The organism is Parahalioglobus pacificus (genome assembly GCF_014652275.1).
Lineage (GTDB): Bacteria > Pseudomonadota > Gammaproteobacteria > Pseudomonadales > Halieaceae > Parahalioglobus > Parahalioglobus pacificus.
On record NZ_BMYM01000002.1, the window covers coordinates 1 to 57,671 of the forward strand.

52 protein-coding genes (1 of these 52 running past the window's edge) are annotated in these 57,671 nt (G+C 57.8%); 31 read left to right on the forward strand and 21 right to left on the reverse strand.

Annotated features, from left to right (window positions below):
• Positions 1-372 precede the first annotated feature (372 nt).
• Complete coding sequence (gene tyrS, locus IE089_RS08750) at positions 373-1,668, reverse strand: tyrosine--tRNA ligase (protein WP_189477445.1); 1,296 nt, start codon at positions 1,666-1,668, stop codon at positions 373-375.
• Between the two features lie 147 nt (positions 1,669-1,815).
• On the opposite strand from tyrS, the gene IE089_RS08755 reads away from it, so the two are divergent.
• Complete coding sequence (locus tag IE089_RS08755) at positions 1,816-3,207, forward strand: peptidoglycan DD-metalloendopeptidase family protein (protein ID WP_189477446.1); 1,392 nt, start codon at positions 1,816-1,818, stop codon at positions 3,205-3,207.
• 8 nt (positions 3,208-3,215) lie between these two features.
• Positions 3,216-4,328: an anhydro-N-acetylmuramic acid kinase gene (locus IE089_RS08760; RefSeq protein ID WP_189477447.1), complete on the forward strand. Its 1,113-nt coding sequence runs from the start codon at positions 3,216-3,218 to the stop codon at positions 4,326-4,328.
• A 26-nt stretch (positions 4,329-4,354) separates the two neighbouring features.
• Here the strand turns inward: IE089_RS08760 and IE089_RS08765 are convergent, their stop codons facing one another.
• From IE089_RS08765 to argC, 5 genes are all read right to left on the reverse strand, one after another.
• The gene (locus tag IE089_RS08765) at positions 4,355-4,795 is read right to left on the reverse strand and encodes a DsrE family protein (RefSeq protein WP_189477448.1); all 441 of its coding nucleotides are present in this window, start codon (positions 4,793-4,795) and stop codon (positions 4,355-4,357) included.
• 9 nt (positions 4,796-4,804) lie between these two features.
• The gene (gene erpA, locus IE089_RS08770) at positions 4,805-5,158 is read right to left on the reverse strand and encodes an iron-sulfur cluster insertion protein ErpA (RefSeq protein ID WP_189477449.1); all 354 of its coding nucleotides are present in this window, start codon (positions 5,156-5,158) and stop codon (positions 4,805-4,807) included.
• Positions 5,159-5,224: 66 nt separating this feature from the next.
• Entirely contained in the window at positions 5,225-5,674 is a 450-nt protein-coding gene (locus IE089_RS08775) for a bactofilin family protein (protein ID WP_189477450.1), read from the reverse strand.
• Complete coding sequence (locus tag IE089_RS08780; RefSeq protein ID WP_189477451.1) at positions 5,661-6,398, reverse strand: DUF6776 family protein; 738 nt, start codon at positions 6,396-6,398, stop codon at positions 5,661-5,663. The genes IE089_RS08775 and IE089_RS08780 overlap by 14 nt, the downstream gene beginning before the upstream one ends.
• 3 nt (positions 6,399-6,401) lie before the next feature.
• Complete coding sequence (argC, locus tag IE089_RS08785) at positions 6,402-7,433, reverse strand: N-acetyl-gamma-glutamyl-phosphate reductase (RefSeq protein WP_189477452.1); 1,032 nt, start codon at positions 7,431-7,433, stop codon at positions 6,402-6,404.
• Between the two features lie 113 nt (positions 7,434-7,546).
• On the opposite strand from argC, the gene IE089_RS08790 reads away from it, so the two are divergent.
• From IE089_RS08790 to IE089_RS08810, 5 genes are all read left to right on the forward strand, one after another.
• Positions 7,547-9,280 (forward strand): chloride channel protein, encoded by a 1,734-nt coding sequence (locus IE089_RS08790; protein ID WP_189477453.1) that lies wholly within the window; start codon positions 7,547-7,549, stop codon positions 9,278-9,280.
• Positions 9,281-9,347: 67 nt separating this feature from the next.
• Complete coding sequence (gene hemJ / locus IE089_RS08795) at positions 9,348-9,767, forward strand: protoporphyrinogen oxidase HemJ (protein ID WP_189477454.1); 420 nt, start codon at positions 9,348-9,350, stop codon at positions 9,765-9,767.
• 89 nt (positions 9,768-9,856) lie between these two features.
• Positions 9,857-11,137 (forward strand): glutamate-1-semialdehyde 2,1-aminomutase, encoded by a 1,281-nt coding sequence (gene hemL, locus IE089_RS08800; protein WP_189477455.1) that lies wholly within the window; start codon positions 9,857-9,859, stop codon positions 11,135-11,137.
• Positions 11,138-11,148: 11 nt separating this feature from the next.
• Positions 11,149-12,156, forward strand: coding sequence for a porphobilinogen synthase (gene hemB / locus IE089_RS08805; RefSeq protein ID WP_189477456.1), 1,008 nt, complete (start codon positions 11,149-11,151; stop codon positions 12,154-12,156).
• 13 nt (positions 12,157-12,169) lie between these two features.
• The gene (locus IE089_RS08810) at positions 12,170-12,817 is read left to right on the forward strand and encodes a delta-aminolevulinic acid dehydratase (RefSeq protein ID WP_189477457.1); all 648 of its coding nucleotides are present in this window, start codon (positions 12,170-12,172) and stop codon (positions 12,815-12,817) included.
• An 11-nt stretch (positions 12,818-12,828) separates the two neighbouring features.
• Here IE089_RS08810 and IE089_RS08815 read toward each other — a convergent pair whose 3' ends face one another.
• The gene (locus IE089_RS08815; RefSeq protein ID WP_229802690.1) at positions 12,829-13,443 is read right to left on the reverse strand and encodes an NUDIX hydrolase; all 615 of its coding nucleotides are present in this window, start codon (positions 13,441-13,443) and stop codon (positions 12,829-12,831) included.
• A 138-nt stretch (positions 13,444-13,581) separates the two neighbouring features.
• Here IE089_RS08815 and IE089_RS08820 point away from each other — a divergent pair, with 138 nt between their 5' ends.
• Complete coding sequence (locus IE089_RS08820; RefSeq protein ID WP_189477458.1) at positions 13,582-15,069, forward strand: ATP-binding cassette domain-containing protein; 1,488 nt, start codon at positions 13,582-13,584, stop codon at positions 15,067-15,069.
• Positions 15,070-15,104: 35 nt separating this feature from the next.
• Here IE089_RS08820 and IE089_RS08825 read toward each other — a convergent pair whose 3' ends face one another.
• Both IE089_RS08825 and mrcB read right to left on the reverse strand, forming a co-directional pair.
• The gene (locus IE089_RS08825; RefSeq protein ID WP_189477459.1) at positions 15,105-15,542 is read right to left on the reverse strand and encodes a tetratricopeptide repeat protein; all 438 of its coding nucleotides are present in this window, start codon (positions 15,540-15,542) and stop codon (positions 15,105-15,107) included.
• Positions 15,543-15,544: 2 nt separating this feature from the next.
• Positions 15,545-17,800, reverse strand: a complete 2,256-nt coding sequence (mrcB, locus tag IE089_RS08830; RefSeq protein ID WP_189477460.1) for a penicillin-binding protein 1B — start codon at positions 17,798-17,800, stop codon at positions 15,545-15,547.
• Between the two features lie 175 nt (positions 17,801-17,975).
• Here mrcB and IE089_RS08835 point away from each other — a divergent pair, with 175 nt between their 5' ends.
• Positions 17,976-18,977 (forward strand): adenosine kinase, encoded by a 1,002-nt coding sequence (locus IE089_RS08835; protein ID WP_189477461.1) that lies wholly within the window; start codon positions 17,976-17,978, stop codon positions 18,975-18,977.
• Between the two features lie 22 nt (positions 18,978-18,999).
• On the opposite strand, the gene IE089_RS08840 is transcribed toward IE089_RS08835, so the two are convergent.
• Together IE089_RS08840 and IE089_RS08845 are read right to left on the reverse strand one after the other, a co-directional pair.
• Positions 19,000-20,082: a serine hydrolase domain-containing protein gene (locus tag IE089_RS08840; protein ID WP_189477462.1), complete on the reverse strand. Its 1,083-nt coding sequence runs from the start codon at positions 20,080-20,082 to the stop codon at positions 19,000-19,002.
• 119 nt (positions 20,083-20,201) lie between these two features.
• Positions 20,202-22,592: a DNA polymerase II gene (locus IE089_RS08845; RefSeq protein ID WP_308428835.1), complete on the reverse strand. Its 2,391-nt coding sequence runs from the start codon at positions 22,590-22,592 to the stop codon at positions 20,202-20,204.
• 84 nt (positions 22,593-22,676) lie between these two features.
• Here IE089_RS08845 and IE089_RS08850 point away from each other — a divergent pair, with 84 nt between their 5' ends.
• Positions 22,677-23,024 (forward strand): pentapeptide repeat-containing protein, encoded by a 348-nt coding sequence (locus IE089_RS08850; RefSeq protein ID WP_189477464.1) that lies wholly within the window; start codon positions 22,677-22,679, stop codon positions 23,022-23,024.
• Between the two features lie 4 nt (positions 23,025-23,028).
• On the opposite strand, the gene IE089_RS08855 is transcribed toward IE089_RS08850, so the two are convergent.
• Both IE089_RS08855 and IE089_RS08860 read right to left on the reverse strand, forming a co-directional pair.
• A complete protein-coding gene (locus IE089_RS08855) occupies positions 23,029-24,021 on the reverse strand; it encodes a DUF2333 family protein (protein WP_229802758.1) in 993 nt (330 codons plus the stop codon).
• 89 nt (positions 24,022-24,110) lie between these two features.
• Positions 24,111-24,563, reverse strand: a complete 453-nt coding sequence (locus tag IE089_RS08860; protein WP_189477466.1) for a copper chaperone PCu(A)C — start codon at positions 24,561-24,563, stop codon at positions 24,111-24,113.
• 182 nt (positions 24,564-24,745) lie between these two features.
• On the opposite strand from IE089_RS08860, the gene IE089_RS08865 reads away from it, so the two are divergent.
• The 14 genes from IE089_RS08865 to coq7 all read left to right on the forward strand — a co-directional run bounded on the left by IE089_RS08865 (position 24,746) and on the right by coq7 (position 40,016).
• Positions 24,746-26,509, forward strand: coding sequence for a protein-disulfide reductase DsbD family protein (locus IE089_RS08865; RefSeq protein WP_189477467.1), 1,764 nt, complete (start codon positions 24,746-24,748; stop codon positions 26,507-26,509).
• Between the two features lie 217 nt (positions 26,510-26,726).
• Positions 26,727-27,167: a type II 3-dehydroquinate dehydratase gene (aroQ, locus tag IE089_RS08870; protein WP_189477468.1), complete on the forward strand. Its 441-nt coding sequence runs from the start codon at positions 26,727-26,729 to the stop codon at positions 27,165-27,167.
• Between the two features lie 24 nt (positions 27,168-27,191).
• The gene (gene accB / locus IE089_RS08875) at positions 27,192-27,674 is read left to right on the forward strand and encodes an acetyl-CoA carboxylase biotin carboxyl carrier protein (RefSeq protein WP_189477469.1); all 483 of its coding nucleotides are present in this window, start codon (positions 27,192-27,194) and stop codon (positions 27,672-27,674) included.
• Between the two features lie 36 nt (positions 27,675-27,710).
• Positions 27,711-29,051: an acetyl-CoA carboxylase biotin carboxylase subunit gene (gene accC / locus IE089_RS08880; RefSeq protein WP_189478305.1), complete on the forward strand. Its 1,341-nt coding sequence runs from the start codon at positions 27,711-27,713 to the stop codon at positions 29,049-29,051.
• Positions 29,052-29,056: 5 nt separating this feature from the next.
• A complete protein-coding gene (prmA, locus tag IE089_RS08885; protein WP_189477470.1) occupies positions 29,057-29,944 on the forward strand; it encodes a 50S ribosomal protein L11 methyltransferase in 888 nt (295 codons plus the stop codon).
• Between the two features lie 78 nt (positions 29,945-30,022).
• Positions 30,023-31,009, forward strand: coding sequence for a tRNA dihydrouridine synthase DusB (gene dusB, locus IE089_RS08890; RefSeq protein ID WP_189477471.1), 987 nt, complete (start codon positions 30,023-30,025; stop codon positions 31,007-31,009).
• Positions 31,006-31,326 carry a DNA-binding transcriptional regulator Fis gene (gene fis, locus IE089_RS08895; RefSeq protein ID WP_189477472.1) on the forward strand — a complete coding sequence of 107 codons (321 nt, stop codon included), beginning with the start codon at positions 31,006-31,008 and terminating at the stop codon, positions 31,324-31,326. Before dusB ends, fis begins: the two co-directional genes overlap by 4 nt.
• A gap of 15 nt (positions 31,327-31,341) precedes the next feature.
• Positions 31,342-32,916 carry a bifunctional phosphoribosylaminoimidazolecarboxamide formyltransferase/IMP cyclohydrolase gene (gene purH / locus IE089_RS08900; protein WP_189477473.1) on the forward strand — a complete coding sequence of 525 codons (1,575 nt, stop codon included), beginning with the start codon at positions 31,342-31,344 and terminating at the stop codon, positions 32,914-32,916.
• 46 nt (positions 32,917-32,962) lie between these two features.
• The gene (locus IE089_RS08905; RefSeq protein ID WP_189477474.1) at positions 32,963-34,120 is read left to right on the forward strand and encodes a tyrosine-type recombinase/integrase; all 1,158 of its coding nucleotides are present in this window, start codon (positions 32,963-32,965) and stop codon (positions 34,118-34,120) included.
• Positions 34,113-35,723 (forward strand): hypothetical protein, encoded by a 1,611-nt coding sequence (locus tag IE089_RS08910; protein WP_189477475.1) that lies wholly within the window; start codon positions 34,113-34,115, stop codon positions 35,721-35,723. The genes IE089_RS08905 and IE089_RS08910 overlap by 8 nt, the downstream gene beginning before the upstream one ends.
• A complete protein-coding gene (locus IE089_RS08915) occupies positions 35,720-37,576 on the forward strand; it encodes a site-specific integrase (protein WP_189477476.1) in 1,857 nt (618 codons plus the stop codon). The genes IE089_RS08910 and IE089_RS08915 overlap by 4 nt, the downstream gene beginning before the upstream one ends.
• A complete protein-coding gene (locus IE089_RS08920; RefSeq protein ID WP_189477477.1) occupies positions 37,560-38,000 on the forward strand; it encodes a helix-turn-helix domain-containing protein in 441 nt (146 codons plus the stop codon). Before IE089_RS08915 ends, IE089_RS08920 begins: the two co-directional genes overlap by 17 nt.
• Before the next feature lie 63 nt (positions 38,001-38,063).
• Complete coding sequence (gene purD / locus IE089_RS08925) at positions 38,064-39,356, forward strand: phosphoribosylamine--glycine ligase (protein WP_189477478.1); 1,293 nt, start codon at positions 38,064-38,066, stop codon at positions 39,354-39,356.
• A 15-nt stretch (positions 39,357-39,371) separates the two neighbouring features.
• The gene (gene coq7 / locus IE089_RS08930; protein WP_189477479.1) at positions 39,372-40,016 is read left to right on the forward strand and encodes a 2-polyprenyl-3-methyl-6-methoxy-1,4-benzoquinone monooxygenase; all 645 of its coding nucleotides are present in this window, start codon (positions 39,372-39,374) and stop codon (positions 40,014-40,016) included.
• Between the two features lie 8 nt (positions 40,017-40,024).
• On the opposite strand, the gene IE089_RS08935 is transcribed toward coq7, so the two are convergent.
• Positions 40,025-40,459, reverse strand: a complete 435-nt coding sequence (locus IE089_RS08935; protein ID WP_189477480.1) for an OsmC family protein — start codon at positions 40,457-40,459, stop codon at positions 40,025-40,027.
• Positions 40,460-40,574: 115 nt separating this feature from the next.
• Here IE089_RS08935 and crp point away from each other — a divergent pair, with 115 nt between their 5' ends.
• Positions 40,575-41,231: a cAMP-activated global transcriptional regulator CRP gene (crp, locus tag IE089_RS08940; protein WP_189477481.1), complete on the forward strand. Its 657-nt coding sequence runs from the start codon at positions 40,575-40,577 to the stop codon at positions 41,229-41,231.
• A 19-nt stretch (positions 41,232-41,250) separates the two neighbouring features.
• Here crp and trpC read toward each other — a convergent pair whose 3' ends face one another.
• Genes trpC through IE089_RS08955 form a run of 3 tightly spaced genes read right to left on the reverse strand, consistent with a single transcriptional unit; the run spans position 41,251 to position 43,692 of the window.
• Positions 41,251-42,054 (reverse strand): indole-3-glycerol phosphate synthase TrpC, encoded by an 804-nt coding sequence (gene trpC, locus IE089_RS08945; protein ID WP_189477482.1) that lies wholly within the window; start codon positions 42,052-42,054, stop codon positions 41,251-41,253.
• The gene (trpD, locus tag IE089_RS08950) at positions 42,055-43,095 is read right to left on the reverse strand and encodes an anthranilate phosphoribosyltransferase (protein ID WP_189477483.1); all 1,041 of its coding nucleotides are present in this window, start codon (positions 43,093-43,095) and stop codon (positions 42,055-42,057) included.
• Between the two features lie 18 nt (positions 43,096-43,113).
• Positions 43,114-43,692 (reverse strand): anthranilate synthase component II, encoded by a 579-nt coding sequence (locus IE089_RS08955; RefSeq protein ID WP_189477484.1) that lies wholly within the window; start codon positions 43,690-43,692, stop codon positions 43,114-43,116.
• A 105-nt stretch (positions 43,693-43,797) separates the two neighbouring features.
• Here IE089_RS08955 and IE089_RS08960 point away from each other — a divergent pair, with 105 nt between their 5' ends.
• A complete protein-coding gene (locus tag IE089_RS08960; protein WP_189477485.1) occupies positions 43,798-44,904 on the forward strand; it encodes an acyltransferase family protein in 1,107 nt (368 codons plus the stop codon).
• A 1-nt stretch (position 44,905) separates the two neighbouring features.
• Here the strand turns inward: IE089_RS08960 and trpE are convergent, their stop codons facing one another.
• On the reverse strand, positions 44,906-46,384 hold the full coding sequence (gene trpE / locus IE089_RS08965; RefSeq protein WP_189477486.1) for an anthranilate synthase component I: 1,479 nt from the start codon (positions 46,382-46,384) through the stop codon (positions 44,906-44,908).
• 288 nt (positions 46,385-46,672) lie between these two features.
• Here trpE and IE089_RS08970 point away from each other — a divergent pair, with 288 nt between their 5' ends.
• Complete coding sequence (locus IE089_RS08970) at positions 46,673-48,415, forward strand: ArnT family glycosyltransferase (RefSeq protein ID WP_189477487.1); 1,743 nt, start codon at positions 46,673-46,675, stop codon at positions 48,413-48,415.
• A gap of 73 nt (positions 48,416-48,488) precedes the next feature.
• Here the strand turns inward: IE089_RS08970 and rpe are convergent, their stop codons facing one another.
• The 3 genes from rpe to IE089_RS08985 all read right to left on the reverse strand — a co-directional run bounded on the left by rpe (position 48,489) and on the right by IE089_RS08985 (position 51,045).
• Positions 48,489-49,160: a ribulose-phosphate 3-epimerase gene (gene rpe, locus IE089_RS08975; protein WP_189477488.1), complete on the reverse strand. Its 672-nt coding sequence runs from the start codon at positions 49,158-49,160 to the stop codon at positions 48,489-48,491.
• Positions 49,161-49,271: 111 nt separating this feature from the next.
• Positions 49,272-49,994 (reverse strand): N-acetylmuramate alpha-1-phosphate uridylyltransferase MurU, encoded by a 723-nt coding sequence (gene murU, locus IE089_RS08980; RefSeq protein ID WP_308428846.1) that lies wholly within the window; start codon positions 49,992-49,994, stop codon positions 49,272-49,274.
• A gap of 25 nt (positions 49,995-50,019) precedes the next feature.
• Positions 50,020-51,045: an aminoglycoside phosphotransferase family protein gene (locus tag IE089_RS08985; RefSeq protein ID WP_229802692.1), complete on the reverse strand. Its 1,026-nt coding sequence runs from the start codon at positions 51,043-51,045 to the stop codon at positions 50,020-50,022.
• A gap of 151 nt (positions 51,046-51,196) precedes the next feature.
• Here IE089_RS08985 and IE089_RS08990 point away from each other — a divergent pair, with 151 nt between their 5' ends.
• The 4 genes from IE089_RS08990 to IE089_RS09005 form a co-directional block, all read left to right on the forward strand.
• Entirely contained in the window at positions 51,197-53,593 is a 2,397-nt protein-coding gene (locus IE089_RS08990; protein WP_229802693.1) for an LPS-assembly protein LptD, read from the forward strand.
• The gene (locus IE089_RS08995) at positions 53,583-54,860 is read left to right on the forward strand and encodes a peptidylprolyl isomerase (protein WP_229802694.1); all 1,278 of its coding nucleotides are present in this window, start codon (positions 53,583-53,585) and stop codon (positions 54,858-54,860) included. The genes IE089_RS08990 and IE089_RS08995 overlap by 11 nt, the downstream gene beginning before the upstream one ends.
• 9 nt (positions 54,861-54,869) lie before the next feature.
• Entirely contained in the window at positions 54,870-55,856 is a 987-nt protein-coding gene (gene pdxA, locus IE089_RS09000; RefSeq protein ID WP_189477490.1) for a 4-hydroxythreonine-4-phosphate dehydrogenase PdxA, read from the forward strand.
• Positions 55,857-55,940: 84 nt separating this feature from the next.
• A protein-coding gene (locus IE089_RS09005) for a hypothetical protein (protein WP_189477491.1) crosses the window boundary here: on the forward strand, positions 55,941-57,671 show its 5' portion. Its footprint extends 87 nt past the window's final position; only the first 1,731 of its 1,818 coding nucleotides appear in the window; the start codon lies at positions 55,941-55,943; its stop codon lies beyond the right edge, outside the window.

Consider the following 57,671-nt stretch of genomic DNA (forward strand, 5'->3'; position numbering starts at 1 on the left):
ATAGTTGTGACAACTACTCCAACAAGTGCCCACACATCTGTCTTCATCTACTTGTTAAGCAACACCCAACTCGCCAGGAGTGGGTTATGGTTCGGGGTCATCCCCAAACGCGGACGCGTATTATACTCACCATCCGCTCCTTAGCAACACATTTTTAAAACTTTATGCTACTGCAGACCACCTTCAGGTGAAATTAGCTCTCTGAGATAAGCAATTGATTTTGCTTGCTTTTTGAGCAACTCTTCGAGGTGCGCTTTGCGCCCTGCCCCCCGAGAGGACGCGCACTATACGCAGCCAGAATTCTGGGCGCAAGCACTTTGTAAATTTTTTTCATGCGAGGAGTAAAAACCGCCTCACAGGTGGCGACAAACGCTACACCATCTCGAAAAGGTGGTATTTCTTCTTACCCAGGCGCACCAGGTAAAAGCGACCAAAGCGAGCCGCGTCCTGGCTGAATACGTCCGCAACCGCAGCATTTTGCGCCCAGGAAGCCGCCACACCGTTTACCAGCACCGCATCTCGCCCAAGGGCATCCTTGACCTGCTTGCCCGAAGCGGCCATTCCCGCCTCAGTCAGCATCTGGGTCAGGGTCTCCGGTAGTTCGGCCCGCGCTACTGTGGACGCAGGGAGACCGTCCTGACGCAGCTGCCCAAAATCATCTTCGGATAGTGCCTCAAAGGAACCACTGAACAAGGCATCAGTAATCCTCACGGCAGCCGCAAGGCCCTCGTCGCCATGCACGATTCGCGTGACCTCCTCGGCCAATACGCCCTGTGCAGCGGGTCTGCCCTGCCGCTCAGCATCGGACCGCTCAATCTCTGCGATAGCGTCGACATCCAGGAACGTGAAGAAGCGGAGGAAGTTGTATACGTCAGCATCCGCCGTACCCAACCAAAACTGGTAGAAGGCATAGGGCGAGGTGCGGGCCGGATCCAGCCATACCGTGCCTGACTCCGTCTTTCCAAATTTGGTGCCATCTGATTTCGTAATCAATGGCATGGTCAAGCCAAAGGCTTGATTGCCGTGCAACCTGCGAGTCAGGTCGATGCCGCCGGTGATGTTCCCCCACTGATCTGACCCGCCAATTTGCAAACTGCAACCGTGCCGCTTATTCAGTTCTGCGAAGTCATAGGACTGCAGGATCATGTAAGAGAATTCAGTAAAACTGATACCACTGCCTTCACGCTCAATGCGCTGCTTCACTGACTCCTTCTGGATCATGGCGTTAACGGAAAAGTGCTTGCCGATATCCCGCAGGAAATCCAACACACTGACATCCTCTGTCCAGTCGAGGTTGTTCACTACTTCTGCTGAGGCTTCGCCGGCATCGAAATCAATAAACTTGGAGACCTGGTCGCGGATCTTATCCACCCACCCGGCAACCACATCAGGGGTGTTTAGCTGACGCTCCTGCGCCTTGAAGCTGGGATCACCGATTAGCCCGGTTGCACCGCCCACCAGCGCCAGCGGCTTGTGACCGGCCAACTGAAAGCGACGCAACATGAGCAACGGCACCAGGGAGCCGATGTGGAGACTGTCGGCGGTAGGATCAAACCCACAATAGAGCGTGCGAGAACCACCATCCAACCAGGCAGGCAATTCGGCCTCACCTGCGATCTGGAAGATAAGGCCACGGGCCTCTAGGTCTTTCAGTAGTTCACTGCTCATTTGATTGCTCTTCGCTCCAGAGTCGGGAGGCCAAAAAAGGGGCGACAACGATACCGTATGGCAACCCAATTGCAAGCGCGAGGCGCTGTAGTCCCGAGCGGTTTTTTTATATACTCAACGGCGACCATATGGAATGAACATCGGGGCATGCTGACAGCGAAAAAACCGCGGGGAGCCACCGCAGTTCGCAGTGAGCGCAAAGGCATTCAAACCAGCCACATAATCGCGGCAGGTTTGTCGCTGCTTTTCATCGTCACTGCTACCCTCTTGTTGCCTGGCGAATCGCCAGAGACCAACAGTAAAACTGTGCAAACGGCGCAGGACTCAGCCACGCCCACCCCTGAAATAGCCTCGCAGCCAACCGTTGAGGCCATCGACATTCCAACGGCTGAGGTGGAGCCACCAACACCCCATTGGGTAGAACAAACCGTACGATCCGGCGACAACCTGTCCCTGGTGTTCAACCGCGCCGGCTTCAGTGATCGCGACATGTATAAAGTCGTCAATACCGCAGAGCACGGCAGAGGGTTGGGCAAGCTCTACCCGCGGCAAACCATCGCCTTCCAAACTGCCGACGACGGTAGTCTGGCAGCAGTACGCCATGTGCTCTCGCGACAGGAAACCGTCACCTATCTCCGCGAAGGCGACGGCTACACCAGCGAGAGAGTATTGAGAGAGCCTGAGGTGCGTGAGACCTGGGCGTCTGGTGAGATCGTCTCGTCGCTTTTTATTGCGGGCCAGGAAGCCGGGCTCAGCAACAACATGATCATGGAAATGGCACAGGTGTTTGGCGGTGTTATCGATTTTGTACTGGACCCTCGCAAGGGCGACACCATGCACCTCATTTATGAGGAACAGTACCTGGACGGGGAAAAGTTTGATGACGGTGACCTGATTGCCGCCTCGTTCACCAATCAGGGCAAGACCTTTAACGCGTATCGGTACACAGACAGCAGCGGCACCACCTCCTATTACAACGAGGACGGGGTGAGTATGAAGAAGGCCTTCCTCATGGCGCCGGTCGATTTCACCCGCATTAGCTCTAACTTCAATATGCGTCGCCTGCACCCAATTTATAAAACACGCCGCCCACACCGTGGTACTGACTATGCGGCGCCCACCGGCACGCCCGTGTATGCGGCGGGCGATGGACGTGTGACAAAAGCGGGCTATACGAAGGCCAACGGCAATTACGTATTCATTCAACACGGCGAGCGCTACGTCACCAAGTACCTTCATTTACACAAGCGCCGTGTGAAACAAGGACAGCGCGTTGCCCAGAACCAGGTGATAGGCACCGTTGGCATGACCGGTGCCGCCACCGGGCCACATCTGCACTATGAATTTTTGGTCGATGGTGTGCACCGCAACCCGCGCACCGTGCACAAGCAGCTGCCAAAAGCGAAATCCCTACCCAATTCGGAGTTGCCGCGTTTCCAAGAAGCAATCAGCGGCGTCTCCCAACAGTTGGCATCCCTGCAGCAAGCTGAGTCGCGTATTGCCAAGGCGAGCGCTGCCAGCAATAGCGACGCGCACTGACACCTCCCATGCCCGAGCGTCTAATGATCGGGCTTATGTCGGGCACCAGCGCCGACGGCATTGACGCCGCCCTGGTTAGCTGCGGTGCAGGCATTGCGCTGAAGGCAAGCCTCGATTTCCCACTGCCCGCCGACATTAAACAAGAGATTGTCGATATCAGTCACAGCGGCAGCGCCGAGATTGAGCGAATGGGCAGTCTCGATCGTCGATTGGGCATACTGTTCGCCGACGCAGTCGATGCATTATTGTCGAAGGCTGGCGTAGCACCCGCGGCTATCGCCGCAATTGGCAGCCATGGGCAGACACTACGCCATCGTCCCCCATCCGCGGGCAATGAGCCCGCTTTCACCGTGCAAATCGGTGATCCGAACACCATCGCCGAGCGCACGGGGATCACTACCGTTGCCGATTTCCGTCGACGAGACATTGCGGCCGGCGGTGAAGGCGCACCACTGGCTCCCGCCTTCCATGCTGCGGCCTTTGCCCAAGCCGGGAAAAACCGCGCCATCGTAAACATCGGCGGCTTTGCCAATGTCACCTTGCTCAGTGGTGAGACATTAATGGGTGGGTTCGATAGCGGACCGGGCAACACACTGCTCGACCAGTGGGTTTTGCAGCACCAGAGCCAGCCCTTTGATCGCGATGGCCAATGGTCCGCAGAAGGTAATTGCAACGACGACTTGCTGGCCGCCATGCTCAGCGACGATTATTTCAGTAGCGATGGACCTCGCAGCACTGGCAAGGAGCTCTTCAACCGCCACTGGCTGGAAACGTACCTACAAGCAACGCCAAGCATCAGAGCGCAGGACGTCCAATCGACTCTGTCTGAACTCACGGCCACGTCGATCGCACGGTCGATTACCGGCGCAGAGATCCCGGTGGATGAGATTTATGTGTGTGGCGGCGGCGCGCGCAATGTTGATTTGATGCGACGGCTTTACCGCCACCTCTCGCCACGCAAGCTCGAGGACACCTCGGCTCTGGGGCTAGACCCGGAATGGGTAGAGGCTGTGGCCTTTGCATGGCTGGCTGAGCAAACCTTGCAGCAGCTCCCGGGTAATGCACCGATAGTCACGGGAGCACAGGGCAAGCGGATTTTGGGCGGAATTTTCCCTGCCTGAGCATTGGGTATGCAGGCAGTGGTTTTCTAGAACTTAACGTAGCCCCGTTCTGAAACCAGGCGTTCTACTTCAATTCGACCGCTGGCCACCGTGCCAACAAACGGCTGTAACTCGGAGGGGTCAATGGCATTACCGCCCATCCACGTTTCGCAGGCACGGATTTCAATAACACCCAGCGCTGACAGCCTGGCAGCCAAATCAACCACTGATTTGTTTTCGAGGTAGGCCGGGCGCAGCAACGATCGCACGCCAGGGCCGTGCATCACGAAGGTTACCCGCGGCTGCCCATCCAGAGGCACTTCACCACTTTGCACCAAGGCGTCTGCGCGGGAGAGCAGCTGTGCAAACTCTTCTGTGGATTGCAGCTGTATATCCGCGACATAACCTTCAGTCTGGGCATGACTTGCAGCGGCAAGTAGCCACAGCGCAACAACGAAGAGGAAGCGGAATGGATCCTGTGCGTGCACGTTCAAGGATCAGATCGAGAAGGACGCGCCACACCCGCAGGTGGTGGTGGCGTTGGGGTTGTTGACGATAAAGCGAGACCCCTCAAGACCCTCTGTGTAGTCCACTTCCGAGCCCACCAGATACTGATAGCTCATTGGGTCTACTACCACGGTAACACCGCCCTTCTGAATGGCTGTGTCATCGTCCGCTGCGTCTTCCTCAAAGGTGAACCCATACTGAAACCCCGAACAACCACCGCCAGTGATATACACACGCAGTTTGAGGTCGGCATTCTCCTCTTCACTGACCAGTTCGCGCACCTTGTCGATGGCACGAGCGGTGAGGTTAATTCCAGTGGGATCGAAGCTTTCAGCAACAGCCATAGTGGTTGGGGCGAGCATCTCGCAGCGTTGATTGGACGAAGATTATGGTAAAACCTAGTATTTTGGTCAAGTTTGGCCAGCCGGCGCAGTGTCCGCGGCTGTGTCCTTATTTGGCGGCGTGGAGGCCCGCTTGCGCTTGGCTTTCTCGGTAACCGGCGGGTCTATGTGGGTGAGGTTGCCATTCACTTCGGCACCCACCGACATTTCCAGCAGTGCATAAAATACATTGCCCTCAACGCGAGCATTTGCCGCCAGTTCCAGACGCTCGGCACTGTAGACCTCGCCCTTCACTTCACCGTTTACAACAACCAGTGGTGCGCGAATATCACCCTCCACACGACCTTTGCCAACTATGCGCACAATCGCCGGGGCGTCCGGCTTGGCAATCACATTACCCTGGACCAGTCCTTCAATATCTAGGTTACCCGCGAAGTGAAGATCACCCACGATCGTCGTATCACTGGAAACCAGCGTGGTGTGGCCTGATACCTGCCCGGCCTTCTTACTTCCCAACATTGGTAAATTTCTCCTGTGGCTGCCAGATGTATTGCTCTCGGGCTTCCATATTACGAGGTGTACGCGCAGACGCCACCACATTGATCACCTCGGGTTGAAAACCCTCCGGCAGAGTGAGCTCACCCTCGACAGACTGGAAGTACTTGAATCGCAATTTCTGTACGCTGGTTTCCATGTCATCCGTCAGTGATGACAGCGGATAAGTTTTACGCTCACCGTCCACCGTACCCACGATTTCGGCATACAGCTCACCCTGCAGCGTGCTGTGCTTGCGGGCCTCTTGCTGGGCAACCAGGCGATAGAGATAGCGCCGTTCCACCCCGGTTGACACCAACTCCATCGGCCGCAGGCTCAAACCCTGCCCAATCTCACCCGGAGCCATGAGCCCGCGATAAAACTGGATGCCTTCTTCCAGCTCCGCGATTTGCAGTTTCTGCTGCGCAATCTCACGCCGTAAAATCTCAATGGTGGCGCGGTCCACTTCGTTACGCGTATCCAGGGAAACGATCTGCTGCTCCAGCGAAAGCACACCGGGATCGGCCTCGGCGGGCACCTGAGCATCCGCAACCAGCTCAGGTTCAGTTGGCTGTGGCACAGTGACGCCGCCGAGAATAAAGCCCGCGACAGCCCCGCCCCCAACCAACAGCAGGCCAAGCCCCGCCAGAAACAGTGGTCTGTAAGGATGCTCGCGGCGGACAACTGTCTTATAGTGGGAATCCGGCATGGATCAGGGCAGTAAGCCAATCTGCGTCAAGCCCAAGGTCTCCGGCATGCCGAGCATCAGGTTCATCGCCTGAATCGCCTGACCAGAGGCTCCCTTCACCAAGTTATCTTCGGTGACCATCACAACCACCGTGTTGCGCCCCTGTGGCTGCTCCACACTAATCTGCACGCGATTGGTACCGCGCACAGTACGAGTCTGCGGATAGGTGCCCGTCTCCAGAACATCGACGAATGGCTCATCGGCGTAACGTTCTGCGAACAATCCCTGCAAATCCACGTCTGTCCGTGTCAGCTGCGCATACAAAGTAGCGTGAATACCCCGCACCATCGGCAGCAGGTGGGGCACGAAAGTCACTGACACAGACTCGCCAGCGACTGCGCTCAACCCCTGCTCAATTTCCGGGAGGTGCCGATGACCACTGACCCCGTAAGCCTTGAAGCTATCGGAAACCTCACTGAGCAAGTTGTCGACTTTAGCCTGACGGCCAGCACCGCTAACGCCGGACGCAGCGCTGGCAATCAAGTTAACGGTGTCCACCACTCCTGCTTCCAGCAAAGGCAGGAAGCCCAGCTGTATCGACGTGGGGTAACACCCGGCGCAGGCCACCAGCTGCGCCCCGGCGATAGCATCTCGATTCAACTCGGGGAGGCCATAAACGGCCTTCGAGAGAAGATCAGGACTGGCATGAGGCTCGCCGTACCACTGGGACCACAGCTGGGCATCGCGGATACGGTAGTCCGCGGACAAATCAATGACCCGCGTATCTGCAGCGATAAGGTCGGGCACCGAGTGCATGGCCACGTTGTGCGGCGTGGCAAAAAACACGATATCACAGGCAGTGAGCTCAGCACTGGCTGGATCTGAGAACGCCAATTCGCAGTGACCTCGAAGGTTGGGATAGAGATCGTCAACGCGGCGCCCTGCCTCCGCGCGAGAAGTAATCACAGTGACGCGGGCCTCAGGATGAGCCGCCAACAGACGCAACAGTTCCACACCGGTGTATCCGGTACCGCCAACAATGCCTACACTGACCATAACAACCCGCCTTATTCCTCTGGGGCGCAATTCTCTCAGGGGCGACAGTATAAAAGTATTACCCGCCCTTTTAACTGGTAATATTGGCTTACCACAGGCGCAACCTCACTCACATGCTGAACCGGTTACTGGCCCAATACCGCCGCTATCTGACTAATTACGAATCGACACTGGCCTATGCCCTGCTCGGCCTGATCGGCGGTATCGCCTCTGGTCTCATAGTGCTAGCTTTTGAGGTCAGTATTCAGGAGATCGCCCTGCTGTGGGGTGTTGATGGCAGTGGCGAAGGGTTCGAGTCACTGCCGCGCTGGGCACTGTTTGCCTTACCCGTGGCCGGCGCAGTGGTGCTGGGCGTGGTGTTTTCGTTTTTGCGGCCCGAGGACCGGGAGACCGGGATAGTGCACGTGCTGAGTCGGATGCACTCGCACTATGGCGTGCTACCCGTTCGGAACGCGATCGTACAGTTCATTGCCGGCGCCTTCGCCCTGGCAACCGGCCAATCCGGCGGACGCGAGGGCCCTGGGGTTCATCTGGGCGGCGCCATCAACAGTCAGCTGGGCCAGCGACTCGGCCTCCCCAACAATAGCCTCAGGGTGTTGATCGCCTGTGGCACTGCCGGCGGTATCGCAGCCGCATTCAATACGCCGCTGGCGGGCGTCATCTTCGCCATGGAAGTCATCGTGGCCGAGTACACGGTGGCGGGTTTCTTGCCGGTGATCCTTGCAGCCGTCTCTGCCGCGGCCATCAGTCGTCAGTTTGGCGGTGGCGCCGCCGAGTTCTCTATGCCACCGGTCACGCTCAACTCGCTGTGGGAAATACCCTATGTGGTACTCCTTGGCGCCTGCTGTGGGGCTGCCATCGCGCTGTTTATTCGGATTAGCCGGCTCTCTGCGGGATTCTCACATTGGCCGGTGCTGTTGCGCTTCACGCTCGCGGGTTTACTGACAGGCTCGCTGGCCATTATGGTGCCGCAGATCCTGGGAATCGGGTATGACACTCTGGGTCTCGTCCTTGCCGGCAGACTCAGTCTTGCGCTCTTACTGGCAATCGCCGCCAGCAAGCTAATTGCCACCGCCTTTAGCGCGGGCATGGGGATGCCCATCGGCCTGATCGGCCCCAGCCTGTTGATCGGTGCCTGTATGGGCGGAGCGCTGGGCACCGTCGGCCAGGAACTGTTCCCTCAGCTGGCCTCCCAGCCCGCCCTCTATATTATGTTGGGTATGGGGGCCGCCATGGGCGCGGTGCTGTCGGCACCGCTGGCAGCCATACTGGCGATCATCGAGTTAACCCAAACCATCAGTATCGCTATGCCAGCGATGCTCGCCATCGTTACCGCCAACCTAACCAACACGGGCATTTTTCGCCAGCGATCCGCTCACCAAACGGTATTGCGGCACCTGAAGCGGCAGGTGCCGGATGATCCGCTCAACCAACTGCTGCACCGAACCAATGTCACCAGCAGCATGGAGATCAGCGTCACGCGAATGGACAGCACTCTCGCCCATACCGCCTTGGACACTTTCCTAAACGCGACGCCCGGCTGGTGTCTGCTGACACGGGATGGCGAGGACTTGTATCTCGTGAATGGCAACGCCCTGGCGGACTGGCTGCATTCGCAGGGAGAGCCGGATAGCGAGCAGCCAATAGACCTAACCCATGCCGATATTCGGCGCTGGAGCGTGGTATCGGTCCCCGAACAAGCCACACTACGACAGACTATGGATGCCTTGAAACGCGAAACGGCAGAGGCGGCATTGGTGTACAGTCGAGGCACGGGAGGCCAGCGAGTACTCCAGGGTATTGTTACCCGAGAAAGCATAGAGCGATTCTCACTGGCAAGGCTTTAGCGGCCATACACTCAAGACGTATCATGCGATACCACGCTGCTGGGAAAACGGGAGACACGCTTCGACAATGCTGTGGCTAAAAGCCTTTCATATCATTTTCGTGGTCTGCTGGTTTGCCGGCCTGTTTTATCTGCCCCGCATCTTCGTTTACTACGCGGCATCAGAACACGATGAGACGCGCGCTCAACTGGCCGTCATGGCACGCAAGCTCTATCGGTTTGTCACCCCATTTATGGTGCTGGCGATCGGGTTCGGCCTGGCCATGATGTGGATGAACCCCCAGTACTATCTGGCCGCGACATGGCTCTGGATAAAACTGGGGGGAGTGGCCTTTCTGGTTGTTTACCATTTCCAATGTGGCCGCTATGTCACCCAGATTAACAATGACCGCAACCGGCACGGGCATGTGTTTTATCGCTTCTTCAATGAGGTTCCTGTGCTCTTCCTGTTTGCCATTGTCATCCTCGCAGTCCTGAAACCCTTCTAGGTATTGACCAGTTTGGCGACTGGCTATCACGGCAGCTTGCCACCATAATTTGCGCCCCAACTAAGTACCAACAACCCAAAGGCTCAGCCATGACTGCATTCGAGACGCTTTTTGAAAAAGCCAAGGCACATATCCCCGGCGGCGTTAACTCACCCGTGCGGGCATTCAAGGCTGTGGGCGGCACGCCCATTTTCATCGATCACGCGCAGGGCCCGTACCTGTTCGACCCGCAGGGCAAGCGCTACATAGACTATGTGCTGTCATGGGGCCCCATGATCATGGGTCACAATCATCCCCACGTACGCGAGGCAGTGGTCGAGCAAAGCGCAAAGGGTTTGAGCTTTGGGGCACCCACCGAACTGGAAACAGCATTGGCGGACCGCGTCTGCGACATCATGCCCGGCATGGACCTGGTGCGGATGGTGAACTCCGGCACCGAAGCTACGATGAGTGCCATCAGGCTCGCTCGCGGTGCCACCGGGCGTGACAAGATCGTCAAGTTTGAAGGCTGCTACCACGGCCACTCTGATTCACTTTTAGTCAAAGCAGGATCAGGAGCGCTCACCTTCGGTGTGCCCAGTTCGCCGGGCGTACCTGCCTCGCTTGCCGACCACACCGTCACATTGACCTACAACGATAGCGACGGCGTTCGGGCGGCTTTTGAAGAGATAGGCAACGACGTGGCGTGCATCATCGTGGAACCCGTAGCCGGCAACATGAATTGCATTCCGCCGCTGCCCGGTTTTTTGGAAACACTGCGTGCTGTTTCTGACGAGTACGGAGCGATACTCATCCTCGATGAGGTAATGACCGGCTTCCGGTTCGGTTTACAGGGCGCGCAGGGCTATTACGGTATTGAGGCAGACCTGACCTGCCTCGGTAAGGTTATCGGCGGCGGCATGCCGGTGGGCGCTTTTGGTGGAAAGCGCGACATCATGGAGCAAATCGCACCGCTGGGCCCGGTGTACCAGGCGGGTACACTCTCGGGTAACCCCATTGCGATGGCGGCGGGCCTTGCTACGATGGAGGTTATCTCTGCCCCCGGATTTTACGAGCCGCTTTTTGAGCGCACGCGGGCACTGTGTGCGGGCATGGAGAGCGCCGCTGAGCGCGCTGGCGTACCTTTCACAACCAATCACGCCGGGACCATGTTCGGCGGCTTTTTCACAGACGCAGAGAGTGTCAGCAATTACACTCAGGTTATGAATTGCGACACTGATGCCTTCAACCGCTTCTTCCATGCAATGCTGGAGGCCGGTGTGTACCTGGCCCCAGCGTCATACGAAGCGGGCTTTATGTCAGCGGCGCACAGCGATGAGGATATCGCCATGACCGTGGATGCCGCGGCCCAGGCATTCGCGGCACTCTAGGGAACAAGCTCATGGTCTTTAACACGCAGCGTGGACACTATCCCCAAACACGGATGCGCCGCCTGCGGGCGCACGCATTCTCACGAGCGCTGGTGAGCGAGAATCAGCTGACTCCCAGCGACCTCATTTACCCGGTATTCGTGCTGGAAGGCACGGGGCAGAGAGAGGCCGTCCCCTCAATGCCAGGGGTTGAAAGGCTGTCCATCGACTTGTTGCTCACATTGGCTAGAGACGCCCACGCACTGGGCATTCCTGCGCTGGCACTGTTCCCCGTGGTGGGTGCCGAGAAAAAAAGCCTGAATGCAGAGGAAGCTTACAGCGCAGACGGTCTGGTTCAACGGGCCGTGCAGGCGCTGAAAGATGCAGTGCCTGACCTGGGCGTCATCACCGATGTCGCGCTTGACCCATTCACCACCCACGGTCAGGACGGCATTATCGATGACGCTGGTTACGTATTGAACGACACCACCGTTGAGGTACTGGTGCAGCAGGCCGCCTCTCACGCCGCAGCGGGAGCAGACGTCGTAGCGCCTTCAGACATGATGGATGGCCGTATCGGCGCCATCCGAAGTACGCTGGAATCTGCGGGGCATCACAACACACTGATCATGTCCTATGCGGCGAAGTATGCTTCCAGCTACTACGGGCCATTCCGGGACGCTGTGGGTTCTGCCGGCAACATCAAGGGTGGCAATAAGTACAGCTACCAAATGGATGTCGCCAACAGCGACGAAGCCCTGCATGAGTGCGCGCTGGATCTGGCCGAGGGGGCCGACATGATCATGGTCAAACCGGGTATGCCGTACCTCGATGTCGTCCAGCGCGTGAAGCAGGAGCTAAAGTCACCCACCTTTGCTTATCAGGTAAGCGGTGAGTACGCGATGCATGTGGCCGCGTTTGAACAAGGATGGCTCTCAAAAGAGGCCGTGATGCTGGAATCGTTAATGGCATTCAAGCGCGCGGGATGCGACGGCATCCTGACCTATTTTGCACTGGATGCTGCCAAAGCCCTGCAGTGAGCGCAGCAACAGTATGCCCTGGGTACTCCGTATAACTGCCATCGCACTATTGGCACTGACACCCAAGACCGTTAGCGCGGAATGCAGCTGCTTGTGGAAAGGCAGCTTTGCTGAGGTGCATTGGCAGGTGGACCGGGTAGTGAGCGGAACAGTTATCGCCACCAAGGGCAACTCCATAGACATGGGCGTAGAGTCTGACCTGCGCGGCGGTGATGCCTTTGACATCATCCGAATCTGGATGAAGACCGGTGACTATTGTCGTCCGGATGTAGAAAATTTCCCGCCGGGCACCCGCTGGGTGATGGCACTGCACAAAATTAAGAAACAGGTACCGGGCGGCTTTAATCCTGACACACCCAATATCAGCTACGGACGAGTCGGCGACTACAGCTTGTCCAACTGCGGCGGCTTTTGGCTGAGTCGCGTCGATGATGTCGTGACGGGAAATCTGGTGAACGGCCCACGCTTTGACCATGAGCCCCAAATGACACCGGTGCTAATGGAACTGATTGAAGCTCACGTGATGGGCAGGATCGAAGACGAGGCCCTGCTTGAAGCGTCACGTGATGACCCTGCCCTGCGCGAGCTAAAGCTGGATACCAAGGCGTTTGTTCGCGGGGACACTGAGCTGGACGCCAACCAACCTGGCGGTTCCGAGTAGACCGACGTGCTCTAACGCCATTGGGCCCGCGCTGCGTTCGGCCCTTCCAGAACATCCATTAACTCATCAAGCATGGCCAACGACAGGCCCCAGATACGCCTGCCCTCATAAAAGTAACAGGGCAAGGGCAGCTTGATATTGCCACGCTCCCAGACCATGCGCTCTCTGTTGTCTGTATCCAGCAGAAAGGAGAGCGGAATCCATACCACTTCAGCCACTTCGTAGTTCGGAACGAACTTCACGTCTCGCTGCAGATGAAAGACGAACGCACTGACCGCCATCCCCAAGACACGGCGGCTAGGACGCGCATTGATGTCCGACAACCGGCCGAGACAGTGATCGTCCGGCGTGAGCGCAAGCCCCACTTCCTCCCGGGTTTCCCTCAACGCAACTTCGAAGCCATTTTTGTCTGTGGGATCTCTACGCCCACCGGGAAACGCCATATGGCCTGACCAGGGATCGCCTTCGCGCTCTGCACGCTTGATCATCAGCACCTGGGTATCGTCACCATGCTCGCGCAATACGATGGCCACCGATGAACGCTTCATCAGCGGCCGCAACAGAGGCTTGCGGACCCGATGTCGCTGTAGCTGCTCGCGCAGAGTATCTATGTGGGGCGTGCTCAAGAGGCGACTCTTTTGACCGGCCGGTAGGGGCTCCGATTAAGCCAGTGATACCGTGCAGAGACAAGTTGATCGGTCGCCAAACCGTAGCGCCGCGCTTTGGTACACTGCCGCCGCCTCTTTTCTTTGCCTCTATGCCCTATGAGTGACACCTCGACAGACACTGCCAACACGTTACTCAGCCTCAAGAATGTCGGGCTGACCTACCGCGCACTGCCGGCGCTCAGGCGCATTGAATGGCGCATTTTCAAGGGGCAGCACTGGGCAGTGATCGGAGCCAATGGGGCAGGTAAAACCAGCATCGCTCGCATCGTTAGCGGGCAAGCCAGACATACGGGGCAAGTGACCCTGGACGACGAGGTGCGCAACAGCGGCGTCAATTATGTCTGTTTCGAGCAAGCCAAGGCGCTGTGTGAACGCGACAGGAAGCTCGATACCGCAGAATTCAGTGCCGATGCCCAGGACGCGGGAACCCGCGTCATCGACATGCTGGCGTCAAGCGGAGCAAGCGAGCTGGACATAACCGCCCTTTGCCAGCGCGTCGGTATCGACCATATTCTCAATAGAGGGTTGCGCTTCATCAGTACGGGCGAGATGCGCAAGACCCTGCTCGCCAGCGCCATTCTCGCAAAGCCTGGCCTGCTGCTATTGGACAATCCGCTGGACGGACTGGACAAGGCGTCGCAAACAACGCTCGCGGCAATCATCGAGGAATTACAGACTGACGGCATGCCCGTTATTGTTTTCTGTCGCCAACCGACGGATATACCGACCACCACGACCCATGTGCTGGCAATGTCGAATGGAGAAGTCTTAGCCAGCGGGGAGGCCGAACACGTGCTCGCCCGTCCAGAGGTTGCCTCCAGTCTCATGCCCCCACTGCCCGAGCTTGGAGCGCTGCCGCCACCCTTCCCACGCTCCTACACGCTGGAGGAGCAAGCGCCCTTGTTGCAGCTGCGAGACGTTGCAGTGCGCTACGGAGAGCTGCAAGTGCTAGCCGGTGTTAACTGGAGGTTTGCCCGGGGCCAGCACTGTTGCGTCGCTGGCCCCAACGGTTGTGGCAAGACCACCCTGCTCAGCCTCATCACTGGCGATAATCACAAAGCCTATGGACAGGACATCGAATTGTTCGGCGTGCGTCGTGGCAGCGGCGAGAGTGTATGGGATATCAAGCAGAAGTTTGGTCAGGTAGACACCCAACTGCATCTGAACTTTGCGGCTCGCATGCGGGTGATTGAAGTGGTGGTATCTGGCTACTTCGACTCGCTGGGCTTGTATGACAACTGGGGAGATTCACAGCGCCAGGGGGCGCAGGAATGGCTCAACTGCTTGGGACTGGGGGACATTGCTAACGCCAACTTCGATGAACTCTCGTTTGGCCTGCAGCGCATGGTTTTGCTAGCGCGGGCAATGGTGAAGTCTCCCGCTATCCTCCTGCTGGACGAACCCACGTTGGGTTTGGACGGCTATCACCGCGCGTTGATTCTAAGGGCAGTCGACCACATCGCCGCGCACGCCGATACGCAGGTCATTTTTGTCAGTCACTCCGCCGGAGAAATCCCCCAGTGCATTAACCAGTTCTTGCATTTTGAGCCGGCTGACGCTGGCTTTAACGTCAGCGTGCGATAGCGAATGAGTCGCTCAGTCAACCGGCTCAAAAAGCGCTATCGCGTGAATTCCCTGAGGGCCTCACACTCACTGCCTCGACAGTACAACAACCCTCGCTCGGCAGCCGCTCGCGCGGACGCATCATCACCGCTGGCTGCATAGGTTCTGGCCAATTCCAGGTAGATTTCACCGGAGTCAGCGTCGATACGCTGCGCGCGCTCCAGGTAACTGAGTGCCTGTTCATAGTCGCCACGACTACGGGCGGCGGCAGCACGCTCAACCAGACCACCGTAGGCGTCACTGGCATTGGGGTCACGCGCGGGCTCACGTTGTGGAGGTGCGGGTGTACTAGATGACGCAGAGGGTGCGGCTTCCGGGCTGGGCGGTGGCGGTGCGGTGGGCGCAGGTTGTTGCCCCGGCAAACTGTACACCGAACACCCGCTGGCAACGGTTACCATCGCCAGGACCGTTAAGGCCCTAAATGGCTTTATCATTGTTAGCTACCCCCACTAAACAAGCGCTGAAACCAGTCTTTCACCGGGTTTGAGCGCGCCGAGCAATTAGTGCGCTGCACAGGTTCCGACCCAGCAATGAAGGGAAGCATACGAGAGTTCGGGCAGCCCTTACCAGTGCGATAACCCAGTGACTCGTCGATATAATCCGGCTCAATGCCATTGGGCATGCGGTAGGCCAGCGGCCGCTTGGCAGCGCCGGCCATAAAGTCTGCCCATACCTTCAATGCACCGGAGCTGCCGGTCAGGCCAGTGCCACCGTTATCATCGCGGCCGATCCAGCTCACGGTCATGAGATCGCCGGAGAAACCAGCAAACCAGGAATCACGGCCATCGTTAGTGGTACCGGTTTTTCCGGCGACCGCGAAGTCACTGGGCAGGTAGCGGTACACACCGCGGCCCGTACCTTCCTGCACCACCGCACGCATGCCGTATTGCAACAGGTGAACCGGTTCTATGCCCACGGTACGCTCGTAGTTCAATACATAACGGGAGAGCGGCTCGCCGTTGGCATCCACGACATCACGAATACTGCGAAGTGGCTGGCGGAATCCGCCCGCGGCGATGGACTGGTACATCGCCGCCATCATCATTGGCGAGTACTCGCCAGCGCCTAACATCAATGCCGGCACCGCAGGGATATCGCCCGTGATACCCAGTCGACGCAGCATGTCGACCACCGTGGGGATACCGAGATTCATGCCCAAACGCGCCGTGGCCAGGTTGTACGAGTTGGCGAGTGTCTGATAGAGCAACACGTCACCGTGAGGTTGACGATCAAAATTGCGTGGCTCCCAGACCTGGCCATTAGGGCCGGTCACTTCCACACGTTCATCAGACAACACCGAGGCCAGGGAATACTGCTGGGGCTGCTCCAGTGCAGCGAGGTAGACCGCAGGTTTGAGCAGAGACCCCGCTGGCCTGCGGGCATCCAGCGCACGGTTAAAACCGGCATAGCGTACTCGCCGCCCACCCACTAGCGCAGCAACCTCTCCGTTGTCGAATCGAGTCACCACGCTGGCAGTTTCCAAGCCACCCTCGGGGTCTATCTGGTTCATTACCCGCGCAGTACTGCGCTCAAGTTGGCGCTGCAGCAGCGGGTCAAAGGTCGTGAAGATACTCAAGCCAAGCGTCGTAAGGTCCTCGTCACGGTACTGCTGCCTGAGCTGGCGTCGCACCAGGTCAAGGAAGCCCGGGTGTGTATCCCTGACCGTACGATTGCTATTCAGCCCCAGGGGCATGGCCTTGGCGATAGTGGCATGCTCAGCGCTAATGACCCCCTGCTCCACCATCACGTTGAGTACCAGATCACGACGCTCAGTGGCGCGCTCTGGATTACGCAAGGGGTTGTACAGAGAGGGACCTTTGATCATACCTACCAGCAGTGCCTGCTGGTGCAGCCCCAATTGCTCCAATGGCGTATCGAAATAATGCCGTGCCGCCAGCGCAAAGCCATGGATGGCCCGAGGCCCTTCCTGGCCCAGGTACACTTCGTTGAGGTAGCTCTCGAGTATCTCGGACTTGTCGTAATGCAGCTCCAGCAGTACCGCCATCACCAGTTCTGTCAGTTTGCGCACGATGGTGCGTTCGGGCGTTAGGTAATAGTTCTTTACCAATTGCTGGGTAATTGTGCTGCCGCCAGCAACGACCTGACCTGATCTGAAATTGCTCAGGGCCGCCCGGGCGATACCCGTGATGGAAAAGCCCCAGTGATCGTAGAAATGTTGATCTTCGACAGCCAGCAGAGCACCGGTTAGCGTCTCGGGCACATCCGACAATCTCACCAGAATGCGGTCTTCACCATGGGAGGGATAGATTCCCCCAATTTGCACCGGGTCCAGGCGCATGAGATCCAGCGATTGTCCCGCGCTGCTCATCGTCTGCACGCGATCACCAGCGATGCTCAGGGATACTCGCTGTGCAGGTTCGCGCTCATTGGGAAAACTGAATCCGCGCGTATAGATATCAAAGCGTCCGCCCGCGCGGGACACCTGCCCGGGCTGACCTGCGCTGCGCACCTTGCGGTATCCCAGTGCCTCCAGCTCGTAGGCCAGGTCGTCCGCAGACACCTGGGCGCCCACAAACAATTCCAGGGGCCTCGCGTAAACTTTGGCGGGCAGTTCCCACATTTTGTCGATGAACGTAGTGGTGATGCGCGCATCAAGGTAGATAAGTCCCAACAGGCCGATAACGGACAGGGCAAGGACTATTTTGAGCAGGGGGCGTTGGGTACGACTCATGAGGCGCGAGTGTACCGCAACTCAGTGTGATCGCAGCGATAGAGAGACCAGAAATCCCAGCCACGAGCCCATCATGCTGACTGGCTGCGCCGCAGCACCAAGCCCATGACGCAGCGCTTTCAAATACCCTGCGGATCAGGATAATGACCCGCTGTTTTACACAGGACACCCCCACATGAAGAAGTACAAGGTTTACGGCCTGGGCGCCGCGCTAGTCGATACAGAAATCAAGGTTGATGACCAGGATCTGAATGCCATGGGTGTCGACAAGGGCATGATGACTCTGGTTGATCAGGACCGGCAGAGTGAGCTTCTCCAACACCTGACGGGCCACATGGTTAAAGCCAGCCACGCCAGCGGCGGTAGTGCGGGGAACTCAATGATCGCCGCCGCCCTGTTTGGCGCCCCCACGTTCATGACCTGCAAGGTGGCCAACGATGAAGACGGCGCCATCTATCTGGCAGACATGGAGGCTGCAGGGGTCGATCACTGCCTACGGAATGGACGTCCCGAAGGCACCACCGGCAAGTGCCTGGTGCTGATCACACCGGATGCCGAGCGCAGCATGAACACTTTCCTCGCGATCTCCGAGAGCCTGTCGGAGGAGCAGCTGGATCCGCCTGCGATTGAAGATTCCGAGTACCTGTACATCGAGGGCTATCTGGTGACATCACCCACTGGCCGAGCGGCCGCCATACGCGCACGCGAGATCGCTGAAGCCGCGGGCGTGAAAACGTCTTTGAGCCTGTCTGACCCCGGGATGGTGGAATTCTTCAGAGACGGGCTGGCGGAGATGATAGGGGGTGGTGTTGATCTCGTTTTCTGCAATGAAGAAGAAGCACTGGGCTGGGGCCAGACCGATGACATGGACAGTGCGATTGAAGCACTGAAAGCTATCGCCAGACAGTTTGTCATTACTCGCGGCTCTCGCGGCGCACTGGCCTTTGACGGCGAAGCCTTGCACGAAATCCCCGCGCATCAGGTTCAAGCCGTAGATACCAACGGCGCGGGCGATATGTTTGCCGGCGCTTTCCTATACAGTGTCACGCGTGGTGAGGACTTCCCCACTGCGGGCCGCTTCGCCAGCCTGGCCGCCGGGAAAGTCGTATCACGCTACGGGCCGCGCCTGCCCGCCGAGGATCACCCGGCGCTGCGAGCAAGCTTCTTTGGCGACTAAAGCGTGAGTAATCTTGTGAGCGTTAGAGGGGCGCGTCCAACGCGGCCCTGATCGCAGCGATAGCCATCGAGCGGCAATCGGTAAACCGATTGTTGGAGAAGCAAACCGACGCGAGCCCCGCATCGGTGGCAACGATGCTGTGGCTCGAGGCGTCAATATCGTCGCCGGCAAACCAGACCACCGAGTGGCCATCGATATCGCCGTGCACCAGGCCCATGGCATCGTTATGTTTTTCATGACTGAATCGCCTCTGCGACAGCATCTGGGACCAAAATGCTTCACCGAAGGCGTCCTGCGTCAGTATCTCCCTCTGCCAGCGGGCCCAGTCGCTAAGGCTGGACATGACCCCGCTCCCACCAATATGTGACGAGTTTCTCCGCATCATAACAATTCCGTCGCCCGCTTGGGCCACTATGCCAACATCTGACAAGGCAGCTAGCACCTCGGGCGTGCGCGGAAGTACGCCGTCGGCCCGCAGTGGGATGACTTCTGTTATGTCATCGTTCACCCGCGATGCGTGCATCCCCAACGGCTCGAAAATACGGTTCTCTACGAAGTCAGAAAACGAAACATCGTACAGGGACTCAATCACCTTGGTGATGAGCATGTAATTGATGTTGCTGTACTGCCAAGCATCGCCAGGCTGAAACTGGAGCGCCTCTGCAGAGAGGCTGGTCGCAATCGCTTCGTCAATGGAGAAATAGTAGTGCGTGAACCAGGGCATGCCGGACTGCCGTTCTAACGCATAGGGCTCTGTCAGCCCACTGGAGAAATAGATGAGGTGGGCAAGTGTTAGCCTGTCGCCATACTTTTTCGCTTCAGGCACAAAACGCGAGAGCGGCGCATCCAAACTCACCCGACCATCCTCGATCGCCATTACCAATGCCGCGGCAGTAACCTGGTTTGACAATGAAGCCACATGAAAGACCGTCTCCGCTGAGACGGGCATCCCAAGCTCCGGGTTCGCAATGCCTGACACTGACCGACTTATAATGCGCCCCCCGTCATCGATCACCTGCACCGCGTAGCCACCCACTGCCGGTTGGGCACGAACGTCGAGTGAAGTGCCCACACTTATCAGTAATACGAACATCAGTCTGATCATGGAGAATTCCACTCTGTCACAACAAGCACTGAAAAAACGGTGGTTAGCTTAACCAGAAACGAAGCGCTACGGACAATACTGTGGCGCAAGGCCCAGATTCGACCAACTATTGCCACTGTTTAAAACAATGTGATCTGTTGATCGGTCAGTGCAGCGAAGGATGTTCCGAGGAATGACAGAATGCCGTCAGCAACCGGTGCCAGCTGCTTGTCCCGGTAATGCTGGTAATCCAGCGGGGACTGGCGCGCCAATACCGGCTCTGCGCCTGCCTGTGTAATGACATACTCCACCCAATCACCGCGTCGGGGACGCGCCAGCCCACGCTCCTCATACAGTCGGGCGGCCTGCACGTGGGGTGGCACATTTCGCTGGTAGTCCTGCAAGCGCCGACGCAGGCGCTTGCGATAGACCAGTAAATCATCACACTCACCAGCAGAAAGCGACTGGGCAGTTTGCTTAACGTAGGACTCATAGGGTTGTTCGCGAAAGACGCGCTCGTAGAGCTCTTCCTGAAACTGCCGGGCAAGGCGAGTCCAGTCAGTGCGGACATTCTCCAGGCCCTTGAACACCGTTCGCAGCTCGCCGCCGGCCTCAACAATGCCCGCGTAACGCTTTTTACTGCCTTTGTCAGAGCCACGCACAGTGGGCATAAGGAACCGCAGAAAATGGGTTTCGAATTCCAACTCAAGCGCCGATACCAGCCCAAACTCCGACGTCAATCGCTCAGACCACCATTGATTGAGGTCGGCCTCCAGCGCTTTCCCAGCCGCTGCCGCCTGCTCGGCGTTGCTCGCAGTGTGAATCCACACAAACACTGAATCTGTATCGCCATAGATGACCCTGTGACCCGCGCGCTCGATGTAATCCCGAGACTGCTGGAGTATCTCGTGGCCACGCAGTGTGATGGAACTGGCCAGGCGCGGATCAAAGAAGCGACATCCCGGCGAACCCAGCACGCCGTAAAACGAGTTCATGATGATTTTTATCGCCTGCGACAGGGCCTGATTGCCCGAGGCCTTCGCCTCATCGCGCAGTTGCCACAAGCGCTCGATCAGACCAGGCAGAATGTGACCTTCACGCGCAAAGCGGCCGCCGCGAAACCCCGGCACTGTTTGTTTCGGGTCGGCAGCCGGATTCACCCCCAACGCCAGGCCCAGAGGGTCGATATGGAAACTGCGGATGATGCTGGGGTACAAGCTCTTAAAGTCCAGCACCAGTACGTGACTGTAGATACCCGGCTGCGAATCCAGCACAAAGCCACCGGGGCTGTCCGGCGGTTCAGCCGGCGCATTAGGTGCAACAAACCCCGCGCGATGCAGTCTCGGCAGATACAGGTTGTCGAATGCGGCGACAGATGCGCCCAATCGGTCGATATTCAATCCCGTCATGGTGCTGCGGGCGATCGCAAAGGCCAGCAAGCCCTCGCGCTGGAATATCTCGGAGACCAAAAGGCAATCTTTCAGGTTGTACCGCGCCAACGCCGGCTTGTCTGACACGAACAACTCAGCGATCTCCTCGCCGCGGCCGCTGCCGTGCAGTAATTTGCTGTCCCCCAGTATCTCGCCGGCCACGTGGTTGAGAGAAAAGCTTTCGAACCGATAAAAGGCCGCTCGCAGCAATTCAATACCATCCAGCACGACACGCCCAGACAGTCGTGCAGCGCGACGCTCGCCGTCCTCATCCAGGCTGCGCCAATACACTTCTGAGCCTAATCGGCCCATCTTCAGTGCTATACCCTCGGCCTCAGCCACACGCTGTAGGTACCAGAGGTCAAAGTTCACGACATTCCAGCCAATAATGACGTCGGGGTCCGACTCGGCAAGCCAGTCGAGAAAACGCGTCAATAGCGCACGCTGATCGGGAAAGTACTCGATCCAATCCTCGTCCTGGTGACACTCGTTACCAACCATAAACACGCGGCGCTGTTCTTCCCCTGACCCCCACGAGTGCACACCGATGGAAAAGAGTGACAACTCGTGCATGGCCGTTTCTATGTCCAAGGAGAGCACACGAAATTCCGGCTGGTAGCTGCCAGCACGTATCTGGCAGGGCGAGGCGGGCAAGCCTTGCGCGGTCCAGTCGCCGTGTATTTCAGCACTCCCAGAGATAAACCGCTCCATCAGGTACCGGTCTGCCGGATTGATATCGGCTTCCAGGCATTCAATGTTGCGATCGGCCAGCCTATCGCTGAGTTGCCGGGCAGCTTTGTGCGAGGGGCTGTAGACGGCGGTCACCGGTTGACCGTCAAAGGACGTGAGCGGCAACGGGCGTAGCTCCAGTTGCCGATTACTCACCACTAGAGGTTTAGCGGCCTCCTGATCGCTTTGGCGCAGGAAGAACACACTTCGCGCCCCAGGGATGCGCACCAAGCGGGCGCCTTCCGGTGTGGCGAACCAATACTCCAGCTGCACACCTTCGCCCGTGTCAGCCCAGCTTCGAGTCAACAAAAAGCCTTGAATTGTTCTGGTTCCCAAGCGGTTAAACCTCGCCACACTACCCTTAGCGTCCACGGTGGCTTAAGCTTGTGGGCTGTCGCCCCGGGCTGCAACCGGTGCAGTCAGGGTACTCACGGCAACCGCCACAAGGATGAATCCATGAATAAGCCTGTCATCAAACCCGATCCGCTTTACCAGTTGCTGCGCAACGAAGATGTCCAGGCCTTCAACGCACAACGCGACACACTGGACACCAGTGAGCTGCAGAGTGGCGACTATCGCGGGCGTGATCTGCGCACTATGAACGCGGATGGGCTGGATTTCAGTAATGCCTACTTCCGTAATTCAGATCTGTCCGGTATCGATTTCCGCAACACCAACCTCGAGGGTGCCAGCCTGATGGATGCCAAACTCTCGGGTTGCTACTTCCCCGCCGAGATCAGCGCTGAAGAAATTCGCCTGTCCTTGGATACCGGGACGCGCCTGCGTTACGACAGGCGCAAATAACGCCCTAGCCCTGTGCAAGCAGGTCGCGTAAATCGATAATCGCGGCGTTCGCCCGGCTGATATACGACGCCATCACCAATGAGTGGTTCGCCAGAAAGCCGAACCCGGTTCCGTTGAGGATCATCGGACTCCACACCGTTTCCTGAGTGGCTTCCAGCTCGCGAATGATTTGCTGCAGGCTGACCGTGGCATTCTTCTTTTCCAGAACGTCCGCAAAGTCCACTTCCGCTGCCTTCAGAAAGTGAATCAGCGCCCACGATGCACCGCGCGCCTCAAAGAACACATCATCGATTTCATTCCAGGGGGTTTTCACGATCATATCCCCCGGAGTGCCTGTGGACTGCGACGCCACCGAATCGCCTGCCAGGTCGGTGTTGATCCGTCGCTGGCCTACGCTGGCGGTGAGTCGTTGAGACAGACTGCCAAGGCGCGTATCCACGATCGTCAACCAATAACGCAGGTTGTCGGCACGGGCATAGAATTGCCCATCGGTAACGCCCGGATCCGACACGCGGTGGAAATAGCTGCGGGTGTACGCCAGCCCGGCCTTATACTCCGACTCCGTCGCTGGCAACATCCAGCTATCGGATTGAAAGTTGAAGCGTGGCTCGGCCAGCGCCAGATCTTTGTCCTCTGTTGACTGTGACTGGGAGCGGCTGAATACCTCGCGCAGAGCACGCGCCAAATCACGGGATTGAATCAGGGCGCCGTATTCCCAGTTAGGGATGTTATCCAGCCACAGCCCCGGCGGAAAAATATCGTTATGAAGATAGCCACCCGGCTTTTCGAGCAGGGTATCCATGACGCCCATCAGGGCAGCGGTGGTAACAGAGCCCGTGACCAGCTGCCCGTTTTCTTCCGACGCATAGAGCGATGCGCGCTCGCGAACGTCGAAGGGTTCTGGCGCCATACTCCAGTAGATGCCAACCCCGACACATATCAACAAATAAAGAGCGAGCAGCCCGCCCAACCAGCGCAATATACCGCCGCCGGGCATGTAATCGTCGCTGAAATCGCGGATCTTTTCGAAAAAGCTGGAACGTGGAGCGGGATTATTCATGAGATACCGTATCGCAGTTCGTTCAATTAATGGTGATGGTGGCCGCCCTTGTCGTCACGGCGCACCTGGGCAGCGGTGCAAGCAGTGTCACCACCTTTAGTCGTGAGGCAAATCTGCACCTCTTCACCGTCTACTGGCATGCGCTCCAACCCCATCAGCATGAGATGATCTCCACCCGGCGCAAGGGATACTTCGCCACCGGCAGGGACCCGGAGCTCCGGCACAGGCTGCATGCGCATGTAGCCATCTACTTCTTTTGTCGTGTGGATTTCTACCTTGCTGGCAACGGGACTGGCGCCGCCTGTCAGCACAATTGGCGAGTCTGATGTATTGCTCACTGTTACGTAACCCGCAGTCACCTTTTGCACCGGGGGCAACGCGCGCACCCAAGCATCAGAAAGAGTGAGAGAGTCCGCCAAAGCCTGGGCGCTAATCACAGCCAGTCCATATGCGACGATAGAGCGAGAAAATTTTGGCATCTTTACCTCTTAACGGCGTAGAACCTGACGTGGCCTGAAACTTTAACGGCGCAATTGAATCTATCACAGTATCACGGACAGACTCGCTCCCTCACTATAGCAGCGGGCTGTTCACGCTTTTGGGTGCAGCAATCAGCGCAGGTATAATGCGCGCCCCGCGCCATTGACCACTCGGAGACCCCATGCGCGCATTTTTGGCCATTCTGCTGCTACTGCTCAGCCCGACACTGTCTGCCCAGACCGGCACCAGTCTGGGTGCGGGGTCGGCAACCGACCCATTCGGCGCTGCGTTGAGCGGCCCCGAGTTCCTGCCCGTCGAGGAGGCGTATCAGGTGGCCGTGGATGTGCAGGAAGACGGCGCCTTGCGCATTTACTGGCAGATCGAGCCCGAGTACTACCTCTACCAACACCAGTTTAAGTTTGAGCTGAGTGACGCCAGCGGCGACATTCCACTAGAGGTTGCATTGCCCACTGCCCTGGAGCGCGTGGACGAGTTCTTTGGCGAAGTGCGCGTGTACTACGGCAGTGCTGATATCACCGCAGTGCCCCAGCGAGCGCCCGAGGCGGCCACGCTGCGAATGACATCTCAGGGCTGTGCCGATGCGGGCTTGTGCTACCCGCCGCGTAGCCAGCAGTTTGCTGTGGACTTCAACGATGGCAGCGCTAGTGAGGAAGTACCCACTAACAACAAAGGCGCCGCCAACACTGAACCTGCAGCGACAGAGTTTGCCGGCGCCGGCACTTTGGCGTACATGATGGTACTGGCCTTCCTGGGCGGCATCATTCTCAATTTAATGCCCTGCGTGTTCCCCGTGCTTTCGCTGAAAGTATTAAGTTTTACCAGCGGGAATGACGCGCACGCCTCGCGCCACGCCTGGGTATACGGGGCAGGAGTTGTGGTCAGTTTTGTCGCAGTGGCTGCAGTCCTGATTGCGCTACAGCAAGCCGGCAATGCCATAGGCTGGGGCTTTCAGTTACAGAGCCCCGGCTTTGTGATTGCACTGGCCTATCTGTTCATTGCCATGGGATTGTCGCTATCCGGCGTGGTGCAGTTTGGCGGCAACCTGATGAACCTGGGAGGCGATCTCGCCGCCAAAGAGGGCGATGCAGGCAGTTTCTTCACCGGCGTGCTGGCAGTGGTCGTTGCCAGCCCCTGCACGGCGCCCTTCATGGGAACAGCACTGGGGTTTGCCCTGACGCAACCCGCCGCGGTGGGCCTGACCGTATTCGCGGCATTGGGCGCAGGAATGGCGGCACCCATGGTGCTGCTGGCACACAGCGCTCTTGCCCGGCGTTTGATGCCCAAACCCGGCGCGTGGATGGAAACACTCAAGGAAGTGCTGGCCTTCCCCCTGTATGCCACTGCTCTGTGGTTATTCTGGGTGGCCGGACGCCAAACCGGCGTAGACACGATGACAGTAGCCATCGGCGGGGCACTGGTGCTGACGTTGGGTCTCTGGCTATGGCACCGGGGACGCTGGCAGCAAGTGGTGTCGATTGCATTGGTGGCTCTGGCCATTGCCATGGGTAGTTGGCGCTCACCAAACCCGGGCAGTTCGGGCTCATCCATTGAGGGTACGGTGGCGTGGTCAGAGCAAGCACTGCGCGACTACCGCAATAGCGGCCAGCCGGTTTTCGTGGATGTCACCGCGGATTGGTGCATCACCTGCATCGCTAATGAGCAGGCTGTGCTGTTCACCGAGGACATGCGAGCCGCCTTCGAAGCCCACGGCGTTACCTACATGGTGGCAGACTGGACGAACTACGACGCCGACATCGCAAGATTTATCGAGAGCCACGGTCGCAGCGGTATCCCCCTGTACCTGATGTACTCCAGCAACCCTGATCAGCCACCCCTCCTCTTACCCCAAATACTGAGCTCAGCGGTGGTTTTGGAGGCTCTGGAGGCTGTTTCGGTCAGTTCCGAGGTGGTCGCTGCAAACTAGGGCTGTTTCGAAGCAAGATCGATACATTTAGCGGCTGATGCAACATCGACTGCGATCGCGCTTAGAAAAAGGCGCAAACGTCTAAAAACGTCCGATCTTCTGCAAATCGGCTGCGAAATGCAGCCAAAATCCAAAAATTCACATTCCGCCTAGACAGGCACTATTTTATGGTCCACACTTCGCGCAGATAATAACCAATACACCGTCGGCGACTCCCATGGCATCAATCCTCGTTTTGCATGGCCCTAACCTGAACCTGCTCGGTGAACGCGAGCCCGAGGTTTACGGCCATACCACGCTGCACGACATCAATGCACGGCTGGAAGAGATTGCCCGCGAGCGCGGTCACCACCTGCTGAGCATGCAAAGTAATGCCGAGTACGAACTGGTCGAGCGTGTGCAGGATGCGCGCCACGAGGGTGTCAATTTCATCCTGATAAACCCGGCCGCCTTTACGCACACGAGTGTTGCCTTGCGTGATGCCCTGGCTGCCGTTGCCATTCCGTTTATCGAAATACACCTGTCCAACGTGCATGCGCGGGAAGAGTTCCGCCAGCACTCGTTCTTTTCTGACCTGGCCGTGGGCGTGATCTGCGGGCTGGGTGCGCAGGGCTACGAGTTGGGCCTGCAAGCCGCCATCAACCAACTGGACCAGTGATCCGCACTCACTGAGGAAACGCACATGGATATTCGCAAGGTCAAGAAACTGATCGAACTGTTGGAAGAATCCAACATCGACGAAATCGAGATCAAAGAGGGTGAGGAGGCTGTCCGTATCAGCCGCAACAGTGGTGCCAGCCAAGCGCTACCTGGCTACGTTCCGCAGCCCATGGCAGCACCGATGCCCGCGCCAGTTGCACCCGCACCGGCGGTAGCCGCACCCGCTGCACCAGCCCCTGCGGCTGATGCGGCGCCCGCGCCAGCCACATCTGGCCACCAGGTACGCTCGCCCATGGTTGGCACCTTTTACCGTGCGCCCTCCCCCAGCGCCCCGTCCTTTGTTGAAGTTGGCCAGACGGTCAAGGTTGGTGATGTTTTGTGCATCGTTGAAGCCATGAAGATGATGAATCAGATCGAAGCCGATAAGGCTGGCACCGTCGAGGCGATTCTGGTGGAAAACGGCGAACCGGTGGAGTTTGACCAACCACTGGTCAGCATCGTTTAACGACTAGCCCGACAGCCCGGAGATTCGCCAATGCCTATGCTAGAGAAGGTGCTCATCGCCAATCGCGGTGAGATAGCACTGCGTATTCTGCGCGCCTGTAAAGAAATGGGAATTGCCACGGTGGCAGTTCACTCGAAACCTGATGAGGCGCTGATGCACGTCAAGATGGCGGATGAGTCTGTGTGCATTGGCCCAGCGCCGTCCACGGAGAGCTATCTGAATGTGCCGGCAATTATCAGCGCGGCGGAGGTGACCAATGCCAAGGGAATCCATCCTGGCTACGGATTCCTGGCCGAGAACGCCGATTTTGCCGACCAAGTCGAAAAAAGCGGATTCACTTTTATCGGCCCGACGGCGGATACCATTCGACTGATGGGCGACAAGGTATCAGCCATTGATGCCATGAAAAAAGCGGGCGTGCCCACAGTACCTGGCTCCGACGGCCCACTCACTGACGACAACGAACGCACGCTGGAAATCGCCAGGCGCATCGGATTCCCGGTGATCGTCAAAGCAGCAGCAGGTGGTGGCGGACGCGGTATGCGCGTGGTTCACAACGAAGCGGCACTAATCAATTCTGTTCAGGTTACCCAGAGCGAGGCGGCGGCAGCCTTCGGCTCGGACGTCGTATACCTGGAGAAATTTCTGCAAAAGCCCCGGCACGTGGAGATTCAGGTTATCGCCGATGGCCAGGGCAACGCCATTCATCTGGGTGATCGTGACTGCTCGCTGCAGCGCAGACACCAGAAGGTATTGGAAGAAGCGCCGGCGCCGGATATCGACGAACACCTGCGCCAACAGGTCGCAGAGGCGTGCGTCAGCGCCTGCGTTGAGATCGGCTATCGCGGTGCGGGTACCTTCGAGTTCCTGTATGAAGACGGCGGCTTCTACTTCATCGAGATGAACACCCGGGTACAGGTGGAACATCCGGTGACCGAACTGATTACCGGCATTGATATCGTGAAGGAACAGCTGCGCATTGCCAGTGGTATGCCGCTGTCATTTGCACAGGATGACGTGACCTTCACGGGGCATGCCTTTGAGTGCCGGATTAACGCCGAGGATCCGCAGAACTTCCTGCCCTCACCCGGCAAAGTGACGACCTTTCACGCCCCCGGAGGACCGGGCATACGCGTGGACTCGCACCTGTACGACGGGTACAGCGTCCCGCCCTTTTACGACAGCCTGATCGCCAAGGTGATTAGTCACGGGGAAACCCGCGAGGTCGCGCTGGCACGGATGCGACAAGCGCTGGATGAATTGATTGTCGAAGGCATACGCACCAATACCCCATTGCACCGTGAACTGGTTATCGATCGTGCCTTCCAGGCGGGCGGAGTCAGCATTCACTACCTCGAAAGCAAACTGGAAGACTAGCGTTCATGACATGGTTGCAGCTGCGCCTGGACACCCGTCCAGCCTGCGTAGAACCGCTCGAAAATGCTTTATTGGCCACGGGTGCCGTAGCCGTCACGCTGGAGGACAACGCTGACCAACCTGTGCTAGAGCCAGCCGTGGGCGAAACGCCCCTCTGGAGCCAAACACGACTCACCGCACTTTACCCCGCCGATAGTGACATGGACCGGGTTCTGGCAGAACTGCCTGAGGACCTGCTGGACGGCAGCAATCAGCGCGTGGAAATCCTGGAGGACAAGGACTGGGAGCGGGAGTGGATGCAACACTACCAGCCCATGCAGTTCGGTGAGCGCCTTTGGATTTGTCCCTCGTGGCTGGAGCCACCAGACCCCGCAGCCGTCAATTTGTTGCTGGATCCGGGCCTGGCCTTTGGCACTGGCACCCACCCCACAACCGCTCTCTGCCTGGAGGCCTTGGACCGCATATGCCCCGAGGGACTTCAGGTCGCAGACTATGGCTGTGGCTCTGGCATCCTCGCGGTAGCGGCGCTGAAACTCGGGGCAAGAGAGGCCCTGTGTGTCGATAATGATCCCCAGGCCCTGATGGCAACCGCTGACAATGCGGCGCGCAATGGCATCGCCGACCCTCAGGTAACCGTGGCACTGCCGGGGGAGTTTGACACCGAGGCGTGGAACGCCCGGTGCGATCTGGTACTGGCTAACATTCTGGCTGGGCCCCTTCTGGCATTGAAGGACACTCTGCTCCCGCTGATGAGCCCCGGCGCCACCCTGGTGCTGGCGGGGCTTCTCAACTCCCAGGCTGAAGACATCATCACCCACTACAGGCCTGAATTGGAACTGACGATTGCGGCTGAGCGCGAGGGCTGGGCCTGCCTGATCGGGCGCAAAAACTGACGATTTTTTGCGCAATCGGCTTCAACAGCCGAGGGCGGTCGAGTATGATACCGCCTCTTTTTTCAGACCATTTCTACCATGCTGCAGATCGGGCCGTATGCCCTGCCAAACCCTGTAGCGCTGGCCCCTATGGCCGGCGTCACCGACCTGCCGTTTCGACGCCTGTGCGCCGAACAGGGGGCATGCTTTGTGGTATCAGAAATGGTCACTGCGGATCCTACCCTGAGGGAGTCGCGCAAAACCCTGCTGCGTAGTCGACACGATGGCGAGGCCGAGCCTCGCTCGGTACAGATTGTGGGCAATGACCCCGCCACCATGGCAGAGGCTGCCCGATACAACGTGGGTCAGGGCGCTCAGATCATCGACATCAATATGGGTTGCCCGGCAAAAAAAGTCTGCAAGAAAGCGGCGGGCTCTGCGTTGCTGGCCGACGAGGCGCTGGTTGCTCGCATACTGGATGCGGTTGTCACTGCCGTCGACGTGCCCGTCACCCTGAAAATACGCACTGGCAGTACGCCAGAGGCACGCAATGGCGTTGCCATCGCACGTATTGCGGAACAAGCGGGCATTCAGGCGCTAGCTGTCCATGGGCGCACTCGCGCCGATAAATTCAATGGCACAGCGGAGTACGACACCATAGCTGCCATTGTCGCGGCCACCAGCTTTCCCGTTTTCGCCAATGGCGATATCACCAGCCCCGAGCAAGCCGCGCGCGTACGTGATTACACGGGAGCGGCCGGCATCATGATTGGCCGAGGTGCCCAGGGCCAACCCTGGCTGTGCGGCCAGATCGCCCATTACCTGACACGGGGTGAGCACAAGCCCGCACCCAGTTTGAGTGCGCGCTTCGACATCATGCGCGGACACCTGCGCGCACTGCACGATTTTTACGGCGATTTCATGGGCGTGCGCATCGCGCGCAAGCACACGGGATGGTACCTGCAACACCTTCCAGTGAGTGGTGACTGGCGCAAGCGGTTCAACGCGCTGGGCGAGGCAGACGACCAACTGAACATGATCAACCACATTCAAACCACACTTTTGCACGAGGACATTGCAGCATGACCAAGGCTGAAACACTGGCCGAGCACACCGCCGCCAACGATGAGGGTCTTCAGACTCTGCGTCAGGATGTTTCCCCCAACCACCTCAGAGACGCAGTTTCAGCGTCTGTTCGTCAATTCCTCGATGAACTGGACGGACAGATGACCACCGATTTCTACGACATGGTGCTGTCGCAAATTGAAGAGCCCCTACTGAAAGAAATCATGAACTACACGCGCAACAACCAGACAAAGGCCTCCGTCATGCTGGGCCTGAACCGCGGCACGCTGCGCAAAAAGCTGAAACGCTACGACCTGATCGACCCCCGCAACCAGTAAGGAACGTCCCGCGCAATGAACGACATCAATCTCGTACCGGTAAAGCGGGCGCTGATCAGCGTCTCTGATAAAACCGGCATCGTAGAATTCGCCCGCCAGCTCACAAACCTGGGTGTGGAACTGCTCTCCACCGGCGGCACGTACCGGTTACTCAAAGACAATGACCTGGCCGTGACCGAAGTCTCCGACTATACGGGCTTCCCGGAAATGATGGACGGGCGGGTAAAAACCCTGCACCCCAAAGTGCACGGCGGCATTCTCGGCCGTCGGGGCCAGGACGATGAAGTGATGGCCGAGCATCAGATCGACGCCATTGATATGGTTGTGGTGAACCTCTACCCCTTTGAAGCCACGGTCGCCAAACCAGACTGCACGCTGGAAGACGCGGTTGATAACATCGATATCGGTGGGCCCACCATGGTGCGCGCAGCGGCCAAGAACCACCGCTTTGTGAACATTGTGGTGAATGCCGACGATTACAGCGCCATCATCGATGAAATGAGCAGCAATGCCGGCGCTACCAGCCTGGCGACGCGTTTCGACCTTGCCATCAAGGCCTACGAGCACACGGCAGCCTACGACGGCGCCATTGCCAATTACTTTGGCCGACAGGTTCCCGGTGGCTCTGACGACTTCCCCCGTACCTTCAACACGCAGTTCCACAAGACACAGGAAATGCGCTACGGCGAGAATCCTCACCAGAAGGCGGCGTTCTATGTGGAAGCGACTCCGGCGGAGGCTGGTATTGCTACTGCGACCCAGCTCCAGGGTAAAGAACTGTCTTACAACAACGTTGCCGATACAGACGCCGCGCTGGAGTGTGTGAAGAACTTTGACGCGCCCGCCTGTGTGATCGTCAAGCACGCAAACCCTTGCGGCGTGGCTGTGGCCGAGACGATTGGCAAGGCTTACGATCTGGCTTTTGAAACCGACCCGGAGTCTGCCTTTGGCGGCATTATCGCGTTCAACCGGGAACTGGATGCGGCCACCGCGATGGCGATTGTCGAGCGCCAGTTTGTGGAGGTCATTATCGCACCCAGCGTGAGCGCTGAAGCACAGGCTGCGGTGGCAGAGAAAAAAAACGTGCGCCTGTTGGCCTGTGGAGAGTGGGGCCTCGGTATGCCGGCAATGGACTACAAGCGGGTCAATGGTGGATTGCTGGTACAGGACCGCGACCTGGGAATGGTCAACCGCGAAGACCTGAAGGTAGTCACCAAAATAGCGCCCACCGATGAGCAGTGGAACGACCTGCTGTTTGCATGGAAAGTCGCGAAGTTCGTTAAATCCAATGCCATCATTTACGCGAGCGGCGGCCAGACTGTTGGCGTCGGCGCGGGGCAAATGAGTCGGGTAAATTCCGCTCGTATAGCGGCCATCAAAGCCGAGCACGCAGGACTGGCTGTTCGCGGCTCGGTCATGGCCTCTGATGCCTTCTTCCCCTTCCGCGACGGCATCGACAGCGCCGGTGAGCGCGGCATTGCTGCGGTGATCCAGCCCGGCGGCTCTATTCGCGATGACGAGGTCATCGCCGCAGCCGACGAGCACGGCATGGCGATGGTGTTCACCGGTATGAGGCACTTCAGGCACTGATATGATTAGCGCTTGAATAAGTGATACATGCTGATAGCATGTCGTCATGGATCTGTTTTTCAGTACAGAGAAGTTCAAGCTCAACGGTCAAAGCTACACAGACTTCCCAATCCTTGTCTCAGATAAAGGGTGTATTGTCAGTGAGGCTCTCGACTTCTGCATCAGCCATCTGATTAAGCGGGGGAGGATCGGGTCCAAAAAATCTTGGGGGACCTACGGTCAGTACCTGTATCAATTCTTCGGGTGGTGCGAGGCCAACGCCATTGATTGGCGAGACGTTGGCAATGATCGCGAAGCCACCATTCTTGCCGAGTTTCGAGATTGGAACCTGAGCGAAGAGGGTGGGAGCCTAGCAGCGGGAACAGTCAACGCTCGGCTGCGGCTGCTATGTGCATTCTATCGCCATGCAGCAAATAAGGGCTGGGTTACGTCTGTCCCATATGGCATGGATACGATCACCGTGAGGGAGCCTAAGGGGTTCCTTGCCCATGTCGATGCCAGTGGGGGAAAGCGAGTATCACCAGATGTGATGCTGAAGACGCCCAGAACCGTGATCCGCGTGCTAACCAAACATCAATCTCTGGATCTGCTGAACGCCATCAAAAATCCGACGCACAGGCTGATGGTGAGATTGGGGCTGACAACCGGACTTCGCCGCGAGGAACTGGCAACTTTTCCGCTGAAGTATGTAATCAACCCTGTTACTTACACAAAGCATCGCTCATTCATCCGTGTCAATCTTGATCCGAGGGACATGGTGATCAAACTCAACCAGCCACGGGGTATCGATGTACCGCGGACGGTGATGGAAGACCTCTGGCAATACGTGATCCATGAACGGCACCAGCTGGAGAACCTATCGGGACAGGCTCAACCGACGCTCTTTCTAACGGAGGACGGCCTGCCCTATGCCAACGACGGAGCAGCGTTCCTAGGCATTGTGAAGCGGGCTGGCGAGATTGCTGGCATCACCTACGTCAACGTCCATGTCTTGCGGCATACCTATGCGACGCACTCGCTTTACGCGATGATGAAATCAAAGGCCCAGACTCACGCGCTAATTTATGTGCGCGACCGACTGGGCCATGCCTCAGTGACCACTACCGAGAAGTATCTGCACTGCTTCTCAGAGCTCGAGGATGCGCTGATGAACGATTATCAGAACGAGATCGATGTCATCAGCCAGGAAGTTGCAGGTGGCTAAGAAATCCTTGCGCTCATCCGCCTCGCGACCATCAAAGGCGGGAGACGAGCATACGCTAGACTTAACCTCCCTGCCGCCGGCGGAGACGATTGTGCGCTTGCCTAAGCACGCAGGCAACAGACGCAATCTTGACTTCGCCAAGCACTACGGAAAAGGCTGCGATGTGGTGGTGTATGCCTGTCAGCGTACGCTGGAACGCATGGCTAGCAGCAGCGCAAAAAGCGCCGGAAAGACACTCAGCCCTACCACCATTAGCACCTATTTTGGCGATGGTCTGTCCGCCTTTCTCCCACACTGTGCGACGATGGCTGCCGCGTTGGAGCGCGATCTACGGCTTGACGATATTGACCGCGGCCTGATCGATCACTTCATTGCCAAGCTGAGGCAATCGGGAGAGCGGTCAAGTCAGAAACAAAGGTACTCGGCTACAAAACCAGTGCTGGTCGCTTTAGGGCAGTCAGGCTGGATTGCACAGGATATTTTTCCGCGCAACCCCTTCCCAAACTACAACCGAGGCACGGCCGGTCAGCGCGCTCTCAGCGAGCCCGAACGTAAAGCCGTCCTGAAGGCCCTCAAAGTGGATATGCGGGACATCATTAAAGGCAGCGGCCTACTGACACGTGGAGAACTGAGCGTCTGCCTGCTGGCAATTGCGGCCCGTACAGGCATCAACCCCACGCCTGCGCTAGAGCTGATCACCGATTGCCTGCAGCCTCACCCTCTCAAAGCTGATCGGTATGTCCTGGTGAGCTATAAGCGGCGGGGAAATGCTACCCACATCCAGAGCCTACGCCGCTCGGCTGATATCGAGACTATGGTGACGGCGCTGCCCGATGTGGCGCGGATCATCGATCTAGTCCGTAAACGCAATAGCGAGCTGCGAAAGCAGAGTAGCCACTATGCGTCAACGTTGTTTGTCTATGAGTCGAGTAACGGTACAGGCATCGAGACGATACTGCGACTGAACCAGGAGACACTACGCGCGGGAATCAAAGCATTCTGCCAACGCCATGACCTGCATGATGCTGACAAAAAACCGCTGGCGCTAAACCTCTCTCGCCTACGCAAGACTTTTGAGAACCGCTTGTTTTCGCTATCCGGACAAGATCCTTTCCTGACGGCGAAGCTCGGTGGGCATACCCCAAAGGTCTCCAACGACTACTACCTAGAGGCCCCAGAAACGGCCGAACGCGATTGGCACTTGATGGGCGAGATTCGCACAGAACAGTTGCTGGGCAAAGTCTCTACGCTTCCGAACAAGAATACGCCAGTGGCCAAGTGCCGGGACACGCTGATGGGCGACCTTGCGCCAAAGAATGGCAAGCATTGCCAGAAGTTTCTGGCCTGCTTTCGCTGCAAGTCCTTCGTCGTGACCGGCGAGGATTTGTATCGGGTTTTCAGCCTTTACTGGATGCTGGTCGGCATGCGACGGCGGATGGGAGGCAGCGCCTGGAAGCGCGTCTACGGTCACATCATCCGCATCATCGACCAGGACATCGCTACTCAATTTGACGATGAAATCGTGGCCATTCAGCGTCAACGCGCCAAGGCTGATCCGCACCCCTTCTGGCGAGATCCAGAGCTTCTGGAGATCATCACATGAATGAAACTGCCTTCTTGACCGAGCAGCTGATGGCCCTTAGAAGCGCTGAGGGCGGTGAGCCTGCCGCCAGTGCAGTCATCACTGGTATGCGTCTAGATGGCGGCAGCTATCACGTCCTGAGCCGCTATGAGGATTCGGTCTGGATACTGCCCGACAGCCTTTTTGCCGCAGGCATAGGCGACGGTAAAAAAAAGCTGAACTTCGAGCGAGTGCCAGGTGCCTTCCGACCGACAATGCGGGCCTGCGTGGCACGCTACATGCTCGTGGGTATTGAGGGGCGCGCTAGACCTCGAGGAGGGACGATTCGCAACTTTTTCCGTAACGCGTGCTCCTTCCTAAGATGGCTCGATAAGCGAGGCATTACGAATCTGAACGGTGTTTCCTCACTGCTCGCACAACAGTACGTAGACTACTGTCGTTCGCTCAAAAGCCCCAATGGCAAGCCGTTGTCGGCCACGACATTGGATGCACAATTCCGTGCCTTAGAAACCCTGCACATCCTGAGCGGACACACCGCCGACTCAATGCAACATCCTTGGCCGGAGTCTTCGGGAAATCATCTGGCTGGGCTGACGGGGCATGACGATCCCCGACGTCAAGAGGCGAAGACTGCGGTCATTCCAGATGACGTGTTGGGGCCTTTGTTTCAAGCGTGCGTGGAGTATCTGGACAGGGCAGATGAGATTCTCACCTGGCACGAGCAGATTACGGTCTGGCAAACACAGGGGTGGAGTAGCAATCAAATCAGCAGTCGACTTAAGCCGACCGGCTGGACGCAGGGTGCAGTCAAAAGCGCGCTGCGAGATCTGCAGTCGGCCAGCATGGTCATCGTCCTGGTCACCAGCGGTATTCGCGTCTCGGAACTCTGCTCACTGGAAACCGGCTGCGCCTATTCCTCGGTCGGAGAGCATGGCGACCGTTTGCATTGGATGCGGGGCATCAGCTACAAAACGGCCGCTGGTGCCTGCGAGTGGCTTGTTGCTGGGCTGACCCACCGGGCGATTGCCGTGGCTGAGCGAGTAGCCGAACCGTTGCAGGCCCGGGTCATGGCGTCGGTTGAGGCATTGCGCACCGAAGACCCGAACGACCCTGAAGTCACGCGGTTGAGCGAGCACACCAAGCGCCTGTTCTTGGGTGTTGCTCAAAGGCTTAACAACCGAATCGAGACGCTGTCTAGCCAGGCGGTGCTCACACGGATCAATGCGTTTGCGACCAAACGTAACCTTAACTGGCATTTTGCGCCTCACCAGTTTCGGCGCACGTTTGCGGTGTATGCGGCGCACAGCGCATTTGGTGATCTGCGGTATCTGCGCGATCACTTGAAGCATTGGTCGTTGGACATGACAACACTGTACGCGATGAATCGTAAGCAAGACGCGGAACTCTACGATGCGCTGGCGACGGCAGCCTTAGGGATCAAGACTGACTTGCTCGAACACTGGCTGGAACCCGATGCGATTCTCACAGGCGGCGCCTCGGATCAGCTCCGGGCCTTCCGTGCCAAAAGCCAATCCGTGAAGACTGAGCAAGGCCGCGCAGAGATGGCACGATCTATCAGCCCACTGGTGAATATCCGCGCGACAGGCGTAGCCTGGTGTACGGCAGATACAGGTGGCTGCAACGGCGGCCAGGGTTTTGAAAAAACCCGCTGTGGCGACTGTGGCAATGCAATCATTGATGCGTCCCGAAAGCACATCTGGCAGGGTATTTATGCTCAACAACTCGAATTGCGGGAGTTGCCCGAGATTGGGCCGGCCGGTCAGGAGCGCGTCGAACGTGACATACAGAAATGCCGGAAGGTCTTGATAGGCCTCGGCGCGACAGGAGAGGAGCTTGATGATGTCGGAACCTGAAACTACGGCACCAACTCGCGGCGAGTTGACAGCCAAGGCGATAAGGCAGGCCATACAACGTATCGAGAAGGGCCGACCTAAGGTGATCAATGCGGGGCGCAAGCTGAGTATCGCATCCGTAGCTGAAGAGGCGGGGGTTAGTCGTGCTACGATCCACAACAATCACCCTGGTTTGGCTGAGCGCATCCGAGAGGCGGGTAACAGAGCCGTCAGGGCGCAGCGAGACGAGAAGAATGCGGCCCTGCGTAATCTCAGGGCGAAGTACACAGAGCTGCGGCAGGAGCACATCCGCACGCGTGAACTGAATCGCGAAATGGCATCTGAGATGGCCACGCTGGAGGTCGAAAACCGGCGATTGCAATCCATTGCAGAGAGCAAGAAAGTGATCGTTTTTCCCTCAAAAAACACAAAAAGTGATACATGAAACAATGTTTAATGAAATCAGATACTTATCTAATAGTATCATGTTACAAGGTAGCTTAATGGGATGAATGTACTGGTTATTGGCAGCGGCGGGCGCGAGCACGCACTGGCATGGAAAGCGGCGCAATCGCCCAGCGTTAATACAGTGTACGTGGCGCCGGGCAATGCCGGCACGGCACTGGAATCAGGCTTGGAAAATGTCGCGCTGGACGTGATGGACTTCGCCGCCCTGGCGAACTTCGCTGAAAGCAATGATTGCGGCCTGACCATAGTGGGCCCCGAAGCCCCATTGGTGGACGGCATTGTAGATTTCTTCGCCGAGAAGAGTCTGCCGTGTTTTGGACCCAGCAAGGGCGCTGCACAGCTAGAAGGCTCCAAAGCCTTCACCAAGGACTTCCTGGCCCGGCACAATATTCCTACCGCGGCCTACGGCAACTTTACCGAGCTGGAGCCAGCATTGGCGTACTTGCGTGAGCAAGGTGCGCCTATTGTGGTTAAGGCGGATGGCCTGGCTGCCGGCAAAGGCGTGATCGTCGCGGAGACCCTGGCGCAGGCAGAAGAAGCGGTACGGGACATGCTATCGGGCAACGCGTTTGGCGATGCAGGCTGCCGTGTGGTGATCGAGGAATTCCTGGAAGGCGAAGAGGCCAGCTTTATCGTTATCGCAGATGGCAAGAACGTATTGCCGATGGCCACCAGCCAGGATCACAAGCGCATCGGCGAGGGTGATACCGGCCCCAACACCGGCGGCATGGGCGCGTATTCTCCCGCCCCGGTAGTCGACGCAGCCGTGCACCAGCGCATTATGGAGCAGGTGATTCTACCCACCGTCGAGGGCATGGCCGCCGAAGGCAATGCCTATACGGGCTTCCTCTACGCGGGATTGATGATTACCCCTGACGGGCAGCCAAAAGTTATCGAGTACAACTGTCGCTTTGGTGACCCGGAAACCCAGCCCATCATGATGCGGCTGAACTCCGATCTGGTGTCATTGTGCCAGCAAGCCCTGTCCGGTGATCTGAACACTGCCGAGGCCAACTGGGATGTGCGTTGTGCCATGGGTGTGGTGCTGGCCGCGGGCGGCTACCCCGGCAGCTACGACAAAGGCCTGCCCATCGCTGGACTGGATGAGCCCCAACCAGAGCACATCAAGGTATTTCACGCAGGAACCGCACAGGCTGATGAGGCAATCGTGACCAACGGCGGCCGTGTTCTGTGTGTGACAGCGCTGGGTGACAATATCAAAGCTGCGCAAGAAGCATGCTACGCCGCGGCTCAGGACATTACCTGGGACGGCTGTGTGATGCGCCGCGACATTGGATGGCGGGCCATCGAGCGCTATAGTCAAGACACCTGACAAACGGCAATCACCATGGGCCAGCGGCAACTGACACTTCTGGACAAACTGCTCGGCGAAGCGGATACCGTTTTGCGGACACTAGGCGCCCGCGGCAATACCGCGGCACGCCCTTCGCCGGCTGATGGTCACGCAGATACTGAACTGCCTGATACCGAGCGCCGACACGTGGCAGGGCTCATGCGGGTTAACCACACGGGGGAGGTTTGTGCACAGGCGCTGTATCAGGGGCAATCACTGACGGCCCGCCTTCCTGAGGTTCGCGAAGAAATGGAACAGGCCGCCGCTGAAGAGGTAGACCACCTGGTGTGGTGCGAAGAGCGCCTCAAGGAGTTGGGATCAAGGCCCAGCGCCCTCAACCCCGCTTGGTACGGGCTGTCATTTGCACTGGGCGCTGCTGCGGGCGCCATCAGCGACAAGGTATCACTGGGGTTTGTGGCGGCGACGGAAGAGCGCGTCTGCAAGCATCTCAAGGACCACCTTAAGCAGCTGCCAGACGACGACAGGAAGTCACAGCTGATCCTGCAGAAGATGCTGGAGGACGAACAGCGGCACGGCGAAAACGCACTGGCCGCGGGTGGTAGTGACTTCCCCCGCCCGGTGAAGGACGCCATGTCGTTTGTGTCGCAGGTAATGACCCGCAGCAGTTACTGGCTGTAGCGCAGCATTCAATCCTGGCCCGTATGGGCCTCTGCGATTTCGTAGCTGTGGCTGATTTCAACGCCCGCAGCCCCCAGCATGATGGAAGCGGAGCAGTACTTTTCAGCCGACAGGCTCACGGCGCGCTTTACTTGTGACTCTTTTAACGCAATGCCGGTCACAACGAAGTGCAGATTGATTCGGGTAAACACCGCAGGCACCTCATCGGCGCGCTCTGCCTGCAACTCCACCCGGCAATCAGTCACTTGCTGACGAGACTTCTTCAACATGCTCATCACATCGTAGATTGAGCAGCCACCGGTACCCAACAGCAACATTTCCATGGGCCTGAAACCCATATTCCGTCCACCGAGATCCTCGGGGCCATCCATGACCACGGAGTGGCCGCTGCCGGACTCGCCAATAAACATGGCATCGTCCATCCACTTGACTGTTGCCTGCATGGTCATTCCTGCGAGAGACATTAAGGGCCGGCGAGGTTAGCACAGGCCCCGGCGTTTTACTCACTCCCGCGCTGGGGTAGAATCGAAACCGCTTGGACAGGATAGAGGCGACAACGTGCTTAAACCACAACTGGTAAACGCCATACCCAATGTGGACAACTTTTTGCGTCACTGCGAACGCAAGGAGTACCAAGCCAAGAGCGTCATCCTGCGCCAGGGCGAGGCAAGCTCGTCCCTCTACCTCATGCTCGACGGCTCCGTTTCAGTCATGATTGAAGACGAGCAAGACAAGAAAGGCCACATGATGGTAGTTAGCTACCTCAACACTGGGGATTTCTTTGGCGAGATGGGCTTGTTCCCTGATCTCGAAGAAGAGGACAACCCCCGAAGCGCTATTATTCAGGCCAAGACAGCCTGCGAAGTCGCCGAGATTTCCTACGAGAAGTTTCATGAGATCAAGGACCAGTTCCCGGACATCCTGTTTGCGATCGCGCGGCAGATGGGCAATCGCCTGCGAGCAACCACGCGGAAATTGAAGAACCTGGCCTTTGTAGACGTGTCAGGCCGCATCGCCCAGACCCTACTGGATCTGTGCAAAGAGCCGGATGCCATGACACACCCGGATGGCATGCAAATCAAGATCACTCGCCAGGAACTGGGCAAGATCGTGGGATGCTCTCGCGAGATGGCAGGTCGAGTTCTGAAAACCCTCGAGCAGGATGGGCTGGTATCGGTCTCCGGAAAAACAATGGTGGTTTTCGGGACTCGTTAGTGTCCCGCGTTACACTTACTTAGGCGGCGAAGAACAGCTCCTGCAACCTATCGCCGGGTTCCTCGGCCCGCATAAAGGCCTCCCCCACCAAAAACGCATTAACATCGTGCTCTCGCATGGCAGCGACGTCACCGGCTGTGTGAATTCCGCTCTCGGTAATCACAATACGATCTTCGGGCATGTGGGGAAGCAGTGAGAACGTGGTGTCCAACGACGTATCGAAACTGTGCAGATCCCGGTTATTGATACCCACCAGTGGCGTGTCCAGTTCCAGCGCACGATCCAGCTCTGCGCGGTCGTGGACTTCAACCAGCACATCCAGGGCGCACTCCGCGGCGGCGGCCGCCAGCTCCACCATCTGCGATTGCTCCAGGGCCGCAACGATGAGCAGAATCGCATCGGCACCTATCGCTCGCGCCTCAATTACCTGGTAAGGGTCGACGGTAAAATCCTTGCGCAAGACAGGTAAAACGCAGGCGGCCCTAGCCTGCTGCAAGTAGGTATCGCCGCCCTGGAAGAAATCGACGTCCGTCAGGACTGACAGGCAACTGGCACCGCCGCGCTCGTAGCTGGCCGCTATTTCGGCGGGCACAAACTGCTCACGAATCACGCCTTTGCTGGGCGACGCCTTTTTCACCTCGGCAATAACCGCCGAACGACCCGCGTTCACCGACGCCTTCAAGGCCGCGGCGAAGCCACGGACAGGCGTTTGTGAGGCAATCGCCGCCTCAAGTTCACTCAGAGGCGTCTGCGCAAGACGATCAGCGACTTCCTCGTACTTGCGGTCAATAATTTTGCGCAGAATGGTCGGCGGATTAGCCATTCAGGAAAGTCCCCGCATCATTTGCGTGAAATCCACGAAGGCTTTCAGCTTTTCAGCGGCCTGGCCTGATGCCATCAGGTCTTCAGCCATATCCACGCCATCGGCGAGCGTGGCCGCGATACCGCTGACATAAATAGTGGCGCCAGCGTTTATTGCGATCAACGCAGCAGCGCGCTTTGAAACATCATCGTCTTTGCCCTTCAGCGCATCTCGGATGAGGCTGGCCGAAGCCTGGGCGCTGTCCACACCCAATCCCTCAAGGCTAAGCTGGGCAATGCCAACGTCCGCAGGCGCGATGCGATAATTGGTAATGCAGCCATCTCTTAGCTCACTGACCTGAGTAGATGCTGCAATAGATATCTCGTCCAGGCCGTCATCAGAATGGACCACCATGGCGTGCTCACTGCCCAGCGCCTGCAGAGCATGCGCCATGGGCTCGCACAGCTCCGGAGAGTAAACCCCCAGTACCTGACGCTTAACCCCGGCAGGGTTGGTGAGGGGCCCGAGTACATTGAAGAGTGTGCGCAAGCCCAACTCTCGCCGCGGACCAACCGCATAGCGCATGGCGCTGTGATGGGTAGGGGCGAACATAAAGCCCATGCCCACTTCATTGATGGCGCGTTCGACCTGATCAGGCGCTAAATCCAACGGTACACCCAGAGCCTCAAGCACGTCAGAGCTGCCGCTGGTGCTGGAGACTGAGCGATTGCCGTGCTTGGCCACGCGGGCCCCGGCCGCCGCTACAACGAAGGTCGCAGCGGTAGAAACATTAAACAGGTTTGCGCCGTCGCCGCCGGTACCCACAAGATCAACCAGATTGTCCTGCGGCACGGAAACCGGCGTGGCCAGCTCACGCATCACCCCGGCTGCGCCGGCAATTTCATCGATTGTCTCACCCTTGATACGCAGTGCCACCAGGAGTCCGCCAATCTGCGCGTCAGTCGCATCACCGGACATTACCTGATGCATCACGGCTGCCATCTGCTCCCTTGAGAGTGACTCGCCTTCGACGACCTGCGCCAATGCTTGCTGAATATCCACGGTAAAACTCCTCAGTACTTACTGCTCAAGAAAATTTCGAAGCAAATCGTGTCCATGTGCGGTCAATATGGATTCAGGGTGAAATTGAACACCCTCAATGGGCAGGGTCTTGTGCCTGAGCCCCATGATTTCGTCGATCTCGCCATCTGCCGCTTCTGTCCAGGCTGTGATTTCAAGACAGTCAGGCAACGATGCCTTTTCTACGACCAAACTGTGATAACGGGTTGCTTCAAACGGCTGGCTCAGCCCCGCAAAAACGCCCTCACCACAATGATGTATGGGTGAGGTCTTGCCGTGCATCACCTGCCGGGCGCGGACCACTTCACCCCCGAAGACCTGGCCAATACTCTGATGCCCCAGGCAGATACCCAACAGGGGTAATTTGCCTGCGTAGGCTTCGATAACAGCCATGGAAATGCCAGCCTCATTAGGCGTGCAGGGGCCGGGCGATACAACGATCTTCTCAGGCGCCAGTGCGGCGATGTCCGCAACACTGATTTCGTCATTGCGCACCACCTTCACATCGGCACCCAACTCCCCGAGGTACTGCACCACGTTGTAGGTAAAAGAGTCGTAGTTGTCGATCATTAACAGCATGTTATTGTGGCATCCCTGAGGTCAGGCGCGGGCAGGGATTGTACCGCGATTGCCGCATGAATCCCTCCCTAGAACGTTAAAAGACAAGGACACGGCAGTACGCTCATGCCCACTACACCGCAGGCCCAGGGCCGCGCGCTCATAGATTTCGACGGCAACCGAGAAAACAATTTCACCGTTCTTCGAATGACACTGGCTTGGCTGGTGCTTTACGGCCACAGCTTTCCTATTGTGCGTGCGCCCGGAGTACGAGATCCGCTGAACCAGATTTTCCAGGGCTCTATATGGATTGGCGAACTGGCGGTTAATGGCTTTTTTGCGATCAGCGGCTTCCTGGTTGCGGCCAGCCTGATACGCAGAGGCGTGGTGGACTACACGATTTCCCGCGTGCTCCGGATTTTTCCAGCGCTGATTCTGTGCGTACTGGCCATGGTTTATGTACTGGGGCCCCTGATGACAAGCCTGGACCTCGGCACTTACCTGCAACATCCGCGCACGCTGAGCTACCTGTACAATGCCGCGGCCTTTTTCCAGATGCAGTTCGACCTGCCTGGCGTTTTCAAGGAACTGCCGATGTCCGGCGTCAATGGCTCGCTCTGGAGCCTCACCGCTGAGGTGCGCTGTTACCTGTTGCTGGCAGCGGCGGGGCTGCTCCATCTGGTGCACTACCGGGGGCTGGCCAACCTGCTGCTGGTTGCCGCGATTGTTTTGGGCTTCTACCATTACAGCGACCTGCCCCTGCTGGGATTCAATGCACGCTTTGGACGGCCCGCATTGTTCTTTGCCGTGGGCGTTCTGTTCTATCTGAATCGCGACAAGATCATTCTCGACGGCAGGCTGGCGCTGGCCGCTGCATTCGCAACCTTCTATAGCTTTGGCACGCCCTGGTCCCAGTACGTATTCCCCGCGGCATTCACTTACCTGTTGTTTTACCTGGCATACCGCACGCCGCACATGGACCTCGACAGCCGGTTGGGGGATTTGTCCTACGGAATTTATATCTACGCCTGGCCGGTGCAACAGCTGGTGAGGATGTATTTGCCGCACGAGGGTCCCTACATGAACACCCTGGTGTCCACACCGATCGTGTTCGCCCTGGCATGGCTGTCCTGGCACTGGGTGGAAAAACCCGTGCTTGCGCGCAAGCAAGATGTCATGGCGACTGTTCACAGACTTAAGACGCGAATGCTTCCGGGAAGCAACCAACAATAGGCTAAGACTCTGTAACCATGGCGGCGGCGCGAAACATAGCCCGCGCCTTGTTCTTGGTCTCTTTCCACTCCAGTTTCGGTACAGAGTCGGCCACTACACCACCCCCCGCCTGAACATGGAGCTGGCCGTCCTTGATGACGGCCGTTCGGATGGCGATCGCCGTGTCCATGTCACCCGCCCAGGAGATATAGCCAACGGCACCCCCGTAGACGCCACGCTTCACCGGCTCTAACTCGTCGATGATCTCCATCGCACGAATTTTGGGGGCTCCACTCAGCGTTCCCGCGGGCAGCGTCGCTCGCAGCACGTCAATCGCAGACTTGCCCGGCTTCAGTTGCCCCGTCACATTGGAAACGATGTGCATCACATGCGAATACCGCTCGACCACCATTTTGTCAGTGAGCTCAACCGAACCGGTATTGGCAATCCGGCCAACATCATTTCGGCCCAGATCGATCAACATCAGATGCTCTGCGATCTCTTTAGGATCAGCCAACAATTCAGCTTCCAAGGCATCATCTTCGTCAGGCGTGTGCCCTCTTCGGCGAGTGCCCGCAATCGGGCGCACAGTCACCTCACCCTTTTCCAGTCTGGCGAGAATTTCGGGCGAAGAGCCCACGATGTGAAAATCCTCCAGATCCAGAAAGTACATGTAGGGCGACGGGTTCAGGTTTCGCAGGGCCCGGTACAAATTGAGTGGCGCGGCAGTGAATGGCACTGACATGCGCTGGGAGGGCACAACTTGCATCACATCACCGGCAAGTACGTACTCCTTCACAGTGTTTACCGCGTCTTCGTACACGGGCTGGGTGAAATGCGAAACGGCCTGCTCTTCCAGATGAGTGCTGTCTGCGCCCGTCAGTGAAACCGCAGGCAAGGGCTCCATAGGCTGCGGCAGCCGCGCTGCCAGCGATGCCAACCTCGCCTCACCGGTTGCCAGCGCTTCAGGCTGACTGGGATCTACGTTGACCACCAGGCGGATCGTCCCTGCAAGGTTATCGAACACCAGCACTTCGTCAGCCAGCATCAACAGAATGTCCGGCGTACCCAATTCATCCCTGGGGACACTGTCCGCAAGCCGTGGTTCCACATAGCGCACGGTGTCGTAGGCAAAGTAACCCACCAGTCCGCCGTGGAACACGGGCAGATCGTCGACTTCGGCTGCACGGTACCGTGCTTGATAGTTCTCTACATACGCGAGTGGGTCAGGGACCTCTTCCTGCTGCACACAGTTGCCATCAACGTAATGCTCAACGCGATTGCCGAAGACTTTCAGGATGCGGCGGCAGGGCAACCCGATAATGGAGTATCGCCCCCACTTCTCTCCCCCCTGCACTGACTCAAACAAGAACGAGTACGGCCCCTCGGCCAGTTTGCGGTAAGCACTGATCGGTGTCTCAAGATCGGCGAGCACTTCCGTGCTGACCGGAATACGGTTAAAGCCCTGCGCTGCCAGGGCGGCGAATGACTCGGCTGTCATGGGGAATCCTCGGGAAACTGTGCGCAAAAAATGGACGTGACTATGGCTTAGCTACCATCGCCAACAAGTCACCTCTCGCATCGACCAGTTTTCGATGCCTGTGCACAGGGCTGTGATCACAGCACTCTCCCGTTTGTGGAGTCTGCATGATAACCCCAAGGCTGGTTATGGCAAGCCCGAGCCAAGTGAGCTTGTCATTGCGTAAGCCGCTCATTGCACCTGACTGGCCAATGGCTGGCTGATACGATGTTCACTCCTATCAGCCGATCGCGTAATGGAATCTACACCGTGACTCAGTCCTCAGGTTCCCGCGCCAACACCTTACCTGTGGGTTCTCCCCGCCTTGCACTTCTTTGCTTCGCAACCATTGCATTCGTGGGAGGCTTCGTGCGGTTCGTAGGCCTGACCGAGGTCGGCATTGGTGGCAATGACACCATTTATTACTACACGCTCGCCGAGTACTGGTCTCGGGGTCACTTCGTTTTTTCTATTGGAGACAGCGTCAAAGTGTCCCGCCCTGTGCTATTGGCGTTCAATACAGCCGCCTTGCAGTTGCTCGGCCACACTGACTACGCCATCAAATGGGCCAATGCCGGCATCGATACACTCAATATCGTTCTAGTTGGCCTATTAGCGTGGCTTAGTAGTCGCCGCTGGCTGGTCACCATCGCAGCAGCGACTGTCTATGCCGCAACACCAATGGCGCTTTGGGCGGCCCGCATAGAGCTGCCGCATGTGCTTTCAACCACCTGCGTTTTGCTTGCGGCGATCAGTCTGTGCGCCAGCATAGAGAGAAATGGTGTCAGATCACGCAGTGCATGGGCCTTTGGCGCAGGGCTGGGCATTTTACTGGCCACCCTCACGCATGAAGAATTGATCTTACTGGCGACGCCCTTTTGCCTGACACTGCTTTTGGACAGTGTATGGATCAGGCAAGAAGCCTGGCTGGCGTCATTGCTTATGCCTGCGCTGGCAGCACTGGCGCCCTTGGTTGGGGTCGTCCTGCTGCTAAGTGCAGGCTCGGCCGAAGTCGCGGACATTTCGGCCAGTGCTGGCGAGGCGCCCACCATACTGTTTACGATGCTTGAAAGGGTGGGGCGTAATCTGACTGTTGCGCTCGTGGGGAGCTTTTCCTGGGTAAGCGCTGTTCTTATTCTGGCTGCGAGCGCTTTACTGGTCATCAAGACAGCTCAATCAGATCGGCTAAACCTTCAACAGCGCATCCTCGCCATCTTCCTGATCGGTACGCCACTTATAGCGATCGCCCTATACTCTCTTTTCTTCGCCAGCCTTTTCCCGCGTAATGTGCTGCCACTGGTGCCTCTCTGGCTAACAGTGCTGTGCTGGGCGCCTGCGCTAGCTCTGCAAAGGCCCTGGACGCAAGGCTTAACACTAGCTCTTGTCACTCTAGTAACAGTGGGTAGTAACCTCAGCTCATACCATGACTTCAAAGTAGCGAATCGACGCTTCGGGCATGAGTTTCCGCAATTTGAACTGCCAAGCCCGGAAAACTGGGAACGCTCAATCTATCGACTCAGCATTTCTGCCAACTACGATACAGAAACCTACTGGAATCACTGGCGCAATATCCACACGGCGCTTAAGGATCGGGTCAATGAAAAGAACCGTCTCCTTGTTGTGCCATCTACCGTTTTCTATGCGCCCGGTCGTCGCGCATTACAAACAGATGCCTACTTCGGTGATGACGCCATCTACCGCCTCGATCACACAGGGACTGGCCTCGCCCAATTGGTGCGGGAGAAACAGATCAAATTCGTCATTTGGACCACCGGTCAGCTTAGGCGTCCACCGACTATGGTCAGCCTGTACCAGTACGATCACAGGTGGGGCACACCAGAGACTATCGACCTGGCAGCAAGCTTTGGCATTCCAGCCTATTCAGAGCAATCAGAGGGGAACAGTGTCCTTCGCTTCCTACAAAGGGTCGGAGCAAAGCAGTTGAGAGTTTTCGAAGCTGGAAGCTGGGATCAGGGCAGGGCCAGGGTGTTCGAATTGCCCGATTCGCAATAACAGTCCAGCCCTCGTTCACGTGAAAGCAGCCTACGGAGGGCACAAAACCCTTATGAAAGCGCCACCCTAACGGCTACCCAACTGTCGCCAGTTCACTCCGCATCTGCTGAATCACCGCGGCATAGTCTGGCTGATTAAAAATGGCTGACCCGGCTACAAAGGTGTCGGCGCCCGCAGCCGCGATTTCAGCAATATTCTTTGGTGAAACACCGCCATCGATCTCCAAGCGGATATCGAATCCCGATTCATCGATCAAAGCGCGGGCCTCGAGCAATTTATCCAGTGTTGCCGGAATAAACGACTGGCCACCAAAGCCAGGGTTCACCGACATCAGCAGAATCATATCGACCTTGTCCATCACATATTTGAGCGCATCCAGACTCATGTGAGGATTGAACACCAGGCCGGACTTGCAGCCGGCATCACGGATCATTTGCAGTGAACGGTCTACATGAGTAGAAGCGTCCGGATGGAAGGTAATAAAACTCGCGCCGGCCTCAGCGAAATCGACAATCAACCGATCTACCGGGTCTACCATCAGGTGAACATCGATCGGGGCCGTGACGCCATGCTTGCGGAGCGCAGAACAGACCATGGGCCCAATGGTCAGGTTGGGAACGTAGTGATTGTCCATCACATCGAAATGCACAATATCTGCGCCCGCCGCGAGTACGTTGTCGACTTCCTCACCCAGGCGGGCAAAGTCAGCAGAGAGAATGGAGGGGGCGATCAGGTACTCGGCCATGGGTAGGTTCCTGTGGCATTGTGGTAGAGGCGATTCGTTGGTGACATTTTACCCCGCAGCGCGAAACCACGCACTCACCTCGCAATCCTGCCGAGCCCCGGTAATAAGTGCCTAGTCTTCTGCGCGGCTACCAAGTCGCGCATCCAATTCCGCCAATCTCTGGGGCGTTCCCACATCGACCCAGGTACCCAAAAAATGCTCACCCGTCAGTCGCCCGTCACTGATAGCGCGAGAGAGCAACGGCCGCAAAGGGCGCTTCCCCGGTTCACAGCCGTCAAACAGACCGGGCGAGTAGACGCCCAGCCCTGAATAAGTGAGACCAATCTCGTCGGCTGCCCGTTCCACCACTGCATGGCCAGAGGTTGGGACTTCATCCGCAATCGATGGACGACCAATTGGTTCAAGGGCCAGGCAAAAATCCCCCATAGGGTGCTGCTCCGGGTTATCCACCAGCACCAGGTGCGCACCGGCGGTGGCTGGGAGAACCCGGCGTAGCTGCGCTAGCGGGTAGTCCGTGTACACGTCTCCATTCACGAGCGCGAAGGGCTGCTCGCCCAACAGCGGCAGCGCTTTGATAATGCCCCCGGCAGTTTCCAGCGGCTCATCCTCGCGGGAAAACTGAATCGACACACCCCAGCGCGCGCCATCGCCGCAGAACGCCACAATCTGGTCGCCCAAATAAGCCACATTGATCACGATCTCACCAAAACCCGCAGCGGCAAGCGCCCGGATATGGTGCTCAATCAACGGCATACCGCCCACCCGCAACAGTGGCTTTGGTGTTTTGTCGGTGAGCGGACGCATCCGCTCACCTTTCCCAGCAGCGAGAATCATGACTTTCACAGTGCGCGCTCCATGATCAGCCCCGATACCAGGCTTGCTGCTGAATCACTGGCATAAGCTCCGCCTCGAACCAACTGGAGAAGGCCGCAAACTCGGGATGTGTTGGCGCATACATCGCCAGCGTCTCCCTGACGTAGGTAACCACCAGCGGCAGATCGTTAAGATAAGCATCCTTGCCATCTCGCAGGTACAGCCGCGCGAAGGTGCCAAGCACCTTGATATGGCGCTGCAGGCCCATCCAATCGAACCAGCGTATAAAGGTACCCGAATCACAACTGAGAGCGGCTTGTCCCGTTAAGCGAGCGTGATCTCGCTTCACCCATGCCAGCACAGCTTCGCGCGGCCAACGGATATAGCAGTCCTTGTACAGGGACACTGTGTCGTAGGTGATGGGGCCATACACCGCATCCTGAAAATCAATAACCGCCAGCAAAGAGTCAGACAGGCGCATTAAGTTACGGCTGTGAAAGTCGCGGTGGACAAAGACACTAGGCTGCTCAAGGGCGCTCTCAACTAAGCAATGCCACAAGCCACCCATCGCCGAATGACCGGCGGCCGACGCATTAGACTTAAGCAGTGCGGCCACAAACCACTCGTCGAACCGGCTCAATTCCTCAGTGAGCAAGCTCTCATCATAGGCAGGTAGTGCCAGTTCAGCCGGCGCCACCCGCTGGCACAGACTCAGAAGCGCAATCGCATCGGAGTAAGCATCATCAACTGTTTCTTTGCTCAACGTGGGTAGCAGGAGCTCGTCGCCCAGGTCTTCCAGCAGCAGCCACCCCTTCCCCGCGTCCGCGGCCAGCAAATTCGGCACCCGCGCACCGGCACACGCCAGCGCATCGCGTATTGCCAGAAACTCGGCATTCTTTTGAGACTCAGGGGGTGAATCTGCGAGCATCCACGAGGAATCAGAATGAGCTAACCGAAAGTAGCGCCGGGCGCTGGCATCACCGGTGAGAGGCGCGACAGTAAACTCGCTGACTGGCAGATGCAGCTCTGTAGCAGCCCAGTTGACCATTGTTTGTAGATCGCGGTCTGTCACCTGAAGGCTTTCCGATTACGACAACATTCGCGCAGTCTACAGATACCCTGCGCGGGCACCACAGGAGCATCGCAAATTCTGCCAATTTTTCCACCGCAATCGCACGGCGATGCATTATCATTCGACCTTACGCCGACATAACAATCAGCACATGAGCCCGGCACCCGCCAACCATCGCAGACTAGTCTCCTCTATCAAGCCGCTCGCACTCTCCATGGCGCTGTGTGGCGCTACCCATGCGTGGGCGGAGGAAGACGAGATACGCGAAATCGTGATTGAGCCGGCCAAGCTGGACTGGGTGAAGCTGCGTCAGGTGCCTGAGGAGCTGCGGGACAGGCGCTGTGAAAACTGCGATGGTCGCTACATCGATCCGCTGGCCGACCAGAAGAACGGGCCAGAGCCTGACCTTGCCGATATTGAGGCCAGTGCACGAAGTTCCGAGATGCGCGGCAACCAGGTATTTCTCGAGGGCGGGGTGCGGGTTACACAGGGCTACCGCCAACTGTCCAGCGATCGGGCAATCATCGATCGGGTAGAACGCACCGCGGTACTCGAAGGCAATATTGAAGTGCGGGAACCTGGCGTAGTTATGCTAGGCGAGCGGGCAGAAATTCGCCCGAAAACCGGCGAAGCCATTATCGACAACAGCCAGTTTGTGTTGCACGACCTTCACCTCAGGGGCACGGCTACCGGCCTTGCGCGCAGCGAAGAAGGCCTGGTCTTCGTAGAAAATGGCACCGTGTCTTATTGCGCACCCGAAGATGCAGATTGGGTGCTGCGCGCCGACTCCATGGAGTTGGACCCCGAAGAAGGCATCGGCACAGCAAAAGGCGCCAAGTTCGATGTGGGGGGTGTGCCGGTCTTTTACTTCCCCTGGCTGCGGTTCCCATTGGATGACAGGCGCAGAACGGGCTTGCTGTTCCCGGACATTGGCAGTGACACACGCGGCGGCCTAGACGTCTCGGCGCCGGTTTACCTCAATCTGGCGCCCAACTACGACCTGCTCTATACCCCGCGATATATTGATGAGCGCGGCACCAACCACGAGTTTGACGGCCGGTACATGGATAAGCGTATCGGGTTCTGGCAGGCAGGCGGCGCCTATCTGGCCGATGATGAGCGATATGCCCGTGAGGTACTCGAGGACCGCAATCCCGATCGATGGTTAGCACGGGTCAATCACAACGGGCTGTTCTCCCAGCGCTGGCGCACCCAGGTGAACTACAGCAAGGCCTCTGACGCCAACTATGTGAAAGACCTGGATACCGCCAGTATTAACAACCGCCGCGAAACGGCGCTGTTACAGCTGGGATCGGTGGACTATCTGGGCGACCAGTGGCTGGTGGACCTGGACGTGCAGCAGTTCCAGTCTCTGGCTGACGACATCAACAACGACTACAAAAAACTGCCTCAGCTAACGGCCCAGTATCGCGGTGATCGCACGCCCTTTGAGTTCGACCCCATCGCGCTGGTGCAATATTCCAATTTCGATACCGATGAGGATCGCGTGACTGGCCAACGGGTGTATGCCGAGGCCGGCGTGACTTATCCCATGCTCTGGCAATTCGGTTTCCTGCGGCCCACGGCCAAGTACCGCCAGTTGGAATACGACCTTGACCCTCAGGGCCGGTTCACGGAGGAAACCCCTTCTGCCGGGTCTGCGCTGGTGAATCTGGATGGCGGCCTATTTTTTGAGCGCTCTACCAGCATCGCCGGTAAGGGCATGCTGCAAACACTGGAACCCCGCCTCTACTACCTGTACAGCGAGTTTGATGACCAAACCGATCAACCGGACTTTGACAGCGCAGAGCTCACCTTCAGCTACAATCAGCTGTTCCGGGAAACGCGTTTTTCAGGGCGCGATCGCCTGGATGATGCGAATCAACTGTCGCTGGGCCTGACAACCCGATTCATCTCCGAAGACACTGGTCGAGAGCAGTTCAGTGCCTCGGTGGGCCAGATCTTCTATTTCCAGGACCGGGAGGTGCGCCTGAACCCGGTGGCACCACCGCTGGAACAATCGGGCTCAGAATTAGCAGGCGAGCTGGTTTGGAACCCCAATGACCGCTTGTCCCTGCGCAGCAACCTCCAGTACGACCCCTACTCAGGCGATACGAACGCGGGCAACTTCAATGTCAATTACAAGCCCGGCAATGGCGCGGTGTACAACGTGGGCTACTCCTATCGACGCCCCATTACCGTGACCTCGCTGGCGAGCACCACTGAGCAGGCCAACCTGTCCGCTTACATACCTATGGGCCGCAATTGGAGCTTTTTCGTCTCCTGGGCCTACAGCATAGAGGCGCAGGACAGCGTGGAAGACATGGTGGGTATCGAGTACGATAGCTGCTGCTGGAAGTTCCGGCTGCTGCATCTACGCTATTTCGACACTATCCCCGGCCAGATTCCCGATTTCACCGATCCCGAATTGGAACGGGAACATTCCACCCAGTTCCAGATCGTACTTAAGGGCATGGGCGGCTTTGGAAATCGCGTAGAGAATCTGCTGGGCGATTTGATTCGAGGGTTTGAAGAACGTGAAATTTAAAGCACTGCTGCAGGGCGCGGCGCTGTCGTTTGGGCTGATGGCTGGCGCACATAGCGCGCTGGCAGCCACTGAAATGCTGGACCAGGTGGTGGCTATTGTTGATGACGATGTGATCATGGCCAGTGAGCTGCGTGAGCGGCTGGCCATCGTGACCGAGGGCATGCAGGCCCGGGGCATGGAGCTACCCGCCGAGGACCAGCTCATTCGCGACACACTGGATCGGCTGATTCTGGAAAGTATTCAGATGCAAATGGGCAATCGTGTGGGCGTTCGCATACCCGACGCCCAACTTGATGCCGCAATGGGCCGGATTGCCTCACAGAACCGCATGTCGCTGGACCAGTTCAAGGTGGCATTGGAAGGCGAAGGACGCTCCTACCCGGCTATGCGCGAGCAAATCCGGCGCGAACTCGTGGTACAGCGGGTACAACAAGGCAACGTTAACCGCGAAGTGGAAATTTCGGATCAGGAGATCGATAACTTCATGGCCACTGAAGAAGGCCAGAAGATGATCCAGCCCGAGTATCGCATCCTGCAGGCACTGCTGCCTGTATCCCCCGGTGAAGACGCAGCCAGCGTCGCAGCCAAGGAAGCGTATATCGACAAGCTGCTGGCAGAGGTTCAAGCAGGCGGTGATTATGAAGCGGCTGTGAGCCGCACCGACCCCTATACGCTCGGCGGGGGTGACCTGGGATGGCGCAAACTGGACGACTTGCCCAGCATGTTCACTGAGATCGCGCCCACGTTGGAACGCGGCGAAGTCGGCAAGGTGCAAAGTGCCAGCGGTTTTCACCTGGTGTTAATGGCCGGCACACGCGGCGGCGAACAGATGGTGAAACAGACCAAGGCGCGGCACATCCTCTTGCAAACCTCAGAGATTCAGACGGACGAACAGGCCAGAGAGTTAGCTGTGGAGTTGAAGCAGCGCGCGCTGGACGGTGAAGACTTCGCCGAACTCGCCAAGACCTACTCCGACGACATCGGCTCCGCATCTGAGGGGGGCGACCTGGGCTGGACCAACCCTGGCCAAATGGTACCGGAGTTTGAAAACACCATGGATTCCACCGAGATCGGGCAGATTTCTGACCCGGTGCGCAGCCAATTCGGCTGGCACATCATTGAGGTGCTAGACCGTCGCGATGAGGATATGACCGAGCTGTCCAAGCGAGCGCGCATTCGTGAGTTTCTGCACGGCCGCAAGTACCAGGAAGAGCTGGATGCCTGGCTGCGTAAAATTCGCGCAGAAGCCTTCGTCGACATCAAGTAAACCAACACCATGAGCCTGCCGCGCATCGCCATTACCGTAGGAGAGCCGGCAGGCATCGGGCCAGATATCGTGCTGGCTATTGCGCAGCAGCATTGGCCGGCTGAGTTGGTAGCGATTACCGACCCTTCGTTTATGCGAGACCGAGCGGCGCAACTAGGCATACCGGTATCCATCGCCGAGTACGACGCTAACCGCCCCATCAAAGAGCACTCCCCCGGCACCTTGCCCGTGGCGACTATTCCGCTGAGCGCACCCGTTCAGCCAGGGAAGCCCGATCCCACCAATGCCGCCTGTGTCGTTACTACACTTCAAAGAGCCGTCGAGGGCTGCCAATCCGGTGAGTTTCAGGGCATGGTGACAGCACCGGTGCAAAAGTCGGTCATTAATGACGGCGGCATTCCCTTCTCTGGCCATACCGAGTTTTTGGCGCAGGCCACCAACACCGAGCAAGTGGTGATGCTTCTCGCCTCAGGCAACCTACGAGTTGCATTGGCAACTACCCACCTGCCGTTGCAGGCGGTGCCCAGTGCGATCACACCGACGCTGTTGGAGTCCGTTATTCAGATATTACACAGCGATTTACAGGGGAAATTTGGGATAACCTCACCCCGCATCAGCGTGCTCGGGCTAAACCCCCACGCCGGCGAAGGTGGTCACCTGGGGAGAGAAGAGATAGACGTCATCATCCCGGTACTGGATGCGCTACGAAAAGAGGGTATGTACCTCAATGGCCCGCTGCCCGCTGATACCGCGTTTAATGCGGAGATACGCGCTGAGACCGATGCCTATCTGGCCATGTACCACGACCAGGGCCTGCCGGTTCTCAAGTTCGCGGGCTTTGGTGAAGCGGTGAATGTCACGCTGGGGTTGCCTGTCGTAAGGACCTCGGTAGACCACGGCACTGCACTCACGCTGGCGGGCACTGGTGATGCTAAGCCGGACAGCCTCCAGACGGCGATAACACTCACCATACAGCTCTCGGAAGAATCCGACTGACGGTGCCACAGAGCTAACAAAGCCGCGTTTACAGCACCTATCCACCCTCTTACACTGCATCTGCCATTCTGCGAGACACTGTTAATGACCGACGGCGTAAACATCTCCTATAGCCTCAACAATGACCCAAAACCGGCGACCGATGCACCGGCACCTGTGCCCGTGGCATTCACCGATTGCGATCTCATTCGAGTCAATGAGCAGATGGCGTTGGTGATCAATCGCCAGAACGGTAACCAGCAGTTGTTGAACCCAAACCTCGTGGACGCGCTGACTTACTGTGGCCTGTTTAAAACGGCGGATGAGCACGCGCAGATGCTGGCCGATACCCGGCCTGAGCTTCAAGGCAACCTAGAACTGGCACGCTCAACGCTCAAGCAATTGGATGACCTGGGCATGCTGCTACACGCGGGTAGCGTATGTAAGCGACTCAATCAGCCGCAACCACTGGAACTGGCACCTACTCGGGCCTTCGTGATTACCTGTGATCGCCCTGAAGCAGTGGAGCGCTTGCTGGAATCCATGCTGCGCGCAGGCAACCTCAGCCAGCACGAATCGCTCTACTTGGTCGACGATTCGCGTTCTGCAGACAATCAGGCGAAAAACCGCGATCTGGTGCACGGCTTTAACATTCGCAGCGCCAAGGACATGCAGTACTTCGGGGCCGAAGAGCAGGCAGAGCTGCTGGAAAAACTGTGCAGCGAACTGCCCGAGCATGAAGATGGCATACGCTTCCTGATAGACCCGGCACATTGGCAAGGCTACAAGACCTATGGCCGCTCTCGCACCCTGGCGCTACTGCTCAGCGTGGGTTACCGCGCCATCGTGATGGACGATGACATTATTTGTGAGGCTGTATTGCCGCCCATGCGCGATACGGGAATGGCCTTTGGCAGTGGCACCCGAGAGGCCGTGTTCTTCCAGAATGACGCCGAGATGCAGCGCTCGATGGAGCCGGCGCCCTTTGATGCGTTAACCGGACACGCCAGCGTGCTGGGACAATCCCTGGGCACTGCCATCCAGCAACTCTATGGTGGCCCACTGGAAGCCAAGGAACTGCTTGGCGCAAATGCGACCATGGCGAATGTCTTGCGCCCCAATGGCAAGGTCATCATTACCCAGTGCGGCTCTTGGGGTGACACGGGAACGGGCAGCGCACACTGGGTGCTGAACCTGAGGCCCGATTCAGTTGCAAGGCTACTTACAGCGCCACACGGAATAACCGCCGCAGTTGAGGAAGGCATGATCTGGCTAGGCAATGTCACACCCAGCATTGTCAAGCAAGCATTCATGTCACAGATGACCGGCCTGGATAACTCAGAGCTACTACCGCCCTACTTCCCGGCATTTCGAGCAGAGGATTTGTTGTTCGGAGCGATGGTGGAGTACATGCATCACGATGCCACCACCCTGGAGTACCCCTGGGGCGTGCCACACCTGCCTGTGGGCGGGCGTAAACGCCCCAGTATGCGTGAGCCAATTGCCGGCAAAGGAGGAATCAACCTGTTCGCCTCGCACCTCAACGGCATGGTGGACTACAAGGACACCGCCAATCCTCAGCAAAAACTGCGACGCTTGGCCGACGAAGCACAGCGCTTCGCCGAGAGAGAGTCTACCGAGTTAGAGCTGGATTACCGAGCAGCCTTGGGGCAAAGCCACGCCCAGTATCTGACCTTCCTCGGTAGCCAACTCGAACAAGCCAAAGAGTTGCCTTCAAACACCTGGCAGGCCTACCTTGAACGCGGCGTTAAGGAGGTACAGGAGGCGCTTGGGAAAGTACACTCCTCAGCGAGTTTGGAATCTGAAGACGAAGCA

Excerpts from the sequence above, each read along its gene's own strand:
- tyrS (WP_189477445.1), bottom strand. The coding sequence starts at position 1,668 with ATGAGCAGTGAACTACTGAAAGACCTAGAGGCCCGTGGCCTTATCTTC.
- IE089_RS08755 (WP_189477446.1), top strand. The coding sequence starts at position 1,816 with ATGCTGACAGCGAAAAAACCGCGGGGAGCCACCGCAGTTCGCAGTGAG.
- IE089_RS08760 (WP_189477447.1), top strand. The coding sequence starts at position 3,216 with ATGCCCGAGCGTCTAATGATCGGGCTTATGTCGGGCACCAGCGCCGAC.
- erpA (WP_189477449.1), bottom strand. The coding sequence starts at position 5,158 with ATGGCTGTTGCTGAAAGCTTCGATCCCACTGGAATTAACCTCACCGCT.
- IE089_RS08775 (WP_189477450.1), bottom strand. The coding sequence starts at position 5,674 with ATGTTGGGAAGTAAGAAGGCCGGGCAGGTATCAGGCCACACCACGCTG.
- IE089_RS08780 (WP_189477451.1), bottom strand. The coding sequence starts at position 6,398 with ATGCCGGATTCCCACTATAAGACAGTTGTCCGCCGCGAGCATCCTTAC.
- argC (WP_189477452.1), bottom strand. The coding sequence starts at position 7,433 with ATGGTCAGTGTAGGCATTGTTGGCGGTACCGGATACACCGGTGTGGAA.
- IE089_RS08790 (WP_189477453.1), top strand. The coding sequence starts at position 7,547 with ATGCTGAACCGGTTACTGGCCCAATACCGCCGCTATCTGACTAATTAC.
- hemJ (WP_189477454.1), top strand. The coding sequence starts at position 9,348 with ATGCTGTGGCTAAAAGCCTTTCATATCATTTTCGTGGTCTGCTGGTTT.
- hemL (WP_189477455.1), top strand. The coding sequence starts at position 9,857 with ATGACTGCATTCGAGACGCTTTTTGAAAAAGCCAAGGCACATATCCCC.
- hemB (WP_189477456.1), top strand. The coding sequence starts at position 11,149 with ATGGTCTTTAACACGCAGCGTGGACACTATCCCCAAACACGGATGCGC.
- IE089_RS08810 (WP_189477457.1), top strand. The coding sequence starts at position 12,170 with ATGCCCTGGGTACTCCGTATAACTGCCATCGCACTATTGGCACTGACA.
- IE089_RS08820 (WP_189477458.1), top strand. The coding sequence starts at position 13,582 with ATGAGTGACACCTCGACAGACACTGCCAACACGTTACTCAGCCTCAAG.
- IE089_RS08825 (WP_189477459.1), bottom strand. The coding sequence starts at position 15,542 with ATGATAAAGCCATTTAGGGCCTTAACGGTCCTGGCGATGGTAACCGTT.
- mrcB (WP_189477460.1), bottom strand. The coding sequence starts at position 17,800 with ATGAGTCGTACCCAACGCCCCCTGCTCAAAATAGTCCTTGCCCTGTCC.
- IE089_RS08835 (WP_189477461.1), top strand. The coding sequence starts at position 17,976 with ATGAAGAAGTACAAGGTTTACGGCCTGGGCGCCGCGCTAGTCGATACA.
- IE089_RS08840 (WP_189477462.1), bottom strand. The coding sequence starts at position 20,082 with ATGATCAGACTGATGTTCGTATTACTGATAAGTGTGGGCACTTCACTC.
- IE089_RS08850 (WP_189477464.1), top strand. The coding sequence starts at position 22,677 with ATGAATAAGCCTGTCATCAAACCCGATCCGCTTTACCAGTTGCTGCGC.
- IE089_RS08855 (WP_229802758.1), bottom strand. The coding sequence starts at position 24,021 with ATGCCCGGCGGCGGTATATTGCGCTGGTTGGGCGGGCTGCTCGCTCTT.
- IE089_RS08860 (WP_189477466.1), bottom strand. The coding sequence starts at position 24,563 with ATGCCAAAATTTTCTCGCTCTATCGTCGCATATGGACTGGCTGTGATT.
- IE089_RS08865 (WP_189477467.1), top strand. The coding sequence starts at position 24,746 with ATGCGCGCATTTTTGGCCATTCTGCTGCTACTGCTCAGCCCGACACTG.
- aroQ (WP_189477468.1), top strand. The coding sequence starts at position 26,727 with ATGGCATCAATCCTCGTTTTGCATGGCCCTAACCTGAACCTGCTCGGT.
- accB (WP_189477469.1), top strand. The coding sequence starts at position 27,192 with ATGGATATTCGCAAGGTCAAGAAACTGATCGAACTGTTGGAAGAATCC.
- accC (WP_189478305.1), top strand. The coding sequence starts at position 27,711 with ATGCTAGAGAAGGTGCTCATCGCCAATCGCGGTGAGATAGCACTGCGT.
- prmA (WP_189477470.1), top strand. The coding sequence starts at position 29,057 with ATGACATGGTTGCAGCTGCGCCTGGACACCCGTCCAGCCTGCGTAGAA.
- dusB (WP_189477471.1), top strand. The coding sequence starts at position 30,023 with ATGCTGCAGATCGGGCCGTATGCCCTGCCAAACCCTGTAGCGCTGGCC.
- fis (WP_189477472.1), top strand. The coding sequence starts at position 31,006 with ATGACCAAGGCTGAAACACTGGCCGAGCACACCGCCGCCAACGATGAG.
- purH (WP_189477473.1), top strand. The coding sequence starts at position 31,342 with ATGAACGACATCAATCTCGTACCGGTAAAGCGGGCGCTGATCAGCGTC.
- IE089_RS08905 (WP_189477474.1), top strand. The coding sequence starts at position 32,963 with ATGGATCTGTTTTTCAGTACAGAGAAGTTCAAGCTCAACGGTCAAAGC.
- IE089_RS08915 (WP_189477476.1), top strand. The coding sequence starts at position 35,720 with ATGAATGAAACTGCCTTCTTGACCGAGCAGCTGATGGCCCTTAGAAGC.
- IE089_RS08920 (WP_189477477.1), top strand. The coding sequence starts at position 37,560 with ATGATGTCGGAACCTGAAACTACGGCACCAACTCGCGGCGAGTTGACA.
- purD (WP_189477478.1), top strand. The coding sequence starts at position 38,064 with ATGAATGTACTGGTTATTGGCAGCGGCGGGCGCGAGCACGCACTGGCA.
- coq7 (WP_189477479.1), top strand. The coding sequence starts at position 39,372 with ATGGGCCAGCGGCAACTGACACTTCTGGACAAACTGCTCGGCGAAGCG.
- IE089_RS08935 (WP_189477480.1), bottom strand. The coding sequence starts at position 40,459 with ATGCAGGCAACAGTCAAGTGGATGGACGATGCCATGTTTATTGGCGAG.
- trpC (WP_189477482.1), bottom strand. The coding sequence starts at position 42,054 with ATGGCTAATCCGCCGACCATTCTGCGCAAAATTATTGACCGCAAGTAC.
- IE089_RS08955 (WP_189477484.1), bottom strand. The coding sequence starts at position 43,692 with ATGCTGTTAATGATCGACAACTACGACTCTTTTACCTACAACGTGGTG.
- IE089_RS08960 (WP_189477485.1), top strand. The coding sequence starts at position 43,798 with ATGCCCACTACACCGCAGGCCCAGGGCCGCGCGCTCATAGATTTCGAC.
- trpE (WP_189477486.1), bottom strand. The coding sequence starts at position 46,384 with ATGACAGCCGAGTCATTCGCCGCCCTGGCAGCGCAGGGCTTTAACCGT.
- rpe (WP_189477488.1), bottom strand. The coding sequence starts at position 49,160 with ATGGCCGAGTACCTGATCGCCCCCTCCATTCTCTCTGCTGACTTTGCC.
- murU (WP_308428846.1), bottom strand. The coding sequence starts at position 49,994 with ATGATTCTCGCTGCTGGGAAAGGTGAGCGGATGCGTCCGCTCACCGAC.
- IE089_RS08990 (WP_229802693.1), top strand. The coding sequence starts at position 51,197 with ATGAGCCCGGCACCCGCCAACCATCGCAGACTAGTCTCCTCTATCAAG.
- pdxA (WP_189477490.1), top strand. The coding sequence starts at position 54,870 with ATGAGCCTGCCGCGCATCGCCATTACCGTAGGAGAGCCGGCAGGCATC.